Source organism: Desulfocicer niacini (assembly GCF_054657595.1).
Genome location: NZ_BAAHYK010000045.1, coordinates 1 through 45738, shown reverse-complemented (window position 1 = coordinate 45738; position 45738 = coordinate 1). Strand labels below are relative to the sequence as shown.

Sequence of the window (45738 nt, the reverse complement as noted above, 5' to 3'; positions counted from 1 at the left end):
CTGGCAGGGCGCCTGGCAGGAGGGCGTCACCTACCTGGCCGATGATGCGGTTTCGTATGACGGGGCAGGCTATATCTGCCTCCAGGATCATACTTCTTCGAGCGCCGACACCCCGTCGAATACCGCCCTGTGGGATCTCTTCGCCGCCAAAGGCGAGAAAGGCGAGAAAGGGGATAAGGGTGACCAGGGGCTTCAGGGCATCCAGGGAATTCAAGGTGAAAAGGGAGACCAGGGACTTCAGGGCATCCAGGGAGAAAAAGGGGATAAGGGTGACCAGGGGCTTCAGGGCATCCAGGGAGAAAAAGGGGATAAGGGAGACCAGGGTCTTCAGGGTATCCAGGGAATTCAAGGTAAAAAGGGAGACCAGGGTGAAAAAGGCGAGAAAGGCGATACGGGCGAAGACGGCCAGGATGCTGATTTTTCCAGCTTAAAAATCGGGACTTATGAATGGGGGCCTCAATCGTTTAATGCTCTTAGTTCACACTATAGGAATTTTAACCTTACCCTTCTAATACCTAATGGCCAGGAGCTGGTTATGATCATCAACGGCATAGCCTACTTTAGAGACGATAATAGCAAGACACTTTATTACGCCGCCCCCGGGCATATCACCAGTAAGAACACAATATCATTCGGGTTAAATACGGGCACATTTGCATCACATAATATTAAAGAAAACTGGTATTATGTCATTACCTATTTATACACCGACAAGTAATTCCGCCCACGGCCTGCAGCGGCGGTTCAGCTCCCCCCGGCGCCGGCCCGCTTTTCCAGCGCCTTTTTCAGGCGGGCCGCGTTGCGGCGCGCGACCCCGACGGGCGCTTCAAGACCGTCGAACCCGGCCGCATAGCGTCCGTCCGCCTGTTTTATCACAGAGCAGAGGCGGCGCATGTTGGCAACGGCGGAGCGGTGAATCCGGCAGAACATCGATTCCGGCAGCAGGTTTTCCCACTGCTTCAGGGTCTTTCGCACCAGGGGCCGCTGCCCGTCCGCCAGATGCACGGCGGTGTAATTGCCGCCCATGGAGATCACGGCCACCACTTCGCTGACGGCAACGAACCGGCGTTCTTTGTCCGTCCGGATGAAAATCCGGTCGGTCTCGGCCGCCGGTTCCGTTGAACCGGGGTCCCGGGCCGGGGGATTCCCTTTCTGTTTCAGCCGGGCAATGGACGCGGACAGGCGCTCTTCGGTGACCGGTTTCAGCAGATAATCGAGGGCGTTGATTTCAAAAGCCCGGATGGCGAAGCGGTCGTGGGCGGTGAAAAATACAATATCGGCGGAGGCCGGGATATCCGGCACCAGGTCGAACCCCGACCCGCCCCGCAGCTGGATATCCAGAAACACCAGGTCCGGGGCCGAGGTTTCAAGGAGCTGTCTTGCCTCCCCGACACTGCCGGCCTCCCCGATGATCCGGATGTCGGGACGGCTTTTCAGCATTTCCCGCAGGTCTTCCCTGGCAAAGGGCTCGTCATCGATGATGATGGTTTTCACGGGTTTTTGCATTTTATCTTTCCTGTCTCAATCATTCAGGTTCATAGAATATCCATTGTCAGTTTTTCGGTGCCGGTTCTTCGGCAGTGCAATTTCCAGAACTACCCATCCGCAGTTCTCGGTGTGTGAAAAACCGAACCGGCCGGGATACATTTTCTCAAGGCGCTTTCTGATATTTTCAAGGCCGACCCCGGCCCCCTGCTCCGGGTTTCCCGACCCCGGCGTCACCCAGGCGCCGGTGTTGGCCGCCGTGATGACCAGACGGTTCTTCTCGAAGCGTGATGCCAGCCTGATTTTCAGTGGTTCCGGGGAGGTGATCCGCCCGTATTTGACCGCGTTTTCCACCAGCGGCTGAAGCAGAAACGCCGGTACCGGATGATCCAGCGTATCGCCGTCAAATTCCGTCTCAACCTCCATCCGGTCCCCCTGCCGGGCTTTCTCGATTTCAAGATAATGCCTTACCAGGACGGTTTCCCGCTCCAGGGGCACGAAAGATTCCATGCCGTAGGCCAGGGAAAGGCGGCAGAATTCCGAAAGGGCCGTCACCATGCCCCGTGCGGTTTCCGGGTGCCGCAGCAGGGCCCCCCGGATGGAAGCCAGGGCGTTGAACAGAAAATGCGGGTTCAGCTGGAACCGGAGCATTTCCAGGGCCGTCTGCTGGGCCTGAAGACGGGCTTCGATTTTTTTCCGGCGCTGGTCGGCCAGCGATAGTTTCAGATCCGCGTTTTCACGAAGGATCCGGCAGGCTTTTATAATATCCAGCTGAAACCGGATGCGGGCCATGAGTTCGTCAAATAAAAACGGCTTGATCAGGTAGTCGTTGGCCCCGGATTGAAATCCCAGCACCAGGTCGGTCACCGGGTTTTTCGCCGTGAGGATGATGACCGGCAGCTCGGAAAACCCGTGGTTTTTCCGCAGGGTATGCAGCACTTCATGGCCCGACATCTGCGGCATCATGATGTCCAGCAGCACCAGGTCCGGCAGGGGGCCGTCTTCAATGATCCGAAGCCCCTGCCTGCCGGAACCGGCAGTCACCACCTTCAGGCTGTGAGCGGTCAGGTGCCGGGAAACGGCCCGGAGGTTGACCGGATCGTCGTCAATGGCCAGGATTACCGCACCGGCGGCAGCGCCGTCCGAATTCAGGTCCGGGTCTGTCAGGACCGGATTTTCCCCGGCAGTTTCATTTTCCCCTGAAACCGCCTCCGGCAGGGGGCCGGCCGGAGAAGGCGTTTTTACCAGAAAAGGCGTTTTTATAAGACGGACGCTTTGCGGTGAAGGGGCCGCCGCCCCGGGGGGGGCTTCGGGGATGGAAAAGGAGAAGGATGCGCCCTTTCCGGGTGCCGATTCCGCCCAAGCGGTTCCGCCGTGCAGCTCCGCCAGGCGGCGGGTGACGGCAAGCCCCAGGCCCGTGCCGCCGAACTGGCGGGTGACGGAGCCGTCGCCCTGTTCAAACGCCTCGAAAATGCCCGCCAGGTTTTCGGCGGCAATGCCGATGCCGGTGTCGGAAACCGTAATGACCCCCAGGCCGTCTTCCCCACGCGCAGAAATGCGCACCTCGCCTTTTTCCGTAAATTTCACGGCGTTTCCCACCAGATTGTACAATATCTGCTGAAGCCGGTTTTCGTCCCCCCACACCGGCGGGAAGTCCTCTGCAATGCCGTTGATGAGCCGGACAGGCTTACCGGCCGCCAGGGTCCGGGCCACCCTCAGCACGGTGTCGGCCATGATCCGCATATCCACCGCTGTTTTCCGCAGCCGGATCTCGGCGTGGGACAGGCGGGAAAAATCGAGGATGTCGTTGATCAGGTCGGAAAGACGCCGGGCGCTTGAAATGATCACGTCCAGATCTTCCCCGATCCGGTTCGGAAGCGCCCGGCCGGCTGCGGACCGGATGGCCTCGGCCATGCCGATAATGCCGTGGAGCGGGGTGCGCAGCTCATGGGATGTATTGGCCAGGAATTCATCCTTGAGCCTGTCCATGCGGGCCAGCGTGATGTTTTTCTCTTCCAGCTCCCCGGCGTAGGCTTCCGCCAGTGTATGGGCCCTGGCGAACCGCTTGGCAAGGACCAGGGAATGGGACAGCACCAGCATCAGTATACCGAAGGGAAGCAGGGGAATGGTGTCGATGATGTGCTGATCCATGAGGATGTCGTTGACGACGAAGACCATCAGCAGGGCGATCCCCGCCAGAATAATCCGCGCGCCGGTTTCCTTTTTCATGGCCGCCCGCGCCAGCATGAACAGGCAGTAGAGCCCGAAGCACAGGCATATCCATTCGTAAAGCAGGACCGTCCCGGCCGCCAGGGTAAATGGGATGAACAGGGCGGCCAGGCTGCAGAGAGTCCCCAGGGCCAGAAAAAGCCGGGACAGCGTCCGGCTGCCCTGCCGGGGATAGAGGGAATTCAAAAACAAAAGGGTCAGCGGGCTCCCGAGAAATATGGGGATAAGCCCCGCCGCATAAGCAGCCCGCAAGGGCGGCTTGGGAATTACCTCCCAGAGGAGGAACCCGCCGTATCCGGCAAACGGCGTGTAGGCCGCCCACAGCAGGCAGATCAGGCTGAAATAAAGAACGGACCGGTCTTTCTGCCGGAACAGGAAAAGAAACAGGTGATAAATGCCCATCACCAGCAGGCTGCCCAGGCAGAGCAGTTCCATGATGCTCATCACGGCCCGTTCCCGCCGGATCTGCCGGGCCGTGCCCGCCAGAAGATTGCCGAAGGGGCCGGAGTAGTCGGTAAAATTGGCTTTCTGCACGGTAATGACGATAATGCCGTCCGAAAGAGAAAATGTCTTTTCAGCGGCGCTCCGGGTCGGCGCGGTGGAGGCCCGGTCCGTCCCCACTCTCGGGTTTTCGAACATGGGCCGGTCATCCAGCCAGATCTGATAGGCCCCTGAATAATTCCGGAAATCCAGTGTCAGCTGCCTGAGGCCGGGGGGGGAGTTTCACCTTGAGGCGGAACGTGGCATATCCGTTCGGCCCCAGCGGTTTTCCGGAAACCTCATATCCGTCCCAAGAACCGGGAGTGGTAAAATAACCGGTCATTGCCGGCGGATCGGGCCGGTTGAAATCGGCCGGGGTCAGCAGCCGGCTCCAGTAAAATTTCCACTGACCGTTCAGCCGGATGAGCTCGCTTTTCTCAAAATTCCATCCGGAAAGATCCATCACCCCTTCTGCCGCAATCGGCGGCGGGGTTCTGCCGGAGCAGCCCCAGACGGACACAAGAGATAAGACAGCGATAAGCAGATATTTCATTCTTCAGCTTGACTTTTCCCGGATTAACGCTGGTGATGAGCGGCCGGGCGCGTTACATGGTTAAAAAAAAGAGACGAATGTACCATGTTTTTCAGGCAGTTGGCAAGTCTCAGGTTGAGGCGGACGGAGGCGGATACTGCTGTCTTAAAGGTATTTTCTGTTGACGGAACTCTACCATATCAGCATCAAGGATCAAATTTTTTTCATGGCAGCCACTTTCAAATCCGCCAGCAACCCATCCAAATCCAGACCATATTTTTGCGCCATGTCCCCAATAGTTTCAAAAAGCGCATTGCAGCAAATGCATTCACCGGCAAGGGCATCATAGCGCTGAAAAACAGCCTGGGTCTCTTTCCAGCCAGCCACCGTATCCAACACTGTCATATTAGTAGTAATTCCCCCTTTCCGGGGGGTATTGTTTTCAACCATTTTATTATCACTCCTTTACCATGAAAATCTCAAAAATCTCTTTTGATTTTCATGGTTCGGGGATAGCCAAATCCGACCATCCACATTTAGTCCTTTGCCCGTTTGACGCACAAGACGGCAATATAAAAGAAAATGCATCCGATGACGGCCAGAATAAAAAGGGAAATCATGGAGGGCATATTGCCGAACGATGCGGTTCTGATGGATGTGGAGGCATGGGTCAGGGGCAGAAGAAAAATGGCTTTCTGGGCCCAGGCCGGAAAATTCTCCACCGGGAAAAAAGTTCCCCCCAGAAATGCCATGGGGGTGATCACAAAACTGGTCACAAGGGTCTGATCTGCATGGGATTTCACCAACATGGCCAGTGCCACAGCAAGGGAGGCAAACACAAAACTGTTCAGCAGGATAGTGGTCCAGAACCAGATATTGCAGGAGAGTACCACCCCGAACAAAAGCCCCAGCACCAGAATCACCATGATGGCGAGGATGGCCCTTGTCATTCCGGCCAGCACTTCACCCACCACATAGGAGATGTCACTGACAGGGGCCGCCTGGATCTCCTCAAAGATATGCCAGTAAAACCGTGCAATATTGATCTCGCTGGAAATGGCAAATGCCTGGGTCATACTGCTCATGGCCACAAGACCCGGAATGAGAAATTCCATGTAGGTGTGCCCCTCCACCATCACATGTTTTCCCATGGCATATCCAAATGCCACAAGATAGAGCAGTGGCGATACAGACCAGGAGGGTATCAGCCGTGTGAGACGCCGTCGTAATACCAGCAACTCTCTATAATAAACTGCACAAGCACCTTGTATCATTTCACCTTCTTTCCTGTCAGTGCCAGAAAGGCATCCTCCAGATTGACTCGGCGAAGGGTGAAGCTATCCTTGTGGGAGGCAATATACTCATTGGCCTCTTTCCGGTCGTTAAAATATCGGGTTTCCATGTCATCCTCCTTGAGACTGTCCAGCGCCCAGGTTCCCTGACGGCTCATCAGGTTGGCCGGTGTATCCACCACCACAATGGCGCCCTTGTCCAGAAAGGCCACACGGCCTGCAAGAAATTCTGCCTCCTCAATGTAATGGGTGGTTAGAAAAATGGTGGTGTTTTGCAGCTGGATCTTCTTGATCAGCGCCCATATCTTGCGCCGCATACCGGCATCCAACCCCACAGTAGGCTCATCCAGAAAAAGAATAGCCGGAGAGTGCAGCAATGCCCTTGCAATCATGAGCCGCCGTTTCATGCCCCCGGACAGATTTTTCACCAGGGTCTTTTTCCGGTCCCCCATCTCCACATACTCGAGGAGTTCATCGATCCTGGCAGCCCTCTGTTCCTTTTTCATACGATAGAGTCTGCCGTGGATATTCAAATTTTCAAACACGGAAAGTTCCCGGTCAAGGTTGATGGACTGGGGGACCAGCCCACACTGCCGGCGGCTCTCAATGCCACGGTCCCCCACATCAAACCCGTTGAGCTTCACCGTTCCTGACGTCCGGTTGGTCAACCCGGTCAAGATGCGTATGGTGGTTGTCTTTCCGGCCCCATTGGGCCCCAGGAACGCAAAGAGTTCTCCCCTGTCCACCTGGAGATTGACATTTTTAAGGGCATCAATGGATTTATATTTTTTACTTAAATTTTCTATTTGGATCATGAACCGTATCCTGCCGCCTTTTTCCGGTCTCTCATCATGGAAACGTCCGTCACAATATCCTGCAGCGGCTGACGTCTTACCCTGTGGGGCAGTGCCAGCGTGGCGGCCTTTTCAATATCCTTTGACTCAACTTCGATCCTGCCCTCATATGCGGCCAGGGTTTTGGCGGTCTTTAAAATAATGATGTCTCCCCTGTGACCGTCCACTCCCACATCCAGGCAATAGGAGGCAATCTCATAGAGTCTCTCCTTTTGACAAGTCACTTTTGGGTAAAGTTTTTTTGCCTGCTTGATTCGCTCCACCAGTTGCCGGGACTCCTCCTCCCAAAGGCTTGCAAATCCTTCCGGATCTTCGTCAAAATGGGTGCGTCGTTCCATAATGGCCACCCTGGCATCAAGATCGGATATTCCCAATACATTGACACAGAGCCCGAACCGGTCCAGAAGCTGGGGCCGCAGTTCCCCCTCCTCCGGATTCATGGTGCCCACAAGGGTGAATCTGGCGGGATGGGAAAAAGAGATGCCCTCCCGTTCAATGGTGTTGACCCCCATGGCTGCCGAATCAAGTAGCACATCCACCACATGGTCGTCCAGAAGATTCACCTCATCCACGTAGAGAATTCCCCGGTGAGCGGCGGCAAGGATGCCCGGCTCCACCTGTTTTTCCCCTTTTTTAAGGGCCTGTTCCATGTCCATGGTGCCCACCACCCGATCTTCGGTGGCGCCCACAGGCAGTTCGATCACCCGTATGCCCTCCATGACGATCTCAGGCCCCTGGTTACCGTCAATGCCAAGAAGTCGGTTACGGCATTCGGTGCGGACACACTCCGTGCAGACATCATGTTTGCCTTGGGGGTCATGCTGGAACGGGCAATCCTTCACCTTTTCAATCTCCGGAAGTATCCGGGCCAGTGCCCGGACGGCCGTGGACTTGGCGGTCCCCTTCTCTCCCCGGATCAAAACGCCCGAAAGGGTGGGATTGATAATATTGAGTATCAGTGCCAGTTTCATCTCTTCCTGACCCTTGATGGCCATGAATGGGTAAACCGTCTTTTTTTTCATGATAAACCTCCTTTTGCAATGTCAACCAGCTGGTTGACTTTAAGATCTTCGATTTTAAAATATTCCGCATTCAGGTTGGCGGCAAGTTTTGCAGCCAGGCCAAATGAGACAGCCCCCCGGCTTTCAGAATCCACCACAACAAATTGTATTCTATGCTCAAGGGCCATTTTCTCTGCCAGTTTCTGGGCCTCCTGAAAGGGTTTGAGTTTTCCCGTGGCTCCATTTCCCGAGCCGTTATTTTCCAGGGAGACGTTACCCCTTCCGTCGGTGATGATAATGGCAATGGGTCTTGATTCAGGTTCTCTTAACAGATGATTCCGCAGCACTTCAAACCCTTTGACAAGTCCGGATGACAAAGGTGTTTTTCCTCCCACGGGCATCTCTTCCAATAGTTTTCCTGCCAGCTCCACAGACGAGGTGGGGGGCAGGTTGACAAAGGCCTCCTCTTTTCGAAAGGTGACCATGGCCACTTTGTCCCGTTTCTGGTAGGCATCCAGCAGAAGCGACATCACGGCACCCTTGGAGGCCGCCATCCGTCCCCGGGCCCCCATGGAGGCGCTGGCATCCACCAAAAAGAGCAGAAAATTACCAATGCGCTTTTCCCGGATCTTTTCCCGGATATCATGATCCTTAAGAATGACGGCCAGGTCACTGCCGTTTTTCCGCTGGATCTGAAAAGGCGCGGCGGCCCTTAATGTGGCGTCAAAGGCTATATCATTACTGCCCCTGGGGATGGTGCTTCTCACATACCTTCCCTGCTTGGCAGCCGTTCTGGAGCGGGAGCGCTTACCGGACCCTCTTCTGTAGATCCGGTCCTTGGGGGAGGTGAACTTTTTCACCTTAAAGGTTTCTCCCACCTCAAATATTTTTTCCAGCACATCTTTTTTGTCCTGTTCCTTGTTTTCCTCCTGGGGTTCGGGTTCCGGTGCGGATTCATCTTCCTCCGGTTCCTGCTCCTCAGTCTCCTCCTCCATGCCGTTTTCATTTTGGCCCTGATCCTGTTCATCCTCGGACTCAGCGTTTTCGTCCGGTTCCGGCGGCGGTTGTTCCTGGTTTTCCTTTTCGTTCTGCTCCTGGTCCTGGTTTTCCTCGGGTTTCTGGTCGTGATCGTGGGGAGGTTCAGGTGGCGGCGGTGGCGGTGCCGCCTCCCGTTTCCGGTGTACCAGGGCAAACCCGGCCACCTGCTTTACCTCCTCCATGCCGGCTTCGGTCTTGCCATGGTATGCGGCAAGGGCTTTGGCAGCCTGTTCGATGACGAGATCGGCCCTGTGACCTGCCACATTGCTTTCCGCGCACAGTGTGGCCACAAAATTCCTTAAATTCTCAGGGAATTGCACCTCTTTTACAAGGGCGCCGGCCCTTTTGATCCGGTCGGACAGAAGCGTGTTGTCTGCCTGGTACTGCTTTGCAAAGCCTTGGGGGTCGGCATCATGAGCCTCCTTTCTCAGCATCAGAAGGATTCTCTTTTCAAGATCTTTCTCCGATGTCACCTCCACACAGAGGCCGAACCGGTCCAGAAGCTGGGGACGCAGTTCCCCCTCTTCCGGGTTCATGGTCCCCACCAGAATGAAATCCGACGCATGGGAAAAGGATATGCCCTCACGCTCTATGCGGTTTTCCCTGAAAGCGGATGCATCCAGGATGATATCAACGATGTGATCATCCAGAAGATTGACTTCATCCACATAAAGAATCCCCCTGTGGGCCCTGGCCAGCAATCCCGGCTGCAGGGCTCTGGCCCCGCTCTTGACGGCCAGGCTGAAATCAATGCCCCCTGCCACACGGTCCTCAGTGGCATTGAGCGGCAGGGTCACCACCCGGGTCCGGCGTTCAATGCAAGTTGGTCCGGTGGCACCTTCTTTTATAATTCCATGGTCTGATTTTTCCCGGCCTTCACTCAATTTTCGACAGTCATCACAAAGGCTTTCAGGATCATCCGGGTTACAGGACCATGGGCAGCCTTTGTTCACCTTGATCATGGGCAAAAGGGATGCAAGTGCTCTCACCGTGGTGGACTTGGCCGTCCCCTTTTCTCCCCGGATCAAAACCCCTCCGATGGCCGGATTAACGGCGTTCAGAATAAGGGCCAGCTTCAGCTGCTCCTGCCCGACGATGGCCGCAAAGGGATAGATATTATTATATAAAGTCATTATTTCATCTCTTTTACGATGTGATATGTTTTTATATGAAAAGGCAGCCTCCAAGGCAACCTCAGCAGAGCCGCCCCCCCGATGGGCAGTAGGAACCGGACAATTGAGCTGTCTACAGTTCCGGTCCGGGACCATTGCCCGTCGGGGGGGCGGCGGCATATTGCCATTTGGCCCCGCGTCTACGACCCATTATTCGTTGGGGCATGATTTTCTGCCATGTGGGGTATATTAACATCATGGAAGGGGGGCAGACTTTGGTCATGGCCATTAATAATTTACACATTGTTTAACCGATTCGTGCACAGGAACCTTTTCATCCAGCACGGTGACCTCCAGGGACCGGGTCAGGGGATTTTCCATGACGGCGGTATCCACTCCATAGGCGATCTTTAAATGGGCCGGGGTCAAAACCGTTTCAGGGGGACCCATGGTGAGAATTTTCTTGTCATGAAGCAGAACCAACCGGTCACAGAACCGTGCCGCCAGATTCAAATCATGGATGACCATAACTGCTGCCATTCCCTCGTCCCTTACCAGGGCGGTGGTGAGATGAAGGATTTTCATCTGGTGTTTGATATCCAGATTCGCCGTGGGTTCGTCCAGCATGAGAAGTTGCGGGGTCTGGGCAAGAGCCCTGGTAATGATCACTTCCTGGCGCTGCCCCCCGCTGAGTTCATTGATGCGTCGGTGACGCAAGCCCTGTATCCCGGTTTTTTCCATGGCCTCCTCCACACAGCGCTTGTCCGCATCACTGTCTGAAAACCTAAACTGTTGAAAGGGATAACGGCCCATGGAAACCACATCTTCCACGCTGAACAGCGGCGGCACAAACGAACTCTGGGGAACCACTGCCATGATCCTGGCCACCTCTTTTTTGGCAAAATGCCTAATCTCTTTACCGGCCAGCCACACCTCCCCTGCATCAGGGATTTTGATGCCGGTCATGAGTTTAAGAAGGGTTGTTTTACCGGCACCGTTGGGTCCGATAATCCCGTAAAACAATTTTGGGTTAATGTTAAGACAGACATTCTCAAGGATGGGAATGTCCTGGTATGAGGCTGATATGTTTAAAAGTTTGAGCATATTGTCACCACCAATTAACTGCATTTTTTCTTCGCTTGAGCAGATAAACAAAATAGGGTGCCCCAATGGCAGCGGTAATAATGCCGATGGGGATCTCGGACGGTTGGGAAACAACCCTTGAAAGGGTATCGCAACAGACCAGAAAAATGGCCCCGCACAGGGCCGAGGCCGGCAATAGAATCCGGTGGCGACTTCCAATGGCCATCCTCACCATGTGGGGCACAATGAGGCCCACAAACCCGATGATGCCGGAAACAGAAACCGCCGCACCGGTAACCAGTGCGGAAGCGATGAGCAGTATCCGCTTCACCGTCTCCACATTCATACCCAGATGAACCGCCGTCTCCTCACCGAATTGAAGGATATCCAGCTCCCGGACCATGAAGCACAACACACCTATGCCACCCAAAAGGGGCACAATAACAATTTTAACATCCATCCAGGTGGCCATGGCAAAGGAACCCATGAGCCATAACACCACATTTTGCAGATTTTCCATGGAAGCGGTGATTTTAAGAAATGAGACCACGGCATAGAGGAAAAGCCCCACGGCAATGCCGGCCAGCAGCAATGTTTCCGTAGGCACCCTGTTTCCGGTGCGGGCAATGTTATATACGACAAAGATGGTGGCAGTGGCCCCTGTAAAAGCCAAAACCGGTATGGCAAAAGGACCAAACACCCGTCCCAGTCCCAACACAATGGCAAGACAGGCCCCCACGGCAGCACCCGAAGACATCCCCAAAACATAGGGTTCTGCCATGGGATTTCGGAAAAGTCCCTGCATGGCGGACCCGGCCACGGCCAGTCCCATTCCCACAAGGATGGAAAGCACCACCCTGGGGGTTCTGATATCCAGAACAATCACCTCCGGAATTCTACCCCAGTCCTTTTCAATAAGAGTGCCGGTGAACTGATGGAGCCATATTTTAACCACCAAAAGCGGTTTGATTACCACAGGCCCGATCATCACCGCCAGGCATGCTGCAACCAGAAGTCCCGTTCCAAGAAAGCCCATTATCAAAAACCAATTTCCATGCTTCATGGTCTGAGGCCTCCTGAACAACCTGAAACCCGAAGCTGTACCGGATGTTCGGAGACGTCATCTTCCGAAATGTCAACTGCTCCGGTATGATCTGAATGGCCGGAGGTTCCGGGAAAATCTGAATCCCCAAGCACTCCGGGATGGATAAATTCGGCAAGGGTCTGGATCACCTCTGCAAACCGGATCGTGGTATGAAAGGAGTGTCCCTCTATGGTATAGACCCGGTTATTTTTCACCGCCTTAACCCCGCTGAACCCAGGCCTTTTTTTCAAGGTTGCCATGCGCTCAGCCCTCTGGCTTTCTTTCCAATAGGAGATCACGATGACATCGGGGTCACTGGCAATGACATATTCAGGGGAAAGCTCCATGTGTTGCACATCAAACTGTCCTGCCAGATTGACACCTCCGGCAAGCTCGATGAGTTCGTTGATGGCGGTTCTTGCACCATAGGTGCCGTTACGGGTACCCCACCAATAGTAGACCACCGGCCTGTCTTTAATCCGTGAAGCAATTTTTTTGCTTAAGGTGTCCACCTCGGTTCTGATTTTATGAGCCAGGGCTTCCCCCTCCTTTTCTTTGCCCAGAACGCTTCCCATCCGTTTTATCTGCTCAATGCCGAATGCCACATTTTCAACGGAAACAAAGGCGGCGTAGGGCAGGCCCCTTTTTTCAAACACAGTGGTATATTTTCCGGGGCTTTCCGACGACGCAAAGGGGATGATCAGATCCGGTGCAAGGGAGACAATTTTTTCAAAATTGGGGGCACTGAACCGTCCCACCCCCTCTTTTTCAAGAATGGACGGGTATCGTCGACAGGTTTCAGGATAGGAGGTGGCGATGGTGTCCACCACGCCCACCAGCCGGTCGCCTGCGCCCAGCTCATAAATGAGATCAACGGGAGTTCCGGACAAAAGCACAATGCGTTCCGGGGGCTTTTCCAGAACGATTTTTCTGCCAAAATCATCTTCTCCCACAATTTGACGATTTTCTGCACAATACCCTGTGTACTCCCAGGCCATGACAGATAATACCGATACAAAAAAAATAAAACCCCCGAAATTCAGCTGTCTTTCATATGTTCCCCAAAATGGGCTGCACTTTTGTTGAAGAAAATTCTGACAATTGGAAATGGCCCCCCAAAGTATGAAAAAGTATTGAAAGAGGCCTGAATTCATCATATTCATCTGTTTCACCTTTTGGGGAACAAACCCACTCCGACCACAACGACACAATTTTCCACGGGAGAAAAGGAACGCCCGGATACAACCATCATCATCCGGTGAATGAGCCGGCATCTCAAATTGCCTCCTGTATGATTTTCTTTATACCCTTCATCTTTTCACTCCAGGATTGCACCTCCTCTGTGGTCATAATATCCACGGCCCCTCCCTGGAAATCGCCTGTGACATCACCCATGCGATCTTCCAGGCAGGCTTCCGTATCCAGATAGGCCTCCTGGAGCTGCTCTAAAAGTTCGGGATCAGGTGCCCATATTTCACGGCTTTGGGCTTCAAGCAGGCGGCGGCCGATCTCTTCCATGGCCCAGGGATTCACCTTTTCAAACCATTCCTTCATTTCAGGATCCAGCATAAAGGTTTTGGCGATTTCATCGAAAATCCAGTTATCCACCTCTCCGGTGGTGGCTCCGAATCCGTACACCCGGCCGATGCGCTTGTTCAGATCACCGGCACCTTTGTATCCGTGCTGTTTCATGCCCTCAATATATTTGGGATTTAAAAGCTTGGCGCGAACCACCCGGCGAAGTTCGTCGGCAAAGCCCGTCACCGACACATTGGCCGGATCACGGGTATCTCCGTAATAGGTTTTGGGTTTTTTTCCTGAAATGGCCTTGGCGGCAACGGTCATACCGCCATAATTGCTGTAAAAACCGCAACATTTCAGAAAATCGGTTTCATCGGAAATATGTTTGTCAAAGGTGACCTGTACCTGTTTAAGGTTTTCCACAAGTTCCGGATGGGCTTTTACCCCAAAGGCATCTTTCCCGGCCCCATAGGCATACCCGTTCCAGAAGAGATAGACATCTGCCAGATCCTGCTCGGTTTTCCAGGCAGAGGCATACACCGCCAGATTGACCCCGGCCCTGTAGACACCGGGCTGGGCACAGAAAACCCTGAAGGAGAGTCGTCTGAATTCGTCCTTATTGGCAGGATCAAGCCCCTTGCGAGCCGCCTGTTCCAAGATATGCTTTCTGATGAAATTGCTCTTTTTTTCCTCATCAAGCAATGCCACGGCACACACCGCCTCATCCACATACCTCACCGCATCGGGAAAGCAGTCCCGGGTAATGCCCGACACCCGGATATTGACATCGATGCGCGGGCGACCCAGCGCCTCAATGGGGATAATGTCAAACCCGTCCACCTGGCCATTGGCCTTCCATTTGGGCCGTACCCCCAAAAGATGCAGAATTTGACAAATCTGTTCTCCGTCGGAGCGCATGATGTCCGATGCAAACCACACCATACCCACGGACTGGGGAAAGGTTCCCTCCTCCTTTTGGTAGCGTTCCAGCAAAGCCTCGGCAAGCTTGACACCCACCAGCCAGGCCGCCTTTGTGGGAATGCGGGTGGGATCCACATTGTACATATTCCGGCCGGTGGGCAGGATATCGTACCGTCCCCTGGAGATAAAGCCCGAGGGACCGGCAGGCACATGCCCCCCTGCCATGGCATTAAGGAGGGAATCAATCTCCTTTGAATCACGGATACGGCCCCCCACATTCTCCACAAAATCTGCAAATTCCCGGAATCGTTTAAAGAGATCCGGCTCCGGCAGGTGGCCGAATTCGCTGATCAGGATGACCTCGGCCTCCTCCCCGGCCAATATCCGGTTAATCATCTTCTTGGATTTTCGGTCCGCATCAAATAAAAGATCCGAATAGGGCCTGCCGCACTTTCCATATTCCCCGGGATGCGCCAGGGCATGGAAAATGTCTTCGTCCAGAAGATCAAAAACCATCCTTCGACTGTTTAAAGGATTGTTGGTGTCAAATCTTAAAATCGTGTTGATATATTCGGCAGATTCATCTCCTTCGGGAATTTGGCCAAAGGTATGCATACCCACCTGGGTCTGACTGTTTTTCACCGATGAGATCAGCTCGTGGCAACGCGCCACCAACGCACCGAAATCTTTGGGTGCAACGGCTTCCACCTCTTTTTTAAGGTTGTTGATCTCAATGGATTCCTGAATCAGATGTTGGAGTTGATGGGCCCTTGCCGGGTCCCTGTCCTTGGCCTGATGATATTGATTCAGCAGGTCTTCCAGGTCTTTCAACCCCTCATAGGTATCGGCAACGGTGAGCATGGCCTGGAGATGATTTACGGTAACCGCATAGCTGCGACGCTTGGCCACCACCCCCTCCGCCGGATTATCGGAATTATAGATATAGAGGTGAGGCAAGCGACCAATGGAAATCTCCGGCCAGCAGGCACCTGACAGGCCTGCGCCTTTGCCGGGAAGCCACTCCAGGTTTCCATGGGTACCCACATGGATGACCACATCCGCCTTGAATATCTTTTCCATGTACATGTAGGTGGCAATGTATTGATGGGGCGGGGGAATATCCGGATCATGGAGAATCTTGCACACCTGACCGTCGCACCTGGCCCCGGCGCACCCTCTTTTGGGCTGCATCATCACATTGACATTGCCAAAATTCAGTCCTGTGATCACAAGTTTTCCCCCATGGACCATGCTAGGAGGTACACCGTTCATCTCCTCCCCCGGCGGAAGTCCCCACCCTTTAATCATCTCATCCTGTGCTTTCTGGGGAAGTTCATCAAACCACTGTTGATAGATCTCATTGTCCAGCAAGGCCAGATGGCCGTTTTTGCTGATGATCTCATCCACTGTTGTCCAGCGAAACTCAGCAATGGCCTTTCGGTCCAGAATCATCTGCATCAATGCCTCCCCCGACTCCGGAATATCCTTTAATAAATATCCCCTGGCAGCCATCTCCTTCATGATCCTGACCACACTTTCGCCGGAGTCAAGCCCTGCAGCCCCTCCGATATTGGCCTCGAGTCCTGCACACTCATTCTTATGAAAGACAAAGACCACCCTTCTCTCTTCCGGTTTTTTTCTGCCAAGTTCAATAAAATTTTTTACCCGGTCCGCCAGGTAATGAACCCGCTCGGGTATGACCTCCCGGATTTCAAAGGAGGTATCGGTCTTTTCATCCACCACCTTACGGCTGGCCGCCACCATGACAGGCTCGATATTGCCTTCAAATTCCGGCATGGCAATGCCAAAACAGACCTCTTCCGTCAGTCCCTGGGGATCTTCTTGCCACTCCTCCACGGTTTTGGAATAGGAGATAAGGGGTTTAAAGACGGGGACATTGAGTTTTTTAAACAGGTCCACGCTCTGGGTAGCCACCCCGGTTTGGCTCACATCATCGCTGTTTTCACGGCCCAGAAAAAAAAAGTGCAGATTGATCAATGCATGGATAAGGGGATTGCCCTCCTGGTCAAAAAAATAGGTTTCAGCCGTTTTTACAGGGCCCAGGGAACCGGCCTCCAGGTCTGGTGTGCCATTACAAAAAACCGGCAGCACATTCACGCCTCTGTCCTGGAACGCATTGATAAATGCCTCTTCCAGGGAGGCATCCCCATTGGTAAAGCTGTGCCGGGAAAAGAGAATTCCCACGGTGCCGCCATTATCAAAGGGGTGGACCGCCGTATAATCTTCAACGGTTTCATACACCTGCAGATCAGGGGGCAGCAAAATACCCTGCCAGGGCATGGGAACGGGTTTTCTAACTTCAATGTCAGATTGCAAGAAATGGGCGGTATACTCCATAAGACGTTGATAGTTTTCTACCCCCCCTTCGGCCATATATCCATAGGCTGTGGCACAGTCCGACGGAGAAACCGTGGAAATAATCCCCCAGTTAACCGGATCATAGGAGATGGTCACGATAACCGCATTTTTATTAATCTCCTCCATTCTTGCCTTGATCTCTTCGTAAAAGGCGTCATAGGTCCAGTAGAAAAGCACTGCATCCGCCGTTTTTGCCGCACGGAAAAAAGCCTCAAGCACATCGGAGTCATTCACAATTTCCTTGTGTGAAAAGATTGTCAGCTCCAGGTGTCGGCTTTCTGCAGCCGCTTTGATAAATGCAGGCAGGTACGATCCCCACATAATGGATACTATGTTCACTTTCTTGTTTTCTGTCATGGTAAACCTCTTTGATTGTGGGCAATAGATCGGTCAAACGCATGAAAAATCAAGTTTCAATCAATTACGGAGAAGGAATTTGAAATTTCGGGCCTTCTCAAAAATTTTATGTAAATTCTCAATAATTCCGGGTACTCAGGAAACCCTTTTGTAAGTTCTCAATAACCCGGGGTTATAAAGCCTGTTGAGCCTTTAAACGCCGGGTGCCATTCAAAAGAATTCTCTGAATGCCCGGACTTATTGAGAACTTACACCCTTTTGAATAGCAAGCGACATTTAAAGGGAAAGCTGGCTTTAGCTCCCCGGGTTATTGAGAACGTACAAGTTTATTTTTTAACTACCTGATTTTAATGCGTTCGTTTGGGGGAAGACACCATGATAATTGACACAATTTTGCAATGGTGTTATCAGGAAGGTGCTCGTTCACTGGATATCCAGCGCACGACCCCTGGAAGACAGCAGACGTCTTTGGTCGGATTCACTGCTGTCTTCCAGTTCTTTACTGTTTTTTAGTTATTTGTAATTATATATATTCCCTTAAGGCAAATGCTTCTGCCATGATCGTTATGAATAAACTTGTTTTTCTTCCGGCTCATTTTTGCAACGCCAAATAAAAAAAGCCAGGAATCCCGGATATAATTTCTTACATCTGGCCTTCCTGGCTTTATTATTATAGTAATCTGACTTTTTTAAATCAATGCAATTTCGATTGCAATTTTGGGATATAGATAGCCGAAACGAATATCTCTGTCAAGCAAAAATACGCCTTGTATCAAAACAGGAAACCGCTTCCTTACGCACGTCCATACCCCCTCTTTGCTAATACTCTCTGGGTGTTTTATTCAACTCTTTTAAAGAAAAAACAGGACCATCCTTACAGACAAGTTCCTTGCCGATGTTGCAGTGTCCGCACATGCCGATACCGCACTTCATCCGGTTCTCCAGGGACATGATAATCTGATCTTCGGTATACCCAAGCTCTGTTAAGGCTGGCTGGGTGAACTTGATCATTATGGGAGGGCCGCACACAATACAATAGGTCATATCATCGGCTTTGGGCGCTTTTTCGCCTACAATACTGGGAACAAATCCTACGTTATATTTCCAATCCGGGTCCTCTGTACCGTCAACGGTTATGTGCATATTAATGTCATCTCTCTTCTCCCATGCAAAGAGTTCGTCCCGGTAGAGCAGCATGCCCGGTGATCTTGCACCGTACACCACGTCGATTTTTCCAAATTTTGATCGATTTTCGGGATCAAGCATAAAGACAATTGAGGATCGAAGTGTGGTAAAGGCGAACCCGCCCCCAATGATCACAAGATTTTTTCCCTCAAGCTGTTCCCAGGGATAACTATTGCCCAAGGGACCCCTGATGCCCATGATATCCCCCTTCTTCATGTTGTGAAGGTGGGAGGTGACAACACCCGTTCTGAACACGGTGAACTTGACAAAGCCCTTTTCTGTGGGAGAAGAGGCGATGCCAATGGGGATTTCTCCCTTCCCCGGAATCGACAGCTCGGCAAACTGGCCCGCCCGAAAGGAGAATTTTTCTTCATCTTCTTTGTTAAGAAAGACAAACCGGAATGTTTTCAGGGATCTATCCTCCGTTGCCGTCTCTATATCATCGATACGTACCGGATAGGGCATATATGGATTATCCATTGTTCCTCCAAATATTGGCATAATTGATGCGTTGATACTGGGCTCCCATCATTTAAAATTGTAAAAAATATATAATATGTGGTAATTATTTTGACAGACAAACCACATCATGTCGTATGCTGAAAATAGAGTGAGCCCAGTGCAGATGCGATTCATGCATTCTGTTTTTGCGGCTCATACGCGTTCATGCGATTGCAGACAGTGCGGATATCAATGCTAACCGGACATTTTTCCACACATCTTCCACAACCCACACACATGGTTCCATGGTCAAATTTATCCACAAAGTATTTGAACTTATGCATAAACCGCTGGCGAACCCGCTGTTTTTTTTCGGCCCGGGGGTTGTGACCGGAACCATGCTGGGTGAACAGCGGCGCCATGCAGGTATCCCAGTTGCGAAATCGGGAGGCGGTCTTGTCCCTTGTCTCGTCCTGGATGTCAAAACACCAGCAGGTGGGGCACAAAAAGGTACAAGTACCGCAGTTGAGACAGGTAAACGAGAGATCCTCCCAGAAGGGAGCCGCGTGAAGTGCCAAAAGATCCTTGCCGGCAAGTCTGTCTGTATCGACTTTTATGGTGATGGCGGCCTCGGCCTCTTTTTTCATGGATTCAATGACATTAAGCGCTGCCTCTGTATCCCCAATGGTGTCAAATCCGGCCATTGCCAGAAAGTCTTCCCCTTTTGGGGTAACTACCTTTGCAAGATAATGTTCCCCTGTATCCACAAGCAGAACATCCAGCCCCTCTTCGGCAAAGGGACCGGTTCCCATGGAGGTGGAAAAGTCCGAAGCGGCCGGCCGGTTCACGGCAAGTCCCACAAAGGTGGTGGCATCATAGGCATCGCACCAGTAGGGGTCCCGGTAATCGGTGGTATCAAAGTTGAGCTTCATCAGCTGCACGGCCCTGGCATCACAGGGCCGTATGCCGATCACTGCCCGGGGAGAATAATCTGCCGTTGCCCTTTGCATGATATGGTGATTTTCCACCGATTCGTCGAGACATGCCGTCAACAGCTTTTCCGTCTGGGGAAAGAGGATGGACTTGGGAGAGAGGGTGGTATTGGTACACGACATTTCAGGATAGAGATCCCTGTCAAGGGATTTGAAAACAGATATCTTGTTCTCTGTTACAGAACCAAAGAGGTGATAGTGGCCCCTTGCGGTATCTATGCCCCGGGTCCACTCTCTTTTATCAATTTGTATGACTTTCATATAAAACGACCCTTTATTCTTACGAATAACTGCCACGGGCAGACCGTATTGGGGATCTGGCCTGCCCGCAACAGATATCGAAACTCCAATTATTACAGATTATTGGTCGGAGTTTCTTATGAAAAAAGTAGACATCCTTTATATCACCCCAAAAGTGCTTTACACTTTTGGGAAAACGATTCCCGAAAAATGGGCTATTGCTCCAACAGGTGTAAACGGGAGAACAAAGGATGCCAAAAATTACAATTTTTTCAGATTATTTGATAAATGTGTCAGGATCATCCGGCCGAAAGGTGTCCAGCAGCGGCCTCTGATCCAGGGAAAGCCCCGCTTCCCATCCATAAATATCAACACATTCCTTCACAAGTTTTCGGGTGAAATGCCTCACCTTGATATTCATGGGACAGGCCTCCTCACAGGCACCGCAGTCCGTACATCGTCCCGCACAATGAAAGGCCCGAAGAAAATGAAATGTTTTGACATCCACGGCATCCTGGCCCTTACCCACCCACTGGGGATGGGATGCGTCCACAAAGCATACGGGACAATAGCAGAGCGGGCAGGCGTTTCGACAGGCGTAGCACCGGATGCAGTTGTTGAGCAGATTATCAAAGTGGTCCCATTTCTGCGCTGTATCCAGTGCCTCGATGGCCTCAACATCCTGGAAGGGAGACTCAATTGCCAGCTCTGTTACCGGTTCTGCGATGAGCTCGTCATAGATCACCGGGTTGCGGTGCATGCAGGTACGACAGTTGTCCCTCAGATAGTCTGTTTTATCGATGCTGAGATCACTGGTGGCGGTGGTTACCTGTAAAAAGTCTCCCTTTTCACTGAAAGAGGTGATCTCGTTCTCAAACAGCGCCATGATGCTCTCTTTATCCACCATGCCGGTGCAGGGAACACCGATGATGTAAAGCTGTTCCCTTGATATCTTGTTCTCCATGATATGGGTGACAATGTTTCTGGCATCACACCCCTTGGCGATAATTCCGATCTTTTGCTTTTGGTTGGTGAGATAACCGGTGAGATTAAGCCGGCAGTTGGCATCCCAGACAAAATCCTTTGCTTCCTGGGGTGTCCTTGCGATCCCGGGCACGCTTGTCATGGGAAGGGTTCCCTTTTTAAAACCGATGACCATGTCCACCCGCCCCTCCTTTAAAAGGGCTGCGGAGCGTTCCCGGATTTCTTTTGTATAGGTGTTCATCTGATGTCTCTCCCCTCAGCCGGTTTTTTTTACGAGTTTGTCATTGGGACCCAGCACGGATACGGCATCGGCCACTTCCTGGGCCACCCGGGCGAACTTGGTTGCTTCAGCCGAGGAGATCCATGAGAAATGAACCCTGTCACTGTCAATGCCCATGTGCTCCAGCAGCATTTTCATGAGGCCGAATTTTCGCCTGGCATAATAATTTCCCTCCAGATAATGACACTCTCCGGGATGACACCCTGATACCCAGACCCCATCGGCTCCTTCCCTGAATGCGGAGAGGATCAGTTTGGGTTCCACCCTTCCGCTGCACGGCACCCGTATGATTCGAATATCGGCGGAGTACTGCATTCTGCTCACGCCGGCAAGATCCGCCGCACCATAACTGCACCAATTGCACAAAAACGCCACAATTTTTATTTTATTTCCAGCCATATATATTTTCCTTATTGTTTCTACCCTACGCCTTGCTCTTCAACTCATAACTATCTGAAACGATTGATAGCCAAATTAAAATCAAGTGAGAGATTACAATTTTATTTTTTATAAATTCTAACACTTACAGAAATAAGTGAAATGTGGATTATACCGCCTCATTCAATGCAGATATCTGTGCAAAGAGTTGATTGAAATCAAATCCATTCAGATGAATCGCCCCGGACCGGCAGGAGGCCGTGCAAAGTCCGCACCCCTTGCAGAGCACCGGGTTGATCTCGGACTGTCCCTGGAACCTGCCCTCTTCAACCACCTTGGGTGCGGAATAGGGACAGATTTCCACGCACACCCCGCAGGAACTGCAATAGGCCGGGTCCACCTTTGCCACATTACCACTGGTATGGATGCTTTCTCGTGCCAGAAGGGTGACGGCCCTGGAGGCAGCTGCCTGGCCATGGGCAATGGCTTCATCAATGGGCTTGGGGTAATGGGCCAGGCCGCAGAGGAAAACGCCGTCCGTGGCAAATTCCGATGGACCAAGTTTGGCATGGCGCTCCACAAAAAAGCCGTCATCGTTCATGGGCACCTTGAAGAAATTGGCAAGGCGTTCATCTCTGTTGGGAACAATGGCCGTGGCCAGGGTCAGAAGATCCGCCTCAATCTGAATGGGACGCTTAAGAATGGGCTCTGTCAGGTTGATGAGAATTTTTCCATCCTCCACGCAGACTTCAGGTTTGTCATCCACTGAGTACCGAATAAAGATGATGCCCTTTTCCCGGGCCTCCTGAAAGAGATACTCCCGTTCTCCATAGGTTCTGATATCCCGGTACAGGACAAAAACAGACATCTGGGGATTTCTTCTTTTAAGTTCCAGCGCGTTGTCCATGGAGTGGGTACAGCAAACCCTGGAGCAGTAGGGTCTGTCAGACTCCCTGGAACCGACGCACTGGATGAATACCGCTGATTTAAGCGTATCAAGGGCGGGATCATTTTCCATGAATTTCCGGTCAAGATCCAGGCTTGTGATAATCCTCTCATCGGTTCCATACTTATATTCAGTGGGTTCAAGGGGCAATGCGCCTGTGGCAAGAACAGTGACACCATGTTCAATCTCTTCATGGGCCCCCTGGCAGGCAAGGGTGGAGGTAAAGCTGCCCACAAATCCTTTTACCGCCTCAAGGGTGGTATCAAGGTAGACATGGATATTTTTGTTCTCTTCAATCTCTTTGATCACACCGGCCAGTTTCTTCTGGATATCCTCCCCTTTAAAGGTACGATAGAGGTGGTTGGCCTGACCGCCAAGTTTTGCATCCCTCTCCACCACATGCACCACATATCCCTGCTCGGCAAAATTTTTGGCCGCAGCCAATCCTGACAATCCGCCCCCCACCACCATGGCAACGGGATTGATGGTGAGTTCCGACTCTGTGAGAGGCTCCATCAGCGCCACCTTGGCCACGGACATGTGCACCAGCTCCTTGGCTTTCTGGGTGGCAAGATCAGGGTTGTGCCGGTGCACCCAGGAGTCGTGGTTGCGGATATTGGTCATCTCAAAGAGATATTTGTTGAGCCCTGCATTGATGAGGGTCTCCTGGAACAGCGGTTCATGGGTTTTGGGGGTACAGGCCGCCACCACAATGCGATTCAGGTTATTTTCCCTGATAATGCGGGTCATGGTATCCTGGGTATCCTGGGAGCAGGTATAGAGATTGTCCGTTGCATACGCCACATAAGGCAGGGTGGCGGCGTAGGCACTGACGTCAGGAACGTTCACAACCCCGTTGATATTGGAACCGCATTTACAGATAAACACCCCGATGCGCGGGGGTTCTCCCGTCACATTGATCTCCGGTACCACCTCTGGTTTCCGGGTCAGGGTGTCCCTGGCCTGGCTCAGCTGAGCGCCTGCCCCGGCAGCGGCGGCCGAGGCATCCACCACACTCTGGGGAATATCCTTGGGACCCTGGAAGGCACCGCAGACAAATATACCCTTTTGCGTGGTTTCAACAGGAGTGAAGCTCCCTGTTTCGGCAAAATTGCCCGGAGTCAGTTCGACACCCAAATTATGGGCCAGGGTCATTACCTCCGAGGAGATCTCAAGACCCACGGACAGGATGATCATGTCAAAAATTTCCGTTGCCATGGCCCCGGCATCGTCCACATACCGGACCAAAAGGTCGTCGGAATTCTGTATGCTCTCCGCACTGTGCACCCGTGATCGGATCAGTCTGACACCCTGGTCCACGGCGCTGTTCAACGAGCGTTCAAAATCCTTACCATGGGTTCTCATGTCCATGTAGAAGATGGTGCACTCAAGACTATCCCCGGAATGCTCCTTGGCGATCACCGCCTCTTTCAGAGCGTACATGCAGCACACCGAAGAGCAGTATTTATGGTCGCATTGATTCAGCTCCCTGGAGCCCACACACTGGAACCAGGCGATTTTTTTGGGTTCCTTGTGGTCGGACAGGCGTGCCAGATGTCCCTGGGTGGGACCCGAGGCAGAAAGAAGCCGTTCAAACTCCAATGCCGTCATCACGTTGGGATGATTCGCATACTGATAATTGGTAAAACCCGATGGATCAAAGGCCTTAAATCCCGGGCTGAGGATCACCGCACCGGCATTGATGCGCTTGGTGGCATCGGGTTTTTGAAGATGGGTCTCAAGGGTCAATGCCCCGGCACCACAGGCCTTGACACACTCAAAGCATTCGCAGCACACCATGCAGTCAAGGCATTTATCAGCCTCATTTCGGGCCTGCTCCTCGGTGAATCCCATCTCCACCTCATCAAAGCCTTTAAGGCGCGCTTCCATGGGAAGTTTGGCCATGTTCTGCCGTTCAATGGATTTGATCTGCTCCGGGATGGGGTTGAACGCTTTCTGGGCATACTCCACGGGTTCACGGTCCGCTGCCAGATCCCTGCCGTCAATATACCGCAAAATGGAGATGGCAGCTTCATTGCCCGCAGCAACGGCATTGATGGCAATGGATGCACCGGTCTGAACGTCCCCGCCGGCAAACACCCCTTTTCTGGTGGTCTCAAAGGTGATGGGATCCACCTCGATGGTGCCCCAGCTGTTGATTGAGATAGCGGTTTCAGTGTCAATGCAGGTAAGATCGGCCTTTTGTCCGATGGCAGGGATAATGCTATCGGTGTCAATTACAAACTCACTTCCCTCCATGGGAACGGGTCTTCGGCGACCGCTCGCGTCGGGTTCCCCCAGCTCCATTTCAATACAGCGGATGCCCGTGCTTTTTCCACTCTCTTCGTCCCTGACCACCTCCACCGGAGCCACCAGAAACCGAATCTCCACCCCCTCTTCCAGGGCGTCCTCGATTTCATCGTTTCTGGCAGGCATCTCCGTCCGGGTACGACGATAAAGAATCGTAACCTTATCCGCTCCGACTCTAAGGGCGGTGCGAGCCGCATCAATGGCCACATCCCCTCCCCCGATGATCACCACCTTGCCGGACAGTTTTCCAAAGGTTCCCAGGGCCACCTCTTTAAGAAGCGTCACGCCGGAGATGACCCCGTCAAGTTCCTCGCCAGGTATACCAAGAGCCATGCCTTTGTGACACCCCATGGCAAGATAGACGGATTTAAACCCTTCCTCAAACAGGGATTCCACGGTGATGTCCCGGCCAAGGGCCGTGTCGTATCGAACCTCCACCCCAAGAACGTCGGTGATATACGAAATTTCTTTGTCAAGCACATGGGGAGGAAGTCTGTAGTCGGGGATGCCCACTTTTAACATACCGCCGCCCACGGGAAGGGCCTCAAAAATGGTGACCTTGATACCTGCCCTTGCAAGGTGGGCTGCAGCCGTAAGGCCTGCTGGCCCTGCACCCACAATGGCCACCCGCTCTTGTCTGGGTATGATTTCCGGGGGCTCAAGTTCCGTAATATCCACCTGATCAGCAATAAAGCGCTTCAGGGTGCAAATGGACACGGGGGTATCCACCTGCTGTCGCCGACACGCCTCCTCGCAGGGATGGGGACAAATTCTGCCGATGGTTCCGGGCAGAGGAAGATTTCTCAGGATGACATCCAGAGCCTCCCGATACTTCCCCTTTCTTGCCAGTGCCACATAGGCATGGGCATTGACGCTGTTGGGACAGGCATTGGTACAGGGGGAACGATCCATTTTGGTGATGGCAAAGGCCCCGGGTACTGCCTGGGCATAGGGCTTGTACGTGGCCTGTCGATTGCCCAGCCCCTGCTCAAAAACACTTGGAACAGAAACAGGGCAGACCTCGGCACACTCACCGCACCCTGTGCATTTTGCCGTGTCAATAAAGCGGGGCACCTGATCCAGGGTGATCTCAAAGTTTCCGGCCTCTCCCGTTATTCCACTGACCTGTGAAAGGGTATGAAACTCCACATTGACATGCCTGCCCACTTCAACAAGTTTGGGCGACATGATACACATGGAGCAGTCATTGGTGGGAAAGGTCTTGTCCAGCTGGGACATGGCACCGCCAATGGAAGGGGTCTTCTCCACCAGATGGACATAATATCCTGAATCTGCAAGATCCAGAGCTGCCTGAATACCCGCAATCCCTCCGCCGACCACCAGAACCGAGCCAATGGTGTTATGTTCAGCCATAAAAATTTATCCTCCTTGGAACATCAATGTGAAAATTTTCAATCTTTGACGACAAACTGTCCGGCGCATTGTTCTTTAAGCGTTATCCGAGGAAAATTTCGTCATAATGCATACGTGACGGGCTGCCACAGTGAGTTAATTATAAGGAGGGAGGTTCGATTTTATAAGCGAAAATATTATTTTTTAACGCACTAAACGCAAAAAACCTCCACCTACCAAATTGAATTTAATCATTCAACCTGTCCGCCGGGGAGGGATATAATGAAAACGCACTGTAGAATAGGGATCAGTTCATTTTATCTATAAATCCCCCACGTCCCGGATACTCAGTGCCTGCCAATCACGGGCATGCAATTTTCTACTATCTCAGTATCTTTTAGGAGAGAGATTCATTTTCATATCCACAGTCATTGTTTTTATAAGAAAGAATAGCTAAACCCAAGATTGTTTCAAGCTTTGTTGTGGGCGTGCCGGGTTCTATAAAATCCTTTGATATCAATAAGAACACTGATGTGCAAATCGTTATTATCTATTTGCTCAAAAACCGACATTAGAATTATTAATGGGGGCTCTCTATCAGTGGGATCGGTAAAGGGATTCCATATTGCAGCGGTAAATATTCGGGTTGGTAGAGCGATCCTGGGACTCACGGCTCCTTCCCACGGCAATATTCCCCCATAGATATGTCATATCTGCTTTCAGTTATGAATTATAATTATCAATTGGATTATTTGGAAAATCTGTGCAAATAAACACTAAATTCAAACGAGTTATAGCTCATATACAAGGAGGTTAAACATGGCAAAAAATTTTTTTTCCACCCGATGGGGGATCATCTGTGTGGGTGCTATCATAGGCATTTTGGCTGCGGTTTTACAAAAATTGGGAAATCCCGGCAATATGGGCATCTGTGTGGCCTGTTTTGAACGCGATATCGCTGGTGCCCTGGGTTTGCATCGTGCCGGTGTAGTTCAGTATGTTCGTCCTGAAATCATCGGTTTTATCATGGGATCACTCATCGCCGCTTATAGTTTTAAAGAGTTCAAACCACGCTGCGGATCTGCGCCTGTTGTCAGGTTTACTCTGGGAATGTTTGCCATGATCGGTGCGCTGGTATTTCTCGGATGTCCATGGCGGGCGATACTACGTCTGGCCGGTGGCGACGGCAATGCCATTGTGGGACTGCTGGGCCTGGCCTTTGGCATTTGGATTGGCGTGTTGTTTCTAAAAAACGGATATAACCTGGGGAGAACCCAATCCACCCATGCCGGTGCCGGATGGATACTTCCCCTGCTTATGCTGGGATTGCTTGCACTGGTATTGATTTATCCCCAGGTGAATGGTCAGGACAAAAGCGGCGTATTATTTTACAGTGTTAAAGGACCCGGCGCCATGCATGCCCCTCTGTTAATTGCGTTGGCCATCGGTCTTGGTATCGGTTTTCTGGCCCAAAGGAGCCGGTTCTGCACCATGGGGGCGCTGCGAGATCTTATTTTGTTTGGGCAGACGCATCTGCTGTCCGGTTTTCTGGCGCTGCTCATCTCTGCGTTGATTGTCAATGTGATCCTGGGGCAATTTAATCCGGGGTTTATCGGACAACCCGTTGCCCACACCATGCACATCTGGAATTTTACCGGCATGACCCTTGCGGGACTGGCCTTTGCCCTGGCAGGTGGATGTCCGGGACGTCAACTGTTCCTGGCTGGAGAGGGAGACGGGGATGCTGCGGTGTTTGTCCTTGGTATGATCGTGGGTGCTGGATTTGCTCATAATTTCGGTCTGGCAAGTTCTCCCAAGGGTGTGGGCCCCCACGGCATTGCCGCCGTGGTTATAGGTTTAGTTTTTTGTCTGTTCATCGGCTTTTCCATGAGAAAAACCATGGGCAAATAGTTTTTTTGTTCAAATAGGATTTTCACCGCACAGGGAACTTCGCCGCAATTAATCTACCCGTTGCTACGAAGATGGCAAAGCATCAACGGCCAATGCACATTGGTGGTGGACAGATTATTTTTGGGAAAGCCCCTGGGTGTAAACCAGCAAATAGAAAATATCAAAATTTAAGAGGGAATAAATATGAGTGTCACTGTCGATGCAAGGGGACTGTCCTGCCCCCAACCTGTGTTAATGACCCTGGATGAAATTAAATCCGGCAAAGATAATGAAATAATGGTATTGGTGGATAATGAAGCCTCCAGAGAAAATGTGATCCGTGCGGCTGAAAGTCAAAAATGTCGTATCGGAAATATTCAGCAGAATGGCGATGATTACACCATTCCCATCACCAAGGGGTAAATTGTCATTGCTCAGGTTTAACTTTAATTTTCTAAAGAAAAAAAAGGTGCCTCCGGCCAAAAAAGCCCAGGAAGATCTGGGGATTCTTGTGTTTGAAAACACCAGTGAAGTGATCCAGGCGGAGAATTTTCTTAAATCCCGGGGATGGCATATCCAAGTAAAGGGACCACCACCCGGTATTCAAAGTGGTTGTGACCTGGTCATCGTGTTTCCTTTGATGGAAAAATTGATCATTATGCGTCAGCTCACCGAAGCCGGGCTTCCTCCCATTGAGATGGTGCCGGTGACCGATCCACTGCTGAAGCCGGTGGAACTTTTTCAGATCAAGGATTTTGGCGATTTTCTTATGGTCAGGGCTGCAAACATGAAACTGACGGTGGATAAAAAAACCGGGTATATTGTGAATATATCCGGTGGGGGGTGTCCTGATGTCCCATATCTGGCATGCGAAATGGTGGGAAAACACCTGACCGAGGCCCCCCGGCCCGGAAAAATCGGTCATACCCTGTGTGGCTATGCCCTGGAACTTGCCTATCAGGAGATGCTTAAACAATGCTGCTTGCCGTAGTCGGAACCGTTCCGGATAAAGGATTTCCATTGACCGTTGGCCCAATGACCCTGGTGGATGATACCATACGTATTAACGGTGAAAGCATTCCTGTGAACCGGGGAACACCCGCCCTTATCGGGGCAGCTATCAAAGCAGGAGAGGTGCTGGGCGTGGACGATATCCACGGCTTTCTGGCAGGGGACATCGGGCTTGGCCATGGCAGCCGGGAACTTTATCGACATCTGACAGAACACTTGCCCAAAATGGAAATAGAAACACTTGTCTTTCATTATCTCCAGCCGGATGTGGACTGGCACAACAAAATCCTTTTTGCAGTGGATGCCATGGAAAAAAGACCGGTATTGATTGCCGATGCCGGATTCATGTATGCTGCAAAAATGAGTGGACAGGCCCAATGTTATGACCTGTTTACCCCGGATGTGGGTGAGCTGGCCTTTCTTGCGGATGAGATCGCTCCCCATCCGTTTTACACCCGGGGATTTATTCTCCACGAGGATAACCAGGTACCGGATCTCATCCGCCGTGCATATGCTCATGCCAATACCGCCGACTACCTTCTGGTCAAAGGCTGCGTGGATTACGTGGCCCAGGATGGACAAATCGTCACCTCCGTACACCAACCAGTTGCCGAAGCCATGGAAGCCATGGGGGGCACCGGCGACACCCTCACCGGTATTGTTGCAGCCCTTGTTGCATCGGGTATGACTATCCCCAAAGCCGGGGAGATCGCCGCCGAAACCAATCGCTTGGCGGGATTTTTTGCCCATCCCACCCCCGCCACCCAGGTAATAGAAATCATCCGCCAAATTCCCAAGGCCTTGGCAAAGGTGTTAAATTCCCCCTGCATATGAAGGCTAAGGATGCCGGGGAATAGATAAATTCGGCATCCTCCATAACACTCAAAATACGTTACACTTTTTATGCTTGACCACAACCTGGCCACCCTGGCGAAAGCCCATGATGAGTGTCGAAGTTATGATCAAGCCCGACAGGAAGAATCGTCTTTCAATATCTGAGGGTCAACTCCGCAAAAAATGTCCGACCATCGCTCTTGTAATACTCGTAATATCCCTCATCAAAAATATTATCCACGGAGAGAGCCAGCTCCATATATTTCCATGGTGTCAACACCACCTTGGCATCCACAAACAGGGCCGACTCATAGGTACCGTACACTCCGTCTATGGTGCCCTCCTCAATCTTTCTGTAATACCGGCTCACAACACTGCCCTTAAACCATTCATGCTGGGTGTCCAGCCCCACATTCCAGGCAACCTTGGGAATACCGTCTATCTGCTTGTTCTCAGTGTCAGGATCTGTGGGGTTATCGGTTATCTGGGCATCTGTATAGGAGATATTTCCCCACACAGAGAGCCAGTCCGTCACCTTCTGGGATGCCTCAAACTCCAGTCCATAGGTTCTTGCCGTTCCGGCATTGTCACGGGTCTTGGTTGACCCTTCAACGCGATAGTAGATCAAATCTTCGATATCGTTACGATATCCGGTGAGGGAGACCCGTGTTTTTTTATCAAAAAAGTACTGATCAACGCCCAGCTCATAGGTCCATGCGGTCTCAGGCTCCAGGTCCGGCTCACTCTGGTAGGTTGTCGAGCCCGACTGCCAGCTTCGATAAAGCTCATAAAGTGTTGGGGCGCGGAAGGCATGCCCAATGGAGGCTTTACAAGTGGTATTGGCAAGGGGTTTCCATACTGCGGCGATCTTGGGACTTATGGCCGATTCCGTGTTGCTGTCATACTCTGTTTCCGATCCCGGAATACCTGAAGCACCGTCATAGACCTTCCAGGTGTCGTATCGAATTCCCATGTAAATGCTCAAGGGCTCCACCACCTGCCATTCGTCCTGGGCAAACAGGCCCCATGTCTTGGAATTTCCTCCTGAATAAAAGGTACTCTCACCCCTGCCGGAAAAACTCCTAAAGAAAGGTACACTGTAGTCATCGGTGTCGGAGGAATCGGTTCGATATGAGCTCCCCAGCGTTAAAAGATGGGCGTCTCCCAGGGGAAGCGTTCCACTCAATTCGGTGAACCAGCACTCGTTTTCAGTAACTTTAAGCGAACCTGTCGAGGTATCATAGTCAGCCAATCCACTTCCAGTTTCCAGCGTATAGCGATCATCGGACTGCACGGTTCCAACCTGGGCCTGTAGTTCCACCGGGCCAACAAATTCCTTGCAGGACAGCGTGTAGGTGTCAGTTTCATTTTCACCGATTCCCGTGTAGCTGATAAAATCATTGGGTTGAAACCGGGCACGCTGATCCGTCCCGGCCACGGCATAGGTGGTGGTGTCCCCAAAGGTTCCCATGTAGGTGTTGGGCGCTCCGTAATAATACTCATGCTTGGCGGAAACGGCAGTAAACGAGAGGGTACCCGTATCGGAAAAATCAAGGCTTGCCTTTCCATCAATACTGCTGCGCTCCCCTCCGTTGTCGCCTTTATCTCCCACCACCCATTTGGTGGTGTTACCACTTGCAGTTTTCATGGCGTAACCGCCGGAGACGTTACCATCCCCCGAAGAGGTGGATCTAAGAACGGGGGTGGTTACATATCCATCTGTACTCTCCTTTTCATACCCAAGCCGGAGACTCAATCGATCCCCAAAACGGTTACCAACGTTGAACCGATAACGCTTGGTGTTGTTGCTGCCGTACCCCCCACTGGCCTCAAGTTCCAGTTTGTCCGGATCCCGGGTGATGATATTGATAACCCCGCCCATGGCGTTACCCCCATAAAGGGCAGAGCCTCCACCCCGGACCACCTCAATGCGCTCGATATTGCTCACCGGCAGGGTTCCCCATTCAACGCCGCCTGTATAGGCATCGTTAAGGGGCTGACCATCCAGGAGGATCAATGTATACTGATCCCCTTGAAATCCTCTCATGGACATTGACGGCGTGGCATCCATAAGCCCTTTTGACCTTTTTACAAACAGTCCCGGAAGGGTGTTAAGGGCATCATCCACTGTTTGGATGTTTTGCTTTGTAAGCTCCTCCCGGTTGATAACCGTGACGTTGCCTGGGGCATCTTCGACCTTTTTGTCGGTCTTTGTGGCAGTTACCAATATTGTATCCAGCCGAATGGGCTCCTCTACTGCCTGGACCTCTGTCATACCCAACAAGGTACTTGCAAGGCTCATTACAACAAAACTAATTAGCATTTTCAAACGCACTCTGATCATTACATATCCTTTCTGTAAAGAAGGTTTAACATAACTCGATAATCCAGTTTCTTTACCTGTAGTCCAAACAACCCGGCTCAGCCTTAAAAGCCTGAAATAAAATTTCAAATGTTATTTAAAACAACAAGCCTATGAATGAGCTCTTAGGTATGGTTTTCTAAGATTCTTTGACAAAAAATCAATTGTTTGATTTTAAAAAAGCAAAAAAAAACCACGAGATTTTCTCACTTTCGTGAGCATAAACCTTCGTGGTTTTTTTTGATAATTCCCACTATAATTCAGCAGGACATCTTATTTTTTTAAAACTGGAATTCAACCATGAACAGCTTCAGCTGTAATTTATTCAATTGTTTTTACTTGATGGATTATAAATAGTCAATCTTTTATATTTGATGATTTATTTTTTTTATTGCCTCATGTTTAATCCCATGCCCTTTTGCATAATTGCAATAAATTCTCAATAAGTCCGGGCACTCAGGACATCCTTTTTAATAGCACCATTTCCCAGAATGAACAGGTTACCAGAATCACCATCAGGGACAATTTCGGCAGGATTGTCAGTGCCTATGCCTCAAAGCAATACGATTATCCCAGAAATCCTGTTTCGTGGAAAGCCGTAGCTCGATGACCTCCAAGGAAGGAACCCCTTTGAACACACCATAGCGGTGGGGGGAAAGTCCCGGGCGATCAGGGCATTGGTTTCCACGGTGGAGTATCCACCTGCATGGTAAACCACCGGTTACGGCCCGTAATATTGAATCAATACATTTCCATTTTTTTTGCCAGGTTTTTCTCAATAATATTCATAAAATCATCAGTGCTCATATAATGGCTGCTGTTTAAATCCTTGCCATGAATGCACAAAGCCAGATCTTTGGTCATATCCCCCTGTTCAATGGTCTCGATACAGACATTTTCAAGGGTGGTGCAAAAATTAATCAATTCCATGTTTTGATCCAGTTTTCCCCGGAAGGCAAGTCCCCTTGTCCATGCAAAAATAGATGCAATGGGATTGGTGGATGTGGCATTACCCTTCTGGTGTTCTCTGTAATGCCGGGTGACTGTTCCGTGGGCAGCCTCGGCCTCCATGGTCTTTCCATCGGGTGTAATCAATGTGGATGTCATCAGCCCCAGTGAACCAAATCCCTGGGCCAGAATATCTGACTGAACATCGCCGTCATAATTTTTACAGGCCCAGACAAACGCCCCCTCCCATTTAAGGGCAGCGGCCACCATATCATCAATCAAACGGTGCTCATATGTAATACACAGTGCATCCATCCGGCTTTTGTAGTGTTCCTTGTAAACCTGCTCAAAAATATCTTTAAACCGACCGTCATATCGTTTAAGGATGGTATTTTTTGTGGAGAGATATAATGGCCATTTTTTATTGATGGCCTGGTTAAAGCAGGCATGGGCAAACCCATATATGGATTCGTCCGTATTGTACATACCCATGGCCACACCACCGCCTTCAAAATCAAAAATGTCATAGGCTTCGGGCTCACTACCGTCCTCGGGGGTGAAGACCATTTGGAGCCTTCCCCTTTTTTTAACCACAAAATCCGTTGCCCTGTACTGGTCCCCAAACGCATGGCGACCGATACAGATGGGATATTTCCAGGTGCTGACAAGCCTTGGAATATTTTTTGCGATAATGGGTTCTCTAAAAACCGTTCCTCCGAGAATATTTCTGATGGTTCCATTGGGGGACCTGTACATTTTTTTGAGATTGAACTCATTCACCCGGGCTTCATCCGGTGTAATGGTTGCGCATTTAATCCCAACTCCCGTTCTTCTTATGGCATTTGAGGCATCAACCGTAACTTGGTCATCGGTGTTATCTCTGTTTTCCATACCCAGATCATAATAAAGGGTATTCAATTCCAGATAGGGAAAAATCAATTTCTCCTTAATTTTCTGCCAGATAATGCGGGTCATTTCATCCCCGTCCAAATCCACCACAGGGTTCTTTACAGCTATTTTTTTCATTTTTTGTCCTTGCTTAAAATGCAGGAAAGGCGTTAAGATCTACGCTCATCATTTTTATGAACAACAGGTAATATACTCCGGAAAGGACAAAGCTGCTGATCACCAGCTTTGCAATGGATTCTTTGCCGTTGCATGCCACCATGATAACCATTATGCTTAAGGCCCCACCAATGAGATAGCCCAGAAAAATGACGAGATAGGTCAAAGCAAAAAGTCCCGCAGATATCAATAAAATATTTAACAACACTTGATAATCCAGACTCTCAATGGTCTGTCCTCTCAAAGTGTTGATGCACCACAGCAAACTCAAAAAGGTAAATATAATACCGGTTACATAGGGAAAGGTTGTTGCATTGGGATGTGAAGGGTTAAACGACTCCACCTGCCCTGGAATAATTGAAACCAAATAGTAAATCCCGACGGCAAAAAACAAAAGTGATGTTGTCATTTCAATAGATGAAATTTTTTTAACGGACATTTTTGTTCCCCAAAATTTTATTTTTTCAATTTACCAAGCTCTGTAAGGACCTTTTTCACAGATTGACTGTTATTTTTAAGAAAAATTTCCAGTTCTGGACCAGCCAGATCCGATTTTATGAAGTGCCAGGCTTTTTGGGCCTTTAAATATTCAGTGCTTTCCATTCCTTTGCGAAATGCTTCCACAAGTTTTTGTCGGATAGGCTCGGGAAGTCCCTTGGGGCCGACGATCATATATGGGGTCTCGCCAATGGGAAGATCGTATCCTTTTTCCTGTAATGTGGGCACATCCGGTAAAAGTCGAGAGCTGCCAAAGTCGAGCAGCAGCCTTGCCCTGCCAGCTTCCACATGGACGATGCTGCTGCCGCTGCCAGCATATCCATCAATTTTTTTTCCCAGCAGAAGTTTCATGGCTGCCGCACCACCTTTGGTTGGCAGGCCATTCCATTTCAACTGTTCCTGGCGGCCTATATGCTCCATGATCAATTGCGCCACCCCCATGCTGCCCGATGTGGCATAGGTGACACGTCCGGGGTTTTGTCGTACATTTTCCAAAAACTCATCCCATGTTGCGGCAGGATTCTCCGCATTGACAACAAATCCGCCAGCAGGTCCGGCATAGGCATAAATAAAGGTGAGATCATTGAAAGAATCATAGGGCAGTTTATAGACAAAGGGGGCATTGGTGATGGTGGTGGATTTTATAATACCAATGGTATATCCATCCGGTTTTGCCTTGGATACGGTACCGGCACAAATGGTGGCTGTTGCACCGGCTTTCTCCTTCATTACAATGGTTTCTCCCAGAACTTCCATGGCTCCTTTGATAAGGGCATTAAAAGAAATATAACAGGCTCCCCCGGTTTTGTACCCATAATATGCGGTGATGGGTTTTTCCGGATATTCGGCAAAACCCATTGCCGGAAAAATAAGCGTCAGGGAAAAAATTAAGGCCACAGATGTCTTCCATACTCTTGCATTCATTTTTTTCATTGTTTATCCTTTTTTATTAAAGGGGAATGGGTTGAAAATTGCCATTATTTTAACATTTGCTTAATCGGTCGATACAGAAGAATAACAAGGCAGCAAATCCAAAAAGCACTTGCAAGTGGGCTTGTAAAAAACGCAAAAACATCGTTGCCGGACATGATCAGTCCTTGGCGAAAAGACCTTTCAAGGATGGGCTCCAGGATAAATGCGATGAGAATCGGTCCCTGGGGAATGTGAAATTGCCTTAAAATCGAAGAAAAAAGACCCGCCACAAGCATTGTTATTACAGCAAACATACTGTTTCCAACGGCATAGGATCCCGTCAGGCACAGCAGGAAAATCCCGCCGAATAATACCCCTCTGTCCACTTTATAGATGAGCTTAGAAGCATATTTGATAAAAAATAGCCCCACTGGATAAAGCAGAATTGCCCCAATTACAAGGCTGATGAAAAGGGCATAAACCGCCGGTCCATGTTCGATGAAAATACGAGGACTTGGGACAATGTCATGCATCATTAAACTACCATACAATACCGCCGCAGTTGAACTTCCGGGAATCCCCAGGGTCAACAGGGGGATTAAGGCGGGGCCGCAGGTACCATTATTTCCCGTTTCACAGGCGATGACACCTTCAATACTTCCATTGCCGAACGCTTCCGGTTTTTTGGAAGATCTCTTTGCCAGTGCATAGCAGGTAAAGGCAGCGGCGGTTGAACCAAGGCCCGGCATGGCACCAATACCGCCGCCGATGATGGCAGATTTTAACGTTAATTTCCAATGTTGACAAAATTCTCTGAGAGTCATCCCTTCGCTTTGGGAAACATCCATGGTGATCTCTTCCTTATTCCCATTGTTTTTTTTCCGTCGCTGGCTTTCCATGATACCGCCAATGACTTCGGGGATGGCAAAAAGTCCCACCAGAAAAGGGATCAACGAAATACCTTCATTTAATTCAAAAAAATTAAAAACAAACCGGCTGGATCCTTCCATGGGATCCACCCCGATCATGGCCACCAGGGAGCCGATGCATGCGGCCAGAAAGCCTTTGGTCCAATTTTTTTCAAGCGAAATAATAATAACCGCAAAGGCAAAAACAATCAGAGGTACCATTTCAACTGGGCCGATTTTTAATGCCATGGATGCCACAACGGGTGCGGCACATACCAAAAGTGCAGTGCCAACCATATCTCCGGAAATGGATGCATAAAGAGAGGCACTCAGTGCTTTTTTTGCCTTTCCCTGTTTGACCATGGGGTATCCGTCCAATAGGGTCGCTGCAGCTTCAGGCGTGCCTGGTGTTGCAATGAGTATGGCACTGATGGATCCACCGTAAACACCGCCTTTGTAAACACCAAGAAGAAATGCGATTCCCGTAATAGCAGGCATTCCTATGGTAAACGGTGTTGCAAGGGCAATGGCCATTGAAGGCGAAAGTCCCGGTAAGCAACCGATGATGACTCCTATGCAAAGCCCGATAGCAATGGCTAATAAATTGTTCCAGGCCATGATATTAGCAAATCCCATTAGCAGATCTTCCACAACATTTCTCCTTTTGAAAATTTCGGTTGTACGAAGGACTTTTCCCCTACTGGTTACGGCTTAATTCCCTTCGACTTGAAACTGAAAAGCAGTTTACCTCACACCTCTCGTTTCCAAATTTTTTGGAATTCAATATGCAAACAACATACCATTATATCGGCATTTTTATCTCCAATGCCTTCATGCGTCTCCAAAGAGTCGCTCGGCTGATCCCTAAAATTTTAGCAGCATTTCCCCGGTTAAAGCACGATTGCTGTAGTGCCTCAATGATAGATGCCGTTTCTGGATCTTCCCTTGGTGATAACCTTATTGCGGGGACTGCGGGGGCCGCAACGGAAATAACTGAGGCAGATGGATATGAAGAGACAGGTTCATCCTCGACGATCTGCATCAGTTCATCAATCAGGCTGTTAAAGGCCTCTTCAGGATGAATAAATCGAAGGTTCAAAATCAACCTCTCTGCAAAATGCCTCAATTGCCTGATGTTGCCAGGCCACTCATAACAGGTCAGCCGATTTAAATGACTGTCTGCAATGTTCACAGGCGGGGTATTGTGTTTTTTGCTATAGTGATGAATGAAATGGTTCAGTAACAGGGGAATGTCATCCTTACGCTGTTTTAATGGCGGAATGGAAATCTGTAACACATTCAGGCGAAAAAACAGATCTTTACGAAATTGTTTAACCTGCACCAGCGACCATAAATCCGTGCCTGCAGCGGCAATCACCCGAACATCCACGGGAATTTTTTTGTCTGCGGAGATGCGCATAACCTCCTTTTCCTGCAGAACCCGCAAAAGGCGCTTTTGGACCTCCAGATTTGTGGAGTCTATCTCATCAAGAAAAATGGTGCCATGGTGGGCAATTTCAAAAAGGCCGGGTTTTCCCCCTTTTTTTGATCCGGTAAAAGCGCCCTCGTCATACCCAAACAGCTCGCTTTCCAACAGCTGTTCCGGCAATGCACCACAGTTAACCGACACAAAGGGCCTGTCCTGTCTGCCACTTAAATTGTGAAGGCTCTGGGCGATCAATTCCTTGCCGGTGCCCGTGGAACCCATGATCAATACAGAGGAATGGGTGTCTGCAAATTGTTCGGTAAGTTTTACCACATTGGACATTTGAGGGCTCTGGTAAATAATATCCTGAATGGTGTATGTGGCGGTAAATCCCCGGGCAAGGGATCTTCTGACGGTATTTTCAGCTTTCATCACCTGATCTATCTCCCTTAAGCTGATAACCGCGCCAATGTTCCTTGCTCCCATCAAAATGGGAACAAGGTTGAAAAGATAGGTAAACCCATGGAGTTTGATGACTTTGTTGGTAATTTGTGCTTTTTTTCTGATCCCTCCGGCGATGTACTGATTGGGGAGCATTTTTGTGATGGGCTTTCCAATGTGATCGTGGGAAAAATTAAGCAGGGTGCAGGCGGCATGGTTGATTGACGAAACCTGCCCCGCGTCATTGACGGCAATGATGGCATCGGACGCAGCATCCATGATGGCTCGATATTCGTTGGTCATGGCCCGTTCTTTTCTTGCTGACATGGCTACGGATCTGGCGCTTTCCATGGTCTCGTCAATCTCATTTTCCAATGTAATTAATTCGCAATAATGAAGATTTGTCCCCATGGATGCCTGCATGGTAGCCTTCCCTCCCACAACCACATCAAATCCGTCACGGTCTGCTTTTTTCACTATAAGATTAAGGCTTCCTTCATCGAAATAAACTTCTTGTTTTATTTTTATTTCAAGGAATTGTTGAAAAAAATCAAGCCGTTGTATCTCTTTTCCGTATGAGGGAAGAAAAATTCTTTTCCCCATTTTTGAGGCGTTTTGAATACTGATTAAAAGGCTCATGGTGGATGTGGGAAAGGATAAAACGGGAATATTTAAATTGGCTCGCAACATGCTGGCGGTTCCCCGTCGGCCAATAATCACTTCAACCCCCTGTTTTTCAAGGAGTTTGCCTACTTCAATGGCATTTTCAAGACATTTGTCGACCATGGTGATGCTAATATTTTCCAACGCATAAAATTTTTCAAGTCCGGATTTCATTGATTCACTTAATAAAAATACGGCAATTGATATGGGTTTATTCTGCATTTGACCTCCCGTTGTTTAACCGTTGAAACATTATGTTTCACAAGTAATACATAATGTCAAATACAATGAAACAATATTTTTCAACCGTAGTCGTGTCTCCCCTTAGCTCAAAAAAGCGGTCCTGAATATTTAAAAAAAAACACCACAGCCCCTGTCTGAGCCCTCTCCCACATATCTCAAAATAAAACAAAGTTCATCCTCCAGAGAGACTTTTAATTTTGTTTGGCAGTGGCATGCTTTATGAATTTAGCCGAAACCGTAATCTCGAGAACAGATAATTGAACATATTCTGGAGTGAGGCTTTCTTTCTGGAATAAACTAAAAACACAACTAACCCATACTGTATGATTGTTATGCAGATTACAGGTAGATTGGAGAAATCAAATGAGCTGTGCCCATGAAAGACAGACACCTTTCCCCGGCTCCGTGGATGTTGTTGTGATCGGCGGAGGCAATGCAGCACTCTGTGCGGCAATATCTGCACGGCGCAAAGGTGCTCAAGTACTGATTATCGAAAGCTCTCCCATGCATTTTAGAGGGGGAAACAGCAGGCATACAAGAAACGTAAGGTATATGCACGAAAAGGCCAATGACCATCTCACCGGACCGTACCCGGAAGAGGAGTTCTGGGGGGATCTTCTCCAGGTGACCGGTGGAGAAACCGATGAAGAACTGGCTCGCCTCACCATACAGCAGTCCAATAATCTTGGTGAATGGATGATCGACAATGGATGTCGTTTTCAACCCTCCATGCGCGGCACCCTGCAATTGTCCAGAACCAATGCCTTTTTCCTGGGCGGCGGGAAGGCACTCGTAAACGCCTATTATGCAACGGCCAACGACCTTGGCATAACCATCCTATACTCAGCGGAAGCCACAGATTTAAAGATTAAAGACGGCAAATTTAACTCCGTTGTTTTTCAATACAACGGCAGTACCCACGAGGTAACGGGCAAAAGTATTGTTGTGGCATCGGGTGGTTTCCAGGCCAATCTTGCCTGGCTGGAAAAATATTGGGGAAGCCCGGCTAAAAATTTCATCGTCCGGGGAACCCCCTATGACAAAGGGAAAATGCTAAAAGTACTTCTGGACAATGGGGTCCAGGCCGTTGGTGATCCCACACAATGCCATGCCGTGGCCATTGATGCCAGGGCACCAAAGTACGATGGTGGCATTGTCACCCGTCTGGATTGCGTTTCGTTTGGGGTGGTGGTCAACAAAGATGCCCAACGGTTTTACGACGAAGGGGAGAATTTCTGGCCCAAGCGGTATGCCATCTGGGGACGATTGGTTGCCCACCAGCCGGATCAGATTGCCTATGCCATCATTGATGCAAAATCCATTAACCTTTTCATGCCGTCTGTGTTCCCGCCCCTGGAGGCATCTTCCATTGAAGGGTTGGCTGAAAAACTGAAACTGGATTCCAAACAACTTCAACAGACCATAACCACGTTCAATGACGCTGTTAAGCCGGGAACCTTTGACCCAAGTGTACTGGATAATTGCTCCACCGAAGGCCTTGAACCAGTGAAAAGCCATTGGGCTCGCCCCATTGATACCCCTCCCTATTATGCCTATCCATTGCGTCCCGGCATTACCTTTACCTATCTAGGGGTCAAGGTGAACAAACAGGCCAGGGTTGTCATGGAAAACGGTAAAGCGTCTGACAATATTTTTGCCGCTGGCGAAATCATGTCAGGCAATATCCTCGGGAAAGGATATATGGCCGGTTTTGGACTTACCATCGGTAGTGTATTTGGACGTATTGCCGGAAAGGAGGCAGCGAATTATGCCCTCAACTGATCTTATCAATGAAGCACAACGTGTTATGCGAATCTGTAATGCCTGTCGGTATTGTGAAGGCTTTTGTGCAGTCTTTCCAGCCATGGAACTGCGACGCACCTTTACCAACCAGGACATGAAATATATGGCAAATCTGTGCCACAACTGTCGGGACTGTTATTATGCCTGTCAATATGCACCACCCCATGAATTTGAACTCAATTTCCCCAAAACCATGGCGGCGTTACGGTTTGAAACATACAAGGAGTTTGCGGGTCCCAAGGTTCCCCGGCACATTTTTAATAATAACGGGTCATGGGTCGGTTTTATTTCCATTGTCAGCATTATTTTTATGCTCCTGTGCGTTATGCTCATTAAGGGCCCCGCTGTTTTGACCACTCCATTCACCGGGGCCAATTCATTTTACGCCATTTTTCCCTATGCCGGCATGGTAACTCTTTTTCTGGCGGTACTGCTCTTTTCGTGTAATGCCTTTGTTAAGGAGATTAAAGTATTCTGCCGGGAAACGGGCATGTCAACCAGGGAGTTATACTCCCCCGGTGCCCATTTCCGGGCAATTAAAGATACCCTGCGGCTCAGGTACCTTGACGGGGGGGGAGACGGTTGCAACTATCCCGACGATCGTTTTCGAAAGGATCGTAAGTGGTGGCATCACATGGTCTTTTACGGATTTTTGCTTTGTCTGGCCTCCACAACCATTGCCGCATTCAAAGACCATTTTCTGCACATCCCGGCACCCTATCCGGTTTTGAGTCTTCCGGTTATATTGGGCATTGTCGGGGGGATCTCCATGGTGATGGGAACGGCCGGCCTCTATTATCTTAAAAAACAGATGGATCAGGACCCGGCCGAGCCCGCAGTTCAGGGCATGGACAGCAGCTTTATCCTGCTGTTGTTTTTCACGGCTCTATCCGGACTTGTTCTATTGGCTTTAAGGGAAACCGCGTTTATGGGAGGGACACTGATCATTCATCTGGCCCTTGTGCTGGCCCTGTTTGTCACCATGCCATTCGGTAAATTTGTCCATGGCATCTATCGATATCTGGCCCTTGTGAAAAATGCCGTTGAACAGTCCGATGATGCACACAAAGCGTAAAACATTATGACCCGGCCGTTTGATAAAAGGGGAATTCATGGAAAAAGGTAAAATGTTTAAACAGATGATCAACAAAGGGTGGTGCAAGGGGTGTGGCATCTGCATTCACTTCTGTCCGAAAAAAGTACTTTCCTTTGACAAAGATGAAAAGGCGACACCCACATCTCCTGAAGCGTGCATCGGGTGTCGTCTGTGTGAAATCAGATGTCCTGATCTGGCAATACAGATAATAACGGAGGCGTGAGAAGATGAGCGGCAGCATTGAAAAGTTTATTCAAGGCAACGAAGCCTGTGTGGAAGGAGCGCTCTATGCCGGGCTTGATTTTTTTGCCGGATATCCCATAACTCCCTCCACTGAAATTGCCGAAACCCTTGCTATGCGGCTTCCCCTGCAGGGTGGTAAATTTATACAGATGGAGGATGAAATTGCATCCATGGCAGCCATACTCGGAGCCTCTTTGACCGGATGTAAGGCCATGACGGCAACCTCCGGTCCGGGATTCTCTTTAAAACAGGAATGCCTGGGATATGCCTGCATGGCGGAAATTCCCTGCGTGGTGGTCAATGTGCAGCGGGGGGGGCCCTCCACGGGAAATCCCACCCATGTAAGCCAGGGAGATGTCAATCAGGCCAGATGGGGAACCCATGGGGATCATTCCATGGTGGCCCTGACGGCATCCTGCCATAAAGATATTTTTGAAATGACCATCAAGGCATTTAATATTGCAGAGACATATCGTACCCCTGTAATTTTGCTGTTGGATGAAGTGATCGGACATATGAGAGAAAAATTGATCATTCCCCCCGACGATGAAATCCCCGTTACCCAGCGATTGAGAACCTCAGTGGGTAAGGATGTGGATTATCATCCCTATTTCCCAAGGGAAGATGGTCGTCTTCCCATGTCTGATTTTGGGGGCACCCATCGATTCAATGTGACAGGTCTCTTTCATGACATGTGGGGATTTCCTTCAAATAATCCCACCACGGTAAAGGATCTGCTGCACCACATCACCGATAAAATTGAAAATAATGTGACGGATCTGGCCATGTACAAAACCTATTGGCTGGATGATGCCGACTATGTACTGATCTCCTACGGCTCCGCTGCAAGAACCGCCATTCAAACGGCCAGGGACAAAAGGGCTCGAGGGATGAAAATAGGTGTCCTTGAATTACAGACATTGTGGCCCTTTCCCGCTGAGATTGTCAGGGAGGCCTGTGGCAATGCAAAGAGGGTCATAGTGGTGGAAATGAACATGGGACAGGTGTTGCAGCAGGTAAAAATAGCCGTGGATAAACCGGAACGGGTGTTTCTCTCCAATCGGGTGGACGGTGAACTCATCTCACCGGAAGATATTAAAATACTTTTAAGGGCGATCCAGGGGAGGGGACTATGACAACGGAATCCTTTGATGTTAATAATTATATCAGACAGCGTTTTTTTCCACATCTCTGGTGCCCCGGATGCGGACATGGAATTATACTGGGGGCACTCTTAAGAGCGATTCACCGGCTTGGGCTGGATAAAAATGATATTGTTATGACCTCCGGCATCGGCTGTTCTTCCCGGATCTCCGGATATGTTGATTTTCATACCCTGCACACCGTCCACGGACGGGCACTTGCCTTTGCAACCGGGGTCAAACTTGCCCGTCCGAATCTTAAACTCATCGTTCCCATGGGGGATGGAGATGCCCTTGCCATTGGCGGAAACCATTTTATCCATGCCGCACGAAGGAATATTGATATCACCGTATTTATCATGAACAATAGTATATACGGTATGACGGGCGGGCAATTTTCTCCATTGTCCGGTCGGGGTACCAAAGCCTCCACCGCCCCCTACAAAACCATTGACAACAGTTTTGATATCATGAACCTTGCGAAAAGTGCCGGTGCCACATTTGTGGCAAGAAGTACGACGTTCCATGCGGCAGAGTGTTCAGAGATAATGGAGCGGGCCATCCAGCATAAAGGATTTTCCGTGGTGGAAATTCTTTCCCAGTGTCCCACGTTCTATGGCAGACAGAATAAGGCGGGTGATGCCATTCAAATGCTCGAAAATTTTAAAAAAAATACCGCCAAGTCAGGGTCCGCAAAGTTGAAGAAGGACCCCTGTCTCATTGAAAGGGGGGTAATTTTTGAGTCCACGGAATTCCCGGAATATTGTGAAGCCTATGAAAAAATGATGAAAAAAACCATGAAGGGAGCGGCATGATGGAATATTCAAGACTGGTTTTTTCCGGATCGGGCGGTCAAGGTGTCATCACTGCGGCTATCATCCTTGCCAAGGCGGCCTCTCTTTTTGAAAATAAACAGGCGGTTCAGTCTCAAAGTTATGGTGCCGCCGCCAGGGGAGGGAGCACCCGTACAGATGTCATCATTGCCAATTCTGAAATATTCTTTCCAAAGGTCATTCAACCGGACATTCTGGTGAGCCTTACCCAACAAAGTCTGGGAAAATACGGTCCCATCATCAGGCCGGGGGGCATTTTACTGGTTGACTCGCGGTATATCTCTGTGGGACGGCACGTGGATGCCAGAAAAATTAGCTTGCCCATGTATGATACAGTTATGGAAAAAATAGGCAAACCCATTGTATTTAATATCTGTATGCTGGGTGCCCTCATCGGCATTACCCGTATTGTAAAACCGGAATCCGTAACTGCGGTACTTGAAACCACGATTCCTGAAAGTTTCATGGACATAAATAAATATGCCCTGGAACTGGGCCTGACAATGGGAGAGCATCATCAGATATAACCGCCACGGGCGGACCGCATTGGGGACCTGGGTCCGCCCACAACGAATAATGAAAGTAATGTTAGGCGCCCCTACACTTTCATATAACTGCCATGGGCAGACCTCATTCTGACCTCGGTTTGCCTACAACGAAGCATGAAAGAATATTAGGACAGCCTACTCTTTCTTATAAAACGGGCATGTCCTGCCGGACACAATAAATATAGGGTCGTAGACGCGGAGCCAAATGGCATTATACCGCCGCCCCCCCGACGGGCAATGGTCCCGGACCGGAACTGTAGACAGCTCAATTGTCCGGTTCCTATTGCCCATCGGGGGGGCGGCTCTGCTGAGGTTACCTTGGGAGGCTGCCTTTTCATATAACGGCCATGTCGTCTTGACGGACACAACGAATATTGGGTCGTAGACGCGGAGCC

34 protein-coding genes are annotated in these 45738 nt (G+C 50.2%); 11 read left to right on the top strand and 23 right to left on the bottom strand.

The features are described 5' to 3' along the window. On the top strand, positions 1-718 hold a 718-nt coding region (locus tag ACYQ2M_RS20060), incomplete at its 5' end, for a carbohydrate-binding protein (protein WP_459918162.1). Positions 719-744: 26 nt separating this feature from the next. Here ACYQ2M_RS20060 and ACYQ2M_RS20055 read toward each other — a convergent pair. The 17 genes from ACYQ2M_RS20055 to ACYQ2M_RS19975 form a co-directional block, all read right to left on the bottom strand. Further along, positions 745-1506 carry a LytR/AlgR family response regulator transcription factor gene (locus ACYQ2M_RS20055; protein WP_459918161.1) on the bottom strand — a complete coding sequence of 254 codons (762 nt, stop codon included), beginning with the start codon at positions 1504-1506 and terminating at the stop codon, positions 745-747. Between the two features lie 15 nt (positions 1507-1521). Beyond that, positions 1522-4353: an ATP-binding protein gene (locus tag ACYQ2M_RS20050; RefSeq protein WP_459918160.1), complete on the bottom strand. Its 2832-nt coding sequence runs from the start codon at positions 4351-4353 to the stop codon at positions 1522-1524. 7 nt (positions 4354-4360) lie between these two features. Next, positions 4361-4747, bottom strand: a complete 387-nt coding sequence (locus tag ACYQ2M_RS20045) for a hypothetical protein (RefSeq protein WP_459918159.1) — start codon at positions 4745-4747, stop codon at positions 4361-4363. A gap of 192 nt (positions 4748-4939) precedes the next feature. After that, positions 4940-5176, bottom strand: coding sequence for a hypothetical protein (locus ACYQ2M_RS20040; RefSeq protein ID WP_459918158.1), 237 nt, complete (start codon positions 5174-5176; stop codon positions 4940-4942). A gap of 86 nt (positions 5177-5262) precedes the next feature. Continuing rightward, a complete protein-coding gene (locus tag ACYQ2M_RS20035; protein ID WP_459918157.1) occupies positions 5263-6000 on the bottom strand; it encodes an ABC transporter permease in 738 nt (245 codons plus the stop codon). Next, a complete protein-coding gene (locus tag ACYQ2M_RS20030; protein WP_459918156.1) occupies positions 5997-6833 on the bottom strand; it encodes an ABC transporter ATP-binding protein in 837 nt (278 codons plus the stop codon). Before ACYQ2M_RS20030 ends, ACYQ2M_RS20035 begins: the two co-directional genes overlap by 4 nt. After that, entirely contained in the window at positions 6830-7894 is a 1065-nt protein-coding gene (locus ACYQ2M_RS20025; protein ID WP_459918155.1) for a magnesium chelatase ATPase subunit I, read from the bottom strand. The genes ACYQ2M_RS20030 and ACYQ2M_RS20025 overlap by 4 nt, the downstream gene beginning before the upstream one ends. Continuing rightward, complete coding sequence (locus tag ACYQ2M_RS20020) at positions 7891-10044, bottom strand: putative cobaltochelatase (RefSeq protein ID WP_459918154.1); 2154 nt, start codon at positions 10042-10044, stop codon at positions 7891-7893. The genes ACYQ2M_RS20025 and ACYQ2M_RS20020 overlap by 4 nt, the downstream gene beginning before the upstream one ends. A gap of 267 nt (positions 10045-10311) precedes the next feature. After that, positions 10312-11127, bottom strand: a complete 816-nt coding sequence (locus ACYQ2M_RS20015; RefSeq protein WP_459918153.1) for an ABC transporter ATP-binding protein — start codon at positions 11125-11127, stop codon at positions 10312-10314. 4 nt (positions 11128-11131) lie between these two features. Continuing rightward, positions 11132-12169 carry a FecCD family ABC transporter permease gene (locus tag ACYQ2M_RS20010; RefSeq protein WP_459918152.1) on the bottom strand — a complete coding sequence of 346 codons (1038 nt, stop codon included), beginning with the start codon at positions 12167-12169 and terminating at the stop codon, positions 11132-11134. Further along, positions 12166-13188 (bottom strand): ABC transporter substrate-binding protein, encoded by a 1023-nt coding sequence (locus tag ACYQ2M_RS20005; RefSeq protein ID WP_459918151.1) that lies wholly within the window; start codon positions 13186-13188, stop codon positions 12166-12168. Before ACYQ2M_RS20005 ends, ACYQ2M_RS20010 begins: the two co-directional genes overlap by 4 nt. A gap of 277 nt (positions 13189-13465) precedes the next feature. Continuing rightward, the gene (gene cobN / locus ACYQ2M_RS20000) at positions 13466-17368 is read right to left on the bottom strand and encodes a cobaltochelatase subunit CobN (protein WP_459918150.1); all 3903 of its coding nucleotides are present in this window, start codon (positions 17366-17368) and stop codon (positions 13466-13468) included. Between the two features lie 819 nt (positions 17369-18187). Next, positions 18188-19033 (bottom strand): FAD/NAD(P)-binding protein, encoded by an 846-nt coding sequence (locus ACYQ2M_RS19995; protein ID WP_459918149.1) that lies wholly within the window; start codon positions 19031-19033, stop codon positions 18188-18190. 152 nt (positions 19034-19185) lie between these two features. Then, on the bottom strand, positions 19186-20247 hold the full coding sequence (locus tag ACYQ2M_RS19990) for a 4Fe-4S dicluster domain-containing protein (protein WP_459918148.1): 1062 nt from the start codon (positions 20245-20247) through the stop codon (positions 19186-19188). Positions 20248-20503: 256 nt separating this feature from the next. Beyond that, on the bottom strand, positions 20504-21451 hold the full coding sequence (locus ACYQ2M_RS19985; protein ID WP_459918147.1) for a 4Fe-4S ferredoxin: 948 nt from the start codon (positions 21449-21451) through the stop codon (positions 20504-20506). A 15-nt stretch (positions 21452-21466) separates the two neighbouring features. After that, positions 21467-21889 carry a hydrogenase iron-sulfur subunit gene (locus ACYQ2M_RS19980; RefSeq protein WP_459918146.1) on the bottom strand — a complete coding sequence of 141 codons (423 nt, stop codon included), beginning with the start codon at positions 21887-21889 and terminating at the stop codon, positions 21467-21469. A gap of 148 nt (positions 21890-22037) precedes the next feature. Beyond that, positions 22038-26498: an FAD-dependent oxidoreductase gene (locus tag ACYQ2M_RS19975; protein WP_459918145.1), complete on the bottom strand. Its 4461-nt coding sequence runs from the start codon at positions 26496-26498 to the stop codon at positions 22038-22040. Positions 26499-27296: 798 nt separating this feature from the next. Here ACYQ2M_RS19975 and yedE point away from each other — a divergent pair. The 4 genes from yedE to ACYQ2M_RS19955 all read left to right on the top strand — a co-directional run bounded on the left by yedE (position 27297) and on the right by ACYQ2M_RS19955 (position 30212). After that, positions 27297-28388 carry a YedE family putative selenium transporter gene (gene yedE / locus ACYQ2M_RS19970; RefSeq protein ID WP_459918144.1) on the top strand — a complete coding sequence of 364 codons (1092 nt, stop codon included), beginning with the start codon at positions 27297-27299 and terminating at the stop codon, positions 28386-28388. A gap of 183 nt (positions 28389-28571) precedes the next feature. Beyond that, positions 28572-28790, top strand: a complete 219-nt coding sequence (locus ACYQ2M_RS19965; RefSeq protein WP_459918143.1) for a sulfurtransferase TusA family protein — start codon at positions 28572-28574, stop codon at positions 28788-28790. A 7-nt stretch (positions 28791-28797) separates the two neighbouring features. After that, complete coding sequence (locus ACYQ2M_RS19960) at positions 28798-29358, top strand: putative Se/S carrier protein (RefSeq protein WP_459918142.1); 561 nt, start codon at positions 28798-28800, stop codon at positions 29356-29358. Then, positions 29343-30212, top strand: a complete 870-nt coding sequence (locus tag ACYQ2M_RS19955; RefSeq protein ID WP_459918141.1) for an NAD(P)H-hydrate dehydratase — start codon at positions 29343-29345, stop codon at positions 30210-30212. Before ACYQ2M_RS19960 ends, ACYQ2M_RS19955 begins: the two co-directional genes overlap by 16 nt. A gap of 154 nt (positions 30213-30366) precedes the next feature. Here ACYQ2M_RS19955 and ACYQ2M_RS19950 read toward each other — a convergent pair whose 3' ends face one another. The 6 genes from ACYQ2M_RS19950 to ACYQ2M_RS19925 form a co-directional block, all read right to left on the bottom strand. Then, the gene (locus ACYQ2M_RS19950) at positions 30367-32556 is read right to left on the bottom strand and encodes a TonB-dependent receptor plug domain-containing protein (RefSeq protein ID WP_459918140.1); all 2190 of its coding nucleotides are present in this window, start codon (positions 32554-32556) and stop codon (positions 30367-30369) included. A gap of 759 nt (positions 32557-33315) precedes the next feature. Next, positions 33316-34548 (bottom strand): isocitrate dehydrogenase (NADP(+)), encoded by a 1233-nt coding sequence (locus ACYQ2M_RS19945; protein ID WP_459918139.1) that lies wholly within the window; start codon positions 34546-34548, stop codon positions 33316-33318. Between the two features lie 13 nt (positions 34549-34561). Then, positions 34562-35026 carry a tripartite tricarboxylate transporter TctB family protein gene (locus ACYQ2M_RS19940; RefSeq protein WP_459918138.1) on the bottom strand — a complete coding sequence of 155 codons (465 nt, stop codon included), beginning with the start codon at positions 35024-35026 and terminating at the stop codon, positions 34562-34564. A gap of 17 nt (positions 35027-35043) precedes the next feature. Then, complete coding sequence (locus ACYQ2M_RS19935) at positions 35044-36018, bottom strand: tripartite tricarboxylate transporter substrate binding protein (protein WP_459918137.1); 975 nt, start codon at positions 36016-36018, stop codon at positions 35044-35046. 44 nt (positions 36019-36062) lie between these two features. Further along, complete coding sequence (locus ACYQ2M_RS19930) at positions 36063-37556, bottom strand: tripartite tricarboxylate transporter permease (protein WP_459918136.1); 1494 nt, start codon at positions 37554-37556, stop codon at positions 36063-36065. 151 nt (positions 37557-37707) lie between these two features. Continuing rightward, positions 37708-39657: a sigma 54-interacting transcriptional regulator gene (locus ACYQ2M_RS19925; RefSeq protein WP_459918135.1), complete on the bottom strand. Its 1950-nt coding sequence runs from the start codon at positions 39655-39657 to the stop codon at positions 37708-37710. Positions 39658-40041: 384 nt separating this feature from the next. Between ACYQ2M_RS19925 and tcuA the strand changes: the two genes are divergently transcribed. From tcuA to ACYQ2M_RS19895, 6 genes are read left to right on the top strand one after another with little or no spacing between them, the layout of a single operon-like run. After that, positions 40042-41460 carry an FAD-dependent tricarballylate dehydrogenase TcuA gene (gene tcuA / locus ACYQ2M_RS19920; protein WP_459918134.1) on the top strand — a complete coding sequence of 473 codons (1419 nt, stop codon included), beginning with the start codon at positions 40042-40044 and terminating at the stop codon, positions 41458-41460. After that, a complete protein-coding gene (tcuB, locus tag ACYQ2M_RS19915) occupies positions 41447-42556 on the top strand; it encodes a tricarballylate utilization 4Fe-4S protein TcuB (RefSeq protein ID WP_459918133.1) in 1110 nt (369 codons plus the stop codon). Before tcuA ends, tcuB begins: the two co-directional genes overlap by 14 nt. A gap of 37 nt (positions 42557-42593) precedes the next feature. Then, positions 42594-42800 (top strand): 4Fe-4S binding protein, encoded by a 207-nt coding sequence (locus ACYQ2M_RS19910; RefSeq protein WP_459918132.1) that lies wholly within the window; start codon positions 42594-42596, stop codon positions 42798-42800. A 4-nt stretch (positions 42801-42804) separates the two neighbouring features. After that, positions 42805-43956 carry a 2-oxoacid:acceptor oxidoreductase subunit alpha gene (locus tag ACYQ2M_RS19905; RefSeq protein WP_459918131.1) on the top strand — a complete coding sequence of 384 codons (1152 nt, stop codon included), beginning with the start codon at positions 42805-42807 and terminating at the stop codon, positions 43954-43956. Next, positions 43953-44777, top strand: a complete 825-nt coding sequence (locus ACYQ2M_RS19900; protein ID WP_459918130.1) for a 2-oxoacid:ferredoxin oxidoreductase subunit beta — start codon at positions 43953-43955, stop codon at positions 44775-44777. The genes ACYQ2M_RS19905 and ACYQ2M_RS19900 overlap by 4 nt, the downstream gene beginning before the upstream one ends. After that, positions 44774-45322: a 2-oxoacid:acceptor oxidoreductase family protein gene (locus ACYQ2M_RS19895; RefSeq protein WP_459918129.1), complete on the top strand. Its 549-nt coding sequence runs from the start codon at positions 44774-44776 to the stop codon at positions 45320-45322. Before ACYQ2M_RS19900 ends, ACYQ2M_RS19895 begins: the two co-directional genes overlap by 4 nt. Positions 45323-45738: the final 416 nt, after the last annotated feature.

What these genes read in the sequence shown, in the direction of transcription:
- ACYQ2M_RS20005 (WP_459918151.1), bottom strand. Translation starts at nt 13,188, where the DNA reads ATGGCCTGGGAGTACACAGGGTATTGTGCAGAAAATCGTCAAATTGTG.
- ACYQ2M_RS20045 (WP_459918159.1), bottom strand. Translation starts at nt 4,747, where the DNA reads ATGAAATATCTGCTTATCGCTGTCTTATCTCTTGTGTCCGTCTGGGGC.
- tcuA (WP_459918134.1), top strand. Translation starts at nt 40,042, where the DNA reads ATGAGCTGTGCCCATGAAAGACAGACACCTTTCCCCGGCTCCGTGGAT.
- ACYQ2M_RS19935 (WP_459918137.1), bottom strand. Translation starts at nt 36,018, where the DNA reads ATGAAAAAAATGAATGCAAGAGTATGGAAGACATCTGTGGCCTTAATT.
- ACYQ2M_RS20010 (WP_459918152.1), bottom strand. Translation starts at nt 12,169, where the DNA reads ATGAAGCATGGAAATTGGTTTTTGATAATGGGCTTTCTTGGAACGGGA.
- ACYQ2M_RS19980 (WP_459918146.1), bottom strand. Translation starts at nt 21,889, where the DNA reads ATGGCTGGAAATAAAATAAAAATTGTGGCGTTTTTGTGCAATTGGTGC.
- ACYQ2M_RS19910 (WP_459918132.1), top strand. Translation starts at nt 42,594, where the DNA reads ATGGAAAAAGGTAAAATGTTTAAACAGATGATCAACAAAGGGTGGTGC.
- yedE (WP_459918144.1), top strand. Translation starts at nt 27,297, where the DNA reads ATGGCAAAAAATTTTTTTTCCACCCGATGGGGGATCATCTGTGTGGGT.
- ACYQ2M_RS19955 (WP_459918141.1), top strand. Translation starts at nt 29,343, where the DNA reads ATGCTGCTTGCCGTAGTCGGAACCGTTCCGGATAAAGGATTTCCATTG.
- cobN (WP_459918150.1), bottom strand. Translation starts at nt 17,368, where the DNA reads ATGACAGAAAACAAGAAAGTGAACATAGTATCCATTATGTGGGGATCG.
- ACYQ2M_RS19965 (WP_459918143.1), top strand. Translation starts at nt 28,572, where the DNA reads ATGAGTGTCACTGTCGATGCAAGGGGACTGTCCTGCCCCCAACCTGTG.
- ACYQ2M_RS19940 (WP_459918138.1), bottom strand. Translation starts at nt 35,026, where the DNA reads ATGTCCGTTAAAAAAATTTCATCTATTGAAATGACAACATCACTTTTG.
- ACYQ2M_RS19900 (WP_459918130.1), top strand. Translation starts at nt 43,953, where the DNA reads ATGACAACGGAATCCTTTGATGTTAATAATTATATCAGACAGCGTTTT.
- tcuB (WP_459918133.1), top strand. Translation starts at nt 41,447, where the DNA reads ATGCCCTCAACTGATCTTATCAATGAAGCACAACGTGTTATGCGAATC.
- ACYQ2M_RS19950 (WP_459918140.1), bottom strand. Translation starts at nt 32,556, where the DNA reads ATGATCAGAGTGCGTTTGAAAATGCTAATTAGTTTTGTTGTAATGAGC.
- ACYQ2M_RS20030 (WP_459918156.1), bottom strand. Translation starts at nt 6,833, where the DNA reads ATGATCCAAATAGAAAATTTAAGTAAAAAATATAAATCCATTGATGCC.
- ACYQ2M_RS19985 (WP_459918147.1), bottom strand. Translation starts at nt 21,451, where the DNA reads ATGAACACCTATACAAAAGAAATCCGGGAACGCTCCGCAGCCCTTTTA.
- ACYQ2M_RS19995 (WP_459918149.1), bottom strand. Translation starts at nt 19,033, where the DNA reads ATGGATAATCCATATATGCCCTATCCGGTACGTATCGATGATATAGAG.
- ACYQ2M_RS19990 (WP_459918148.1), bottom strand. Translation starts at nt 20,247, where the DNA reads ATGAAAGTCATACAAATTGATAAAAGAGAGTGGACCCGGGGCATAGAT.
- ACYQ2M_RS20025 (WP_459918155.1), bottom strand. Translation starts at nt 7,894, where the DNA reads ATGAAAAAAAAGACGGTTTACCCATTCATGGCCATCAAGGGTCAGGAA.
- ACYQ2M_RS20040 (WP_459918158.1), bottom strand. Translation starts at nt 5,176, where the DNA reads ATGGTTGAAAACAATACCCCCCGGAAAGGGGGAATTACTACTAATATG.
- ACYQ2M_RS19905 (WP_459918131.1), top strand. Translation starts at nt 42,805, where the DNA reads ATGAGCGGCAGCATTGAAAAGTTTATTCAAGGCAACGAAGCCTGTGTG.
- ACYQ2M_RS19925 (WP_459918135.1), bottom strand. Translation starts at nt 39,657, where the DNA reads ATGCAGAATAAACCCATATCAATTGCCGTATTTTTATTAAGTGAATCA.
- ACYQ2M_RS20020 (WP_459918154.1), bottom strand. Translation starts at nt 10,044, where the DNA reads ATGACTTTATATAATAATATCTATCCCTTTGCGGCCATCGTCGGGCAG.
- ACYQ2M_RS19895 (WP_459918129.1), top strand. Translation starts at nt 44,774, where the DNA reads ATGATGGAATATTCAAGACTGGTTTTTTCCGGATCGGGCGGTCAAGGT.
- ACYQ2M_RS20050 (WP_459918160.1), bottom strand. Translation starts at nt 4,353, where the DNA reads ATGTTCGAAAACCCGAGAGTGGGGACGGACCGGGCCTCCACCGCGCCG.
- ACYQ2M_RS19975 (WP_459918145.1), bottom strand. Translation starts at nt 26,498, where the DNA reads ATGGCTGAACATAACACCATTGGCTCGGTTCTGGTGGTCGGCGGAGGG.
- ACYQ2M_RS19945 (WP_459918139.1), bottom strand. Translation starts at nt 34,548, where the DNA reads ATGAAAAAAATAGCTGTAAAGAACCCTGTGGTGGATTTGGACGGGGAT.
- ACYQ2M_RS20035 (WP_459918157.1), bottom strand. Translation starts at nt 6,000, where the DNA reads ATGATACAAGGTGCTTGTGCAGTTTATTATAGAGAGTTGCTGGTATTA.
- ACYQ2M_RS20015 (WP_459918153.1), bottom strand. Translation starts at nt 11,127, where the DNA reads ATGCTCAAACTTTTAAACATATCAGCCTCATACCAGGACATTCCCATC.
- ACYQ2M_RS20055 (WP_459918161.1), bottom strand. Translation starts at nt 1,506, where the DNA reads ATGCAAAAACCCGTGAAAACCATCATCATCGATGACGAGCCCTTTGCC.